Origin of the sequence: Kocuria sp. ChxB, assembly GCF_044359605.1 — a bacterium.
Lineage (GTDB): Bacteria > Actinomycetota > Actinomycetes > Actinomycetales > Micrococcaceae > Kocuria > Kocuria rhizophila.
The window spans coordinates 402737-459949 of the sequence record NZ_CP121123.1; the positions used below are offsets into that span (position 1 = coordinate 402737).

Sequence of the window (57213 nt, forward strand, 5' to 3'; positions counted from 1 at the left end):
CGCGTCAACGTTCTCGTCCGTGCCGTTGACGTTCACGGCGTTGGCCACCAGCAGGACCGTGCCGTCCTTGCTGTCGTGCACGGCCATGTCGGAGACCAGGTTCATGGCGAGCTCGGGGACGTGCAGGTCGTCCTCGGGCGGGTGCGGCAGCTTCTCCCAGCGACGCACCGCCTCCCAGCCCACGAACCCGACCATGCCGCTGGTGAGCGGGGGAACGCCCTCGAACGGCTCGGTGTGCAGCAGCTCCATGGTCGCTCGCAGGGCCTCGAGCGGGTCACCGTCCGTGGGTGCACCGGAGGGCGCGTCCCCGAGCCAGTGCGCCTGCCCGTCCCGAGCGGTGAGCGTGGCCACGGACCCCGCGCCCACGAACGAGTAGCGCGACCACACGCCACCCTCGGCCGCGGACTCGAGCAGGAACGTGCCCGGGCGGGCGGCACCGTCGCGCGTGACGAGCGCCCGGTAGAGGCCCACGGGGGTCAGGGCGTCCGCGAGCACGGACATCCGCACAGGAACCACGCGGCGCGTGGCCGCGTACTCGCGGAACTCCTCGAGGGTGGGGGTGATGGTGCCGAGCTCCTGCACTACTGGACCGCCTGTTCCGCGTTCAGGTTCCGCCCGTCGAAGCACGTGCGGGTACCGGTGTGACATGCCGCGCCGGTCTGGTCGACCTTCACGAGCAGGGCGTCGCCGTCGCAGTCCAGGTGCACCGAGTGCACCCGCTGGACGTGGCCGGAGGTGTCCCCCTTGCGCCAGTACTCCTGGCGCGAACGGGACCAGAACGTCACCCGGCCCTCGGTCAGGGTCCGGCGCAGGGCCTCGTCGTCCATCCAGCCGAGCATGAGCACCTCGCCGGTGTCGTGCTGCTGCACCACGGCGGCCACGAGACCCGCGGGGTCCCGTTTCAGACGGGCCGCTATCTCCTGGTCCAGGGCGGGGTGGCCGTGCGCCTCGCGGGGAGTGTCCGTGCCGGTCATCAGCGCACCTCGTGGCCCGCGGCGCGCAGGGCGTTCTTGACGTCCTCGATCGCGTGGTCCGGTCCGAAGTGGAACACCGAGGCGGCGAGCACCGCGTCCGCGCCGGCCGCGACGGCCGGGGGGAAGTGCTCGGGGGCACCCGCGCCGCCCGAGGCGATCAGCGGCACGCCCACCACGGCGCGCACGGCGGCGATCATCTCCAGGTCGAAGCCCTCCCGCGTGCCGTCCGCGTCCATCGAGTTGAGCAGGATCTCCCCCACGCCGCGCCGTTCGGCCTCCCGCGCCCAGTCCAGCGCGTCGATCCCGGTGAGGGTGCGGCCACCGCGCGTGGTGACCTCGAAGCCGGAGGCTGTGTTGCCGGTGCGGCGGGCGTCCAGCGAGAGCACGAGCACCTGGTTGCCGAAGCGCCGGGTGATCTCGTCGATCACCTCCGGTCGCGTCACCGCCGCCGTGTTGACCGACACCTTGTCCGCGCCGCACCGCAGCAGCCGGTCCACGTCCTCCGGGGTCCGCACGCCGCCGCCCACCGTGAGGGGGATGAACATCTTCTCCGCGGTGCGCGCCACCACGTCGTACATGGTGTCCCGCTCGCTCGAGGACGCCGTGACGTCCAGGAACGTGAGCTCGTCCGCACCCGCGAGGTCGTAGCGGGCCGCCAGCTCCACGGGATCGCCCGCGTCCCGCAGGTTCTCGAAGTTCACACCCTTGACCACGCGCCCGGCATCCACGTCCAGGCACGGGATCACCCGCACCGCCACACCCATCTGTGCCGCCCTTCGTCGTTCGCTCGTGCTGCTGCGCCGTGCCCGCCCCGCCGCACGGACCGCGGCGGGGCGCACGTCAGATCCGCGCCGCCTGGATCGGGGACACCAGGATGGCCCGGGCCCCCACCTCGTAGAGCGCGTCCATGACCTTGTTCGTGTCCGCCTTGCAGACCATCGAGCGGACCGCCACCGCCCCGTCCCGGCCCAGCGGGGAGATGGTGGGGCCCTCCATGCCGGGGGTGATCTCCACGGCCGCGGGCAGCAGCTCCTCGCGGATGTCGTAGTCCATCATCACGTACTGCCGGGCCACGAGCACACCCTGCAGACGACGCCGCAGCACGCTCAGCCCCTCGGGTTCCGGTTCGTCCCCGCGCCGGATGAGCAGCGCCTCGGACCTCATGATGGGCTCGTCGAAGATCTCGAGTCCCGCGGCCCGCAGGGTGTTGCCGGTCTCCACGACGTCCGCGATCGCGTCCGCGACGCCCAGCCGGATGGCGGACTCCACGGCGCCGTCCAGGCGCACCACCTCGGCATCGACGCCCTGCTTGGCGAGGTGCTGCTCCAGCAGCAGCTGGTAGCTCGTGGCGATCCGCTTGCCCTGCAGGTCCTGCACCGAGGAGAACTGCCCGAGCGGGCCGGCCAGGCGGAAGGTGGAACGGGCGAAGTCCAGGCACAGCTCCTCGGCGGCCTCGGCCCCGGAGTCCAGGAGCAGGTCACGGCCCGTGATGCCCAGGTCCAGGGTGCCCCCGCCCACGTAAATGGCGATGTCACGCGGGCGCAGGTAGAAGAACTCCACCCCGTTGTCGTTGTCCACGAGCACGAGCTCGCGGCTACTGCGCCGCTGCCGGTAGCCGGCCTCCGTGAGCATGGTGGTGGCGGACTCGGACAGCGCACCCTTGTTGGGCACGGCGACTCTCAGCATGGGATTCCTTCCCGCGACAGCGGACTGGGACGGTGGTGACCCGCGAGCGCGGCGGTGTGCTCACGTCGCGCGGTGCGGGCTCAGAGGTACTTGTAGACGTCCTCGAGGGTCATGCCCTTGGCGATCATCATGACCTGGAGGTGGTAGAGCAGCTGCGAGATCTCCTCAGCGGCCTCCTCGTGGGTCTCGTGCTCGCACGCCATCCAGACCTCGGCGGCCTCCTCCACGACCTTCTTGCCGATGCCGTGCACGCCGGAGTCCAGCTCCGCCACGGTCTTGGAGCCCTCGGGGCGCTGGGCCGCCTTGGCGCTGAGTTCGGTGAAGAGGTCGTCGAAGGTTTTCACCGTTCCAGGGTAATGCGTGCGTGCTGCTCCCCCGAACGCGGGCCCCGGTCCCGCGGTGTGGCTCACCGCACGGGGCCGGGGTCGCGGTCCTCGGCGGGGTCAGCTCCCGTGCGCGGCCAGGGTGAGTGCCGTGCTCAGGGCCGCGTGGGCGGCTTCGTAGCCCTTGTCCTCCTGGGAGCCCTCGAGCCCGGCGCGGTCCAGTCCCTGCTGCTCGGTGTCGCACGTGAGCAGCCCGAACCCCACGGGGGTCCCGGTGTGCACGGAGACCTCGGTGAGACCGGAGGTGGCCGCGTGGCACACGTAGTCGAAGTGCGGGGTTCCGCCGCGGATCACGACGCCGAGCGCGACCACCGCGTCCACGTCACCGGCCAGGCGGCTCGCCGCGACGGGCAGCTCGAAGCTGCCGGGAACGCGGACCTCCAGCAGCTGCCCGGTGCGGGCGTCCGCGAGCGCGCGCCGGGCGCCGCGGAGCAGCCCGTCCATGATGGTGGTGTGCCAGCTGGCGGCCACCACGGCCACGCGCAGGCCGGTGGCGTCGAGGGTCGTGGCATCGGTGGTGGGGGCTCCGTGTCCGCTCATGAGTTCTCTCCTGGTGTGAGGTGGGTGAGGTGGTGGTGCATGCGGTCGCGCTTGGCGCGCAGGTAGTCGACGTTCTCGGTCCGGGCGGGCACCTGGTGGGTCACCGCTTCCACCACGGTGATCCCGAGGGCCTTGAGCTTGCTGATCTTGTCCGGGTTGTTGGTGAGCAGGCGGATCGAGGTGAGGTTCATGGCGGTGAGGATCCGCGCCGCCGCCGTATAGTCCCGTGCCTCGGCGGGCAGCCCGAGCATGGTGTTGGCGTCCACGGTGTCCGCCCCGGCGTCCTGGAGCTTGTACGCCCGCAGCTTGTTGACCAGGCCGATGCCGCGGCCCTCGTGGTTGCGCAGGTACAGCACGGTGCCGCCGTGCCTGTGAATCCGCTCCAGCGCGAGCTGCAGCTGGGGTCCGCAGTCGCAGCGCCAGGACCCGAGGACGTCCCCGGTGAGGCACTCCGAGTGCAGCCGCACGAGCGGGGGCAGCGTGTCCTCGCCCGGCGGCGGGGGCGCCGTCAGCGACACGTGCTCCGTGGCGGGGACCCCGTGGCCCTCGGGCACTCGCCACCCGATCACAGAGAAGGACCCGTGGTCCGTGGGGATCGTGACCGGTTCGGAGTGCTCCAGCACGGGGCCGGGCCCCGGAGCCGTGGCGGGGCGGTGCCCTTCCGCGGGGCCGCGCTCTTCCGAGGGGCCGCGCACTTCCGCGTGGCTGTGCACTTCCGCGTAACAGTGCTCTTCTGACGTGCGGTGCTCTGCGGCGCTCACGCGGTGAGTCCCCGTGCCGCACCGTCCTCGCGCGCGGCGAGCGCCTCGGCGTCGTCCAGATGGCGCACGAGGTCCGCGATGCTGATCATCACGAGGCCGTGCTCGTCCGCGAAGCGGCGCAGGGCGGGCGCGCGGCGGGGCTGGCCGGCGTCGTCGACGATCTCCGCAATGGCGCCCACGGGCTCGCACCCGGCCAGGCGGGTGAGCTCGACGGCGGCCTCCGTGTGCCCCGGGCGCTCCCGCACGCCGCCGGGAACGGCCCGCAGCGGGAGGATGTGCCCGGGGCGGGTGAGATCGGGAGCGGTGGTGCCGGGCAGGGCGAGCAGGCGGGTGGTCAGGGCCCGGTCCCGGGCGCTGATGCCGGTGGTGATGCCCACGCGGGCGTCGCACGTGATGGTGTACGCGGTGCCCTTGGCGTCCTCGTTGTGCGCCGTCATGGGTGGCAGCCCCAGGGCGTCGGCCCGCTCCCCCGGCATGGGCACGCACACCACGCCCGAGCTGTGGCGCACCGTGAAGCCCATGAGCGGCTGGGTGGCGTGCTGCGCGGCGAAGACGAGGTCTCCCTCGTTCTCCCGGTCCTCGTCGTCCACGACCACCACGGCCGCGCCCGAGGCGATCGCGGCCACCGCGTCCGGCACGGAGTCGAGGCGCACCTCGTCCCCCGCGGTCGCGGCGGCGCACTCGGCCAGCCGCTCGGCGTACTTGGCGAGCACGTCCACCTCCAGGTTGACCCGGTCCCCCGGCGCACGCGTGCCCAGGGTGGTCACCCGCAGGGTCTCGGGGATCACGCCCACCTCGAACCACGCCTCGTCCTCTCCGGGGCGGTTCACGGCGGTGACGGTGAGGGAGACCCCGTCCACCGCGATCGAGCCCTTCACGGCGATGTACCGCGCGAGTTCCCCCGGCACCGCCACGCGCACGGTGTCCCACCCGCTGTGCGGGGTGCGGGACACGATCCGGCCCACGCCGTCCACGTGGCCCTGGACCACGTGCCCGTCCAGACGCTGGCCGGCCGCCGTGCAGCGTTCCACGTTCACGGTGTCGCCGTCCCGCAGCTCGCCGAGGGTGGTCAGGCGCAGGGTCTCCCCCATGACGTCCGCGGTGAAGTCCGTGCCTTCGGACCCGTCGGCGGGCACGGCTGTGAGGCACACGCCGTTCACGGCCAGTGACCCGCCGCGCTGCAGGTCCGCCACGAGCGTGCCCGCCGTGAGGTGGAGCCGGGCGGCGTCCTGCGCCACGCGCTCCACTCGCTGGACGGTGGCCTGGGTTTCGACGATTCCTGTGAACACGAGAACTCTCCTGTGGGGGTGGTGGACCGCGCAGCGGTGCGCGGTCGGTCACGATGTCTTGGTCGGGGCGCCGACGCCGTGGCGCCGCAGCCCGAGAGCGCGGTGGGGTCCGCGTGGCGCAGGGGCCCGGGGTGCAGGGGCTCAAGGCGCAGGGACCCGGGGCGCACCGCTGGTTCCGTGCGTCGTCCACCCGGGCTGGCCGTGCGGGCATCCGGCGTGGAACCTGCAGCGTGGGACGGTGAGCGCGGGACCCTCAGCGCGAGGCCGTCAGCGCGGGGCCCTCATGACGGTGCCGGGCGCAGGTGCCACCGCAGGTCCTCCCCCACGGCCCCCACTGCACCGTCCGGCACCCCCACGGGATCACCGCGCCACGACGACGCCGCCGCGAGCGTCTCGATGCCCAGCCCGGCCACCGAGGACGCGCCCGCGCCCAGCAGCAGGGGTGCCTGGTACAGCCACAGCTCGTCCACGAGATCCGCCGCGAGGAAGGCCGCCGCCACGGTGGGACCGCCCTCCACCAGGACGTGAGCCGCTCCCCGGTCCCGCAGGCGGGTGAGCGCCTCGCGGGGGTCGTGGGTGTCCAGGTGGACGAATCGGCCGTCGGCCCCCTCGGCCGGGGCCCCGGAGGCGGCGGCTCCGGTCACAGGGGCTCCAATCACAGGGGCTCTGGTCACGTGGGCATCCACCCCCGGCGCAGGGGCGCCGGTCCCAGCAGCGCCAGGCCCAGGGCCGCTGGCCTCCGGCGCAGGGGCGCCGGGCACAGGCACGCCGGACCCGGAGGCTCCGAGCTCTGGCACCGGGCCGCCGGGCCCCGGTGCGGGAACGACCTGCGCGGTTCCGCCACGGATCCGGGCCGCCTCCGGCACCGGTCGGGTGGACATCACCGCGCGCAGGGGCTGCCTGGCGCAGAGCTGTCCTGCGGCGGTGCGCGCCGTGAGCGAGGGGTCGTCGCTGCGCAGCGTCCCCCCGCCCACGAGGACCGCGTCCACGCGGGTGCGCAGGTGGTGGCCCTCCGCGCGGGCCGGAGCGCCCGTGATCCACTGGCTCGTGCCGTCCGCGGCGGCCACGCGGCCGTCGATGCTCTGGGCGATCTTCAGGCTCACGAACGGGCGACGCTGCTGCTGGGCGCGCAGCCAGCGCTCGTTCAGCTCCAGCGCCTCGGCCGCGAGCAGCCCCTCCCGGACCTCGACGCCGTGCTCCCGCAACCACGCGGCACCGCCGCGCGCCGCGTCCGTGGTGTCGGCCACGGCGTGCACCACCCGGCCGATTCCGGCACGCAGGATGGCCTTCGTGCACGGCCCCGTGCGGCCCGTGTGGTGGCACGGTTCGAGCGTCACGAGCAGGGTGGTGTCCTGCAGCGGGGTCCCCGCCTCCCGCGCGGCGTCCAGGACGGCGACCTCGGCGTGGGCGGTCCCGGCGCCCCGGTGGTGCCCCACGTGCAGGACCTCGCCCTCGACGGACAGCAGCGCGGCGCCCACCACCGGGTTGGCGCCCCGCACCCCGCGCGCCGCAGCAGTCAGTGCCGCGCGCATCGCGGCCGTCTCCGCGGCGGTGAATCCCCGTTCCGGGCATCGGCCGGCCGCGGGGTCCGACGTCGCGGGGGCGCCTGCAGCGTGCGGTGACGTGTGCGCGCGAGCCGGGAGTCCGGCGTCGTCGTACGCATCGGGTCCTGCCGCCGGGAGATCGGGGGCACCCGCCGCGCTCGATGGCACGCGTGTGGGGTGCGGGAGTCCCGCGTCGTCGTGGGCGTGGGGGTCTGCCGCCGGGAGGTCGGGGACGCCCGTCACGACCGGTCGTCCCCGACCGAGAGGTGCAGGTCCGGGAACCCGGTGCCGATGGTGGCCGCCTTGCGCTGGCGCGTGTTGACGCGCCACCACACGAAGAAGCCCGCCAGGGTGAAGCCGCCGTAGACCAGGTACATGATCCCCGAGGCGTAGTAGCCCGCGGAGAACAGCAGGGGCACGCCCACGATGTCCACCGCCACCCAGAAGAGCCAGAACTCGACCCAGCCCTTGGCCATCCCCCACGTGGCGAGCAGGGAACCCATGAAGATCCAGGCGTCCGCCCACACGGGCTCGTAGGACCCCAGGGCGCGGAAGATGGGCGTGAGCACGGCAGTGCCCAGCAGCAGGGCGGCGACCAGGAGCAGGCGCTGACGGGTGCCGGCCCACTGCGGGGTCACGGCCTCCTGCGAGGCGCCCCGCGAGCGGTGCCACTGCACCCACCCGAAGACGGACACCGCGATGAACATGACCTGGCGTCCGGCCTGCCCCAGCAGGTTCACGGGATTGGGGGTCTCGAAGACCGCGCCCAGGAACACCGTGAGAAGGATGGCGTTGCCCACGATCCCCACGGGCCAGGCCCACACCTTGCGGCGCATCCCGCCCACGGCGGACAGCAGGCCGAACACGTTGCCGATCACTTCACGCCACAGGATGAAGCCGTCCCCCACGCGCAACTGCGCGTCGAACAACCAACGCAGGACCTCCACGGTGTCTCCTCTCACCCGCCACGAATCGGTGGTTCCGGGGAGCAGGAGCACGCCCACGGTCGAGACCGTGCGGCGGACGGCACCACGACAACGCCCAGGGCGACCCACCCAGGACAGGGTGCGCCGCGGGACCGCGGTGCCCACGTGTGCCTACCATCCAGACTGTACTGTCGGCACCGGAATTCCACCGGTTCGGCCGTTCACTCCGTGGCCGCGATCCCGACCCTCGGAGGGGCCCGGCACCACGGTCACGGTGTTCACGGTTCGCGGACTGTCACCGCCGGTTCGGAATTGCACCGACCCCGGAACACGTTGCTGGGCACAGTATGCCACGCACCTCCGACGCCACGGGCACGGGAGGTGGGGCTCGGCTCACCCGTCAGCCCATGTGGGGACGCGCGGTCTCCCGGAGGGCGGCGATCGCCGCGGCGGGGTCCTCCTTGCCGTACACGGCGGATCCCGCGACGAAGGTGTCGGCGCCCGCCTCGGCGGCGCGCACGATCGTCTCCTCGGTGATCCCACCGTCCACCTGCAGCGCCACGGTGCCCCCGTGGCTGCGCAGTGCCTGGGCCGCGCGGCGGATCTTGGGCAGGGTCACGTCCAGGAACGTCTGGCCGCCGAAGCCCGGCTCCACGGTCATCACGAGCAGCATGTCGAGCTCGGGGAACAGGTCGAGGTACGGCTCGATCGGGGTGGCCGGACGCACCGCGAGACCCGCCTTCGCGCCCGCGGAGCGCAGCTCCCGGGCCAGCTTGACCGGGGCCGTGGCGGCCTCCGCGTGGAACGTCACGGACGCGCACCCGGCCTCCGCGTAGGCGGGAGCCCAGCGGTCCGGGTCCTCGATCATCAGGTGCAGGTCCAGCGGCACCGGCGAGACCGCCTGCAGCCGCTCGACCACGGGCAGCCCCAGGGTGAGGTTGGGGACGAAGTGGTTGTCCATCACGTCCACGTGCGCGGCATCCGCCGTGCTGATGCGCTGCAGCTCCTCGCCCAGACGGGAGAAGTCCGCGGAGAGGATGGACGGGTGGATGTCGCAGCGGGTCATGGGTTCCTCCTGGGGGAAGCGGTCTGGCGAGGGCGGTGGACAGCAGCGGTCCGGGGTCAGGCCGTGCGGCGCAGCGCGACCATGTACATCGCGTCCGTGCCGTGCACGTGCGGCCACAGCTGGACGCTCGTGCCACCACCGGGAAGTTCGTGGCGCACGGAGCGCGCGTCCTCCAGGGCACCCGGCAGGGCCGCCTCGACGGCCAGCGCGGCGGTGTCCAGGACCTGCACGTCCGTGCGCTTCTCCAGCAGGTCCTGGAGGACGTCGTGGGTCTCTGCGGTGTGCGGGGAGCACGTGGCGTACAGCACCACGCCGCCGGGGCGGGCGGCCGCCACCGCGGCGTCGAGCAGCTCGCGCTGGATTCCGGCGAGGTTCGCCACGTCGGACGGGGTGCGCCGCCAGCGGGCCTCCGGGCGGCGGCGCAGCGCACCCAGTCCGGTGCACGGGACGTCCACGAGCACGCGGTCGAACGCGGCCTGGTGCACCTCCGGGAGCTGCCGCGCGTCCCCGGTGCGCACCTCCCAGGCCTCACGCGGCACGGGCTGCAGCGCCTGGCGCACGAGGTCGCTGCGGTGCTCGCTGACCTCGTTGGCCAGCAAGGAGGCGCCCTGCTGGTGCGCGAGCGCCGCGAGCAGCGCGGCCTTGCCGCCGGGACCGGCGCAGAAGTCGGCCCAGCGACCGGAGTCCTCCGCGACCTCGGCACGGGCCAGCACACGGGCCACGAGCTGCGAGCCCGCGTCCTGGACACGCACCACTCCTTCGCGGGCGCCGGGCACACGGTGGACGTCTCCCCCGCCGCTGACGGCGCTGCCGGGTACGAGATCCCCGGGTTTGGCTCCGTCCTCCAGCGCGGGCTCGAGCGAGCCGAGGCCCGGCAGTGCCACGAGGTGCACGCGCGGCGCGTCGTTGTCGGCGGCCAGCAGATCCGTGATCTCCTCGGGGTCCCGCCCGTTGGCCCGCAGCGCACGGCGCAGCGCACGGATCTCCCACACGGGGTGCGCGTAGCGGATGCTCATGCGACGCCACTCGTCCGGCTGCTCGCTCTCGAGGGCCTCGAGCCACTCCTCCTGGGTGCGCCGGGCCACCTTGCGCAGCACCGCGTTGACGAGCCCGGCCGGGCCCTGCCCGACCTCACCGCGCACCAGCCCCACGGTGGCGTCCAGGGCCGCGTGGTCGGGCACGCGCATGGCCAGCAGCTGGTGGGCACCCAGCCGCAGGGCGTCCAGCACCGCGGGATCCAGCTGCTCCAGGGGGCGGTCCACGCAGCCGGCCAGAACGGCGTCCCACGTACCGCTCCAGCGCATGGTGCCGTAGGCCAGTTCCGTGGCGAACGCGGCGTCCCGCTTGTCGAGGCGCAGCTCCCGCACCAGACCGGGCAGCACCAGGTTGCCGTAGGCGTCCTCGGAGTTCACCGCGCGCAGCGCCCGGAATGCCGCCAGCCGCGCCGGATCGGAGTGGCGACGCCGCTGGCCCGGGGCCTGCGCGGAGTAGGACCGTTCGTGCTGGGCACGCCGGTTGCGCTCGTGGCCCTTGGCGTTGCGGCGGGAGCTACCCGGCTCCGACCCGCCCTGTCCCTCACGGTTCGGGCGGTCGCCGGGGCGGCCCGCGGAGCCGGTCGCTCCGCCACGCCGGTCCCCCGGTCCGCTCCGCGGGTTCCCGGCCCGAACCTGGTCGGTGCCGCCGCGGGAGCGGAAGGAGTCCCGCGCCGCCCGGGGGCCGTCCTCACGGCCGCCGGAGCCGCCTCGACCGGCCCGTCCTGGACGGTCCCGGCCGCCCTCCTGCCCACCCTGTCCGTGGGTGCTGCGGTCCTGACTCATACGAACGCCACCTGTTCCATGTGCTGCTTGCCACGGGCCCAGTCCAGGGCTGCCATGGACTTCTTGCCTGCGGGCTGCACGCGGGTCAGTTCCACCGCGTAGGACCCGGTCCCGGCGAAGACCTGCCGGTCCCGAATCTCCACGTGACCCGGGGTGATCCCCGTGACCTGGGGAGCCGGCACCACGCGTTCGACCTTGACGCGCTGGCCGTCGAACTCCGTCCACGCCCCGGGCTCCGGGGTGACGCCGCGGACGTGGTGCGCCACCACCACGGCAGGCTGTGACCACGTGATCCGGGCGTCCGGGCCGGTGAGCTTGGGCGCCGCGCTGGCCTCTCCGCGCTGAGGCTCCGGGTGGAGGGCACCCGAGGCCACCCCCAGCAGGGACTCGGCGAGCAGCGGGGCCCCTGTGTGCGCGAGCCGGTCCAGGACGGTGCCGGCGGTGTCCTCCTCGGAGACCTCGTCCGTGAGGGTTCCCACCACGGGGCCGGTGTCCATCCCCTGGTCCAGCACGAACGTGGAGGCGCCCACCACGCGGTCCCCCGCCATCAGTGCTCGCTGGACGGGGGCCGCCCCGCGCCACTGCGGGAGCAGGGAGAAGTGCAGGTTGATCCAGCCGTGCTCGAACACGTCCAGCGCGGCCTGCGGCAGGAGCGCGCCGTAGGCCACGACGGCGGCAATGCTCGCGCCCGTGGCCCGCAGGGCGTCATGCAGCTCCGGGCCCACCCGGTTGGCCTTGAGCACGGGAAGGTCCAGTTCCTCGGCCCGGCGCGCCACTGCAGACGGCGTCATGGTCTTCTTCCGACCCACGGGGGCGTCCTCCCGGGTCAGCACGGCCACCACCTGCAGCCGGGGATCCTCGTGCAGCGCCTCCAGGGGCGGGACCGCGGTGTCCGGGGTGCCCGCGTAGAGCACCTTCAACGGTTCCTGGCTCATCGGATTCCTCCCGCCCGGTGGAAGGCACTGGCTCCGCGGGCGTCGTCAGGGTGGGAGGCGGAGGACGAGCGGGCGAACGCGGAACCCCGCGCGGCGGCGTCGTGCTCCGGGCCGGTTGCGGAACCGCGGGCCGTGCGGAACGCAGCGGCACCAGAGGCCTGGGAGGAGGCGCCGGGAGCCACACCCCGGGCGCCGCGCTGCTCGTCCCGCTCCCGCGCAATCCGCTCGGCCGTGGCGCGGAACGCGTCGCTGCGCAGCTGCCTCATGGCGTCCTTGCGCTCCTCCCCCTCCAGGCGGTCGACGTACAGCTGGCCGAAGAGGTGGTCGGTCTCGTGCTGGAAGCAGCGGGCCAGCAGTCCCGTGGCCTCGCGGTGGACGGGATTGCCGTGCATGTCCACGCCCGTGATCGTGGCACTGTCCCTGCGGGGGGTCTCGTACGAGAGGCCCGGCACGGACAGGCAGCCCTCGCCGCCCTCCTGCGGCTCGTCCCCCACGCTCAGCCGCGGGTTGACCACGTGGCCCTCGTCCCCGTGAATGCCCCACGTGAAGACCTGCAGCCCCACGCCCACCTGGGGGGCGGCGAGACCCACCCCGCCCACGGCGTACATGGTCTCGAGCATGTCCCGCACGAGCGTCCGGAGGGACTCGTCGAACTCCGTGACCTCCTGGGCGGGGGTCCGCAGCACCGGGTCCCCGATGGTGCGGATGCGCAGAATACTCACCGTGTGATGCTCTCCTCGCGAGGGTGGGGTGGATGTGAACAGCTCGTCTCAGTCTACGGCGGGCCCGGCCACGGTCCGGGTCTCCGGGGCCGCGCCCCCTGCCACCCGGCCCGTGGGCTGACCCTCGAGCGGCGGCGGGGCGATGCTGCGCAGCTGTGGGCCCGCCGCGTCCAGCTGGGCGGACCGCGCCCAGACCTTGGCCAGGGCGCAGAACTTGTACCAGTGCGCCGGCAGGTGCTCGGCCACCGCCTGCACGGTCAGCGCCTCGGTCTCCCCAATGGCCACGGCCATGAGCACCTCGGCATCCCCGTACGCCCAGGGCTCCCACTGCCCGGCGGCGGCGTCCACCAGGGACTCCTCCGCCTTGAGCCCGGCAACCAGCTGGGTCACGACCTTGGGATCCGGTGCCTTCACACGCCCGGTGCGGTCCGTCCCCTTGGTCTTGTAGTCGATCAGGCACACCTTGCCGCCGATCCGCGCCACCAGGTCCAGGGTCCCGGCATAGCCCACCGTGGAGTTCCACACGGTGATCTCCGCCGCGAGCGGCTCCGGGCGGTAGAGCTGCCACCACTGGTCCGCACTGTCCGCGAACCGTGCCTCGTGGTGCTCCTCCAGGTCCGCACGGGCCCGCTCCACCTGGTGGTCCCGGCCCATGGCACGCAGCGCGAGCTGCTCGCAGTAGTCGTGCACGCGGTCCCCCCGCTGCGCGGCCCGGTCCCTGTGCCGTTCAGCGGCCTTCGCGGCGTGGTTGACCAGGGCACGGCGGCGTCGGGAGTCCCGCAGTGCGTCCGGCAGCTGCGGGTCCGCGGCGAGGGCCTGGGCCGCGCTGTAGCCGTACCAGCCGCCCAGGTCGTTGGCCTCGCAGCCGATGATCGTGGTGATGGACGGAACCTCCAGGTCCCCGCCCTCCCTGCGCGCGTACATGCGACCGGTGGGCGTGGACTGGGCCAAACGGGGTTGCGTCATGGGCCCAGCGTAGGAACGGGCGCAGACACGGACACGGCGCGAACACAGCGCGGACACGAAAAACCCGGCCCCTCCCGGGACCGGGTTTCTCGTCGTTCCGTGCGCGATACTGGGATCGAACCAGTGACCTCTTCGGTGTGAACGAAGCGCGCTACCGCTGCGCCAATCGCGCTTGCAACGTTGAAGACTCTAGAACACATGATCCGCGATCGGCAAATCCACTTCCCTCCCCCGCGTGGCCCGCGGCCGGCGACGGCGATTTGCCCGGACCCGGGCGTGTGGGTAATGTTCTTCCTCGTTGGCAACGCCCCGCAGGCCAGGCCCACCGGATGGAAACACCCGGAAGTCGCAGCAAGCGGGTAGCGCGAAAACCTGTGATACAGTTTCCGCTCGGAAGAACGGAGAACCGCAGACCAGGTTTCCGATTGACCGACAATGCGGACGTAGCTCAGCTGGTAGAGCATCACCTTGCCATGGTGAGGGTCGCGGGTTCGACTCCCGTCGTCCGCTCGCAGTTTTCGACCCTGGTCGAGACCTGAGACCTTGTCCTCCAAGGATCTGGTCCCCGGTGGGGTGGCCGAGTGGTTAGGCAGCGGCCTGCAAAGCCGTCAACGCGGGTTCGAATCCCGTCTCCACCTCGGTGCAACCACCTCGTTCAATACATTGAACATTGAGCGCGATTGGCGCAGCGGTAGCGCGCTTCCCTGACACGGAAGAGGTCACTGGTTCGATCCCAGTATCGCGCACCAGGAACAACCCCGGAACTCTGGTTCCGGGGTTTTCTCATGTCCGGGCACTGCCCCGTCACGTCCCTGGTGCGCGTGGGTTCTGGCGCTCCCGTCGGGCGTGGCATTGAGGGCCGCGCCCGGATGGGAGTCACGGCGTGTCTGCGGCCTCCAGCACACCGGCCGCCACTGCGAGGTCCTGCCAGCTCATCCCCACGCACTTGAACACGCGGGGCCGGTCCTCGGCCACGGCTGCGCGTCCCGCGACCACGTCCGCGAGCGGCACGAGCGCCTCCTCCGCCAGCGCCCCGTGGGCCACGGCCTGGATCACGTCCCCCGCCTCCCGCAACGCCGTCCCGCGGTCCTCCACGACCACCTGGGCGCGGGCCATCAGCGCGTCGTCCAGCTCCCGGGCTCCGGGCTCGTGGGAGCCCATGGCGACGACGCACGCCGAGTCCCGAACCAGCGTCCCGTCGAACAGCGGCTGGGACGCGGAGGTCGCACACACCACGAGGTCCGCCGAGCCCACCTCGTCCGCGTTACCCGCACGGGCCGTCAGCCCGAGGGACCGCGCGTGCTCGACGGCCGCATCAACCTTCTCCGGGGACCGCCCGCACACGACCACCTCGTCCAGAGCCCTCACGTCCGCGAACGCCTCGATGTGGGACAGTGCCTGCGGGCCCGTGCCGAACACCATCAGGGTGCGGGCGTCCGGGGTTGCCAGGTGGTCGGCGGCCAGTGCGGAGATCGCGGGCGTGCGCAGCGTGGTGAGCGCGTTGCCCTCCATCATGGCGCGCACGGTGAGGGTGGCGGTGTTCAGCAGCAGATAGGTTGCCTGGATCCGTGGCAGGCCCCGTTGCGGATTCCCCGGGGAGACCGAGGCCACCTTGATGCCGCTCCACGGTCCCAGCACGGAGGGCATGAGCAGCATGTGGCCCTCCCCCGCCGGCACGTTGTCGCGGGCCGGATCCTCCTCGGGGCGGAAGCCGTCCTGCAGCGTCTGGGCCAGCAGCTGACGGGCGCGCCGTGGGCTCACGGCGTCGAGGATCTGCCGGGCGGTGAACCACTGCGGTGCGCTCTCCGAGGTGCTCGGCTGGGGCTGGGTCATGCGTGGATCCTCCTGACGTGGCGGGACGGGCGGGCACGCACTCGGCGAGCCCGGGGACGCCGCTGCCCCGCACGACCGGTTGGTCCAACGGGGCAGCGGAGCAGGGTGAGGCACGTGCGGGACGTCACGCGGCGGCGTCGTGCCCCGTGCTCATGGACGAGAACGGCGCGTCACAGCATGCAGGACACGCAGCCCTCGACCTCGGTGCCCTCGAGCGCGAGCTGGCGGATCCGCGAATAGTACATGGTCTTGATGCCCTTGCGCCACGCGTAGATCTGGGCGCGGTTGATGTCACGCGTGGTGGCGGTGTCCTTGAAGAACAGCGTCAGCGACAGGCCCTGGTCCACGTGCTGGGTGGCCGCGGCGTACGTGTCGATGATCTTCTCGTAGCCGATCTCGTACGCGTCCTGGAAGTACTCCAGGTTCTCGTTGTCCATGAAGGGCGCCGGGTAGTAGACGCGGCCCAGCTTGCCCTCCTTGCGGATCTCGATGCGCGAGGCGATCGGGTGGATGGAGGACGTGGAGTTGTTGATGTAGGAGATGGAACCCGTGGGCGGCACGGCCTGCAGGTTCTGGTTGTACATCCCGTCCGCCATGACCTTCTCGCGCAGCCGCTTCCAGTCCTCGACCGTGGGCAGCGTGATCCCGGCCTGTGCGAACAGCTCCCGCACCCGCTGCGTGGCCGGCTCCCACGCGCGGTCGGTGTACTTGTCGAAGTACGTGCCGTTGGCGTAGTCGGACTTCTCGAAGCCCACGAAGGACTCCCCACGCTCCTTGGCGATCAGGTTGGACGCGCGGATGGCGTGGTAGGTCACCGCGTAGAAGTACATGTCGGTGAAGTCCACACCCTCCTCCGAGCCGTAGAAGATGTGCTCGTTGGCCAGGTAGCCGTGCAGGTTCATCTGCCCCAGACCCACCGCGTGGGACATCTGGTTGCCGCGCCGGATCGAGGGGACAGAGTCGATGTTGGACATGTCCGAGACCGCGGTCAGACCCCGGATGGCGGTCTCGATCGTGGCGCCGAAGTCCTCGGACTCCATGGCCATCGCGATGTTCATCGACCCCAGGTTGCAGGAGATGTCCTTGCCCACCTCGGCGTACGTGAGGTCCTCGTTGTACGTGGAGGGCTCGGAGACCTGCAGGATCTCGGAGCACAGGTTGGACATGATGATCTTGCCGTCGATCGGGTTGGCCCGGTTCACGGTGTCCTCGAACATGATGTACGGGTAGCCGGACTCGAACTGCACCTCCGCCACGGTCTGGAAGAACTCGCGGGCGTTGATCTTTCGCTTGGTGATGCGGGAGTCGTCCACCATCTCGTGGTACTTCTCGCTCACGTTCACGTCCGCGAAGGGCACGCCGTAGATGCGCTCCACGTCGTACGGGGAGAACAGGTACATGTCCTGGTTGTTCTTGGCCAGCTCGAACGTGATGTCCGGGATGACCACGCCCAGGGAGAGGGTCTTGATGCGGATCTTCTCGTCCGCGTTCTCCCGCTTGGTGTCCAGGAAGTTGAGGATGTCCGGGTGGTGCGCGTGCAGGTACACCGCACCGGCGCCCTGGCGAGCGCCCAGCTGGTTCGCGTAGGAGAAGGAGTCCTCGAGCAGCTTCATCACGGGGATCACGCCCGAGGACTGGTTCTCGATCATCTTGATCGGAGCACCCGACTCGCGCAGGTTGCTCAGCGCGAACGCCACACCACCGCCGCGCTTGGACAGCTGCAGCGCCGAGTTGATGTTCCGCCCGATCGACTCCATGTTGTCCTCGAAGCGCACCAGGAAGCACGAGACGAGCTCGCCGCGCTGCTTCTTGCCCGCGTTGAGGAACGTGGGCGTGGCCGGCTGGAAGCGCCCGGAGATGATCTCCGCCACGAGCCGCTCGGCCAGGGCCTCGTCCCCGTCCGCGAGGTACAGCGACACCATCACCACGCGGTCCTCGAACCGCTCCAGGTAGCGCTGACCGTCGAAGGTCTTCAGCGTGTAGGACGTGTAGAACTTGAACGCCCCCAGGAAGGTCTGGAAGCGGAACTTGTAGCCGTACGCCTGCTTGGACAGCTTCTTGACGAACTCGAAGCTGTACTTGTCCAGCACCTCGGCCTCGTAGTACTGGTGGTCCACCAGGTACTTGAGCTTCTCCTCGAGGTCGTGGAAGAACACGGTGTTCTTGTTGACGTGCTGCAGGAAGTACTGCCGCGCCGCCTGCCGGTCCGCCTCGAACTGGATGCGGCCCTCGGCGTCGTAGAGGTTCAGCAGGGCGTTGAGCTCGTGGTAGCCCAGACCCCGGTACTGCTCCGGGCAGGTGGGGTCCTCGTGGCCGGGCTCGACGCTCACTCCCGGGGTTGCGTGAATGCTTGCCAAAACTCTTCCAATCCTTGGGTGACTTTTTCGACGTCCTCGTCCGTGCCCATCAGCTCGAACTTGTAGAGCAGAGGGACCTGGCACTTGGCGGCCACCTTCTCCGCAGCCACGCAGAACAGCGGGCCGAAGTTGGTGTTGCCCGCACCGAGCACACCTGTGAGGTGCTGACGGGACGGGGCGTCGTTGAGGAACTTGACGACTTGCGGGGGAACGGACCCCGCTCCCCCGGGGCGTCCGTAGCTGGGCACTGCCAGCACGTACGGCTCCGTGATGCGGGGAGCAGGCTCAGAGGTCTTGAGGGGCAACCGGACGGATCGCACCGGAAGCTTGGCGATGAACCGGTCGGTGTTGCGTGTGACGGAGGAGAAGTACACCACCAGGGGTGCGTCCTCGTCCGCCACGATCGGAATGCGATGACGTTCCCGCTCCTGCGCCTGAGCGAGAACCGAGGCCAGTGCGCTCATGCCGGGTCACTTCGATTCTTCGGGGGTGTTGTGTGATGGTTCCGATACGGGGCATCGGCGGTGCCCCGGGGACCTGGCCCGGAGGCGCCGGCCCGGGAGGCCGACCGGTCCGGATTCGTCTCCGGTCCGGATTCGTCTCCGGTTCGGGTCTGTGCTCTCGGAGATGCTCTCCGCCCCGGGTGGGCCCGAAGTCGCCGCCGGCCGGGGAGACGGGCCACCCGGTGACCCTCCTCCGCGAGCGTTCTCCACCGGGAGCGTCGTTCGCAGGGGCCGGGGTTCGTGCCGGGGACGCCCCCTGATCCCGCCCGGTGCCCTGATCCCGCCCGGTCCTGCGCGGGTGGCGGAACCATGGTCTCCCGCGGCGCCGTGCGCTCAGGCGGAGAGCAGCAGAGCCAGGGAGTTGATCTTGTCCGGGCGGAAGCCGGACCAGTGGTCCGAGCCGGTCTCCACGACGGGCACCTGCTGGTAGCCCAGACCCACCACGTGGTCGTACGCGGCGGAGTCCTCGGTGACATCCACCACCGTGTAGTCGATGCCCTTCTTGGTGAGGGCGCGGTAGGTAGCGTTGCACTGGACGCACGACGGCTTGGAATACACGGTGATTGACATAGCCCATTCTCCTTGCGGGAAGTACCGATTTCTCCGGCGCTTCCGAAGCCTCGCGGTGGGTGACCGGGGCGGTGCGCCAGACGGTGGAACATCTGGATCAATACTACATCTAGTGTCGCGCGTGGGTAGGGCACCCAACATGATGTGGTCGCGTGTTCCACAGGGGCACCCGGGTTTTCCCCCGGCTTGTCCACAGGACACGAGCTCCGGGACCGCGTGATCACGCGGTCCCGGACCCCTGAGGTGTGGACAAGAGGTGTTCCGGAAGTCACCGAAAAACTTTCCGGGCAGGGTTGCGGAGGATGCGGGAGCAGCGCAAGGGACAGCGCGGGCGGTCCGGGCGCGACCCGGCACCTCGGCCCACGGTGCGTGGGCAGCCCGGTGGTCAGAGCAGTCCGGCGTCCCGGAGCTGGTCGGAGATGGAGGCGCCGTCGTTGGCCTCGATCCACAGGACGCCCTGGGGCACCGTGACCCGGTGCCGGTCGGTCACGCGCGCACCCGAGGCCAGGACGGCCTCCGTGGGCGACAGGTTGCGGATCACGATGGCCGCGACGGACTCCGGATAGCGCTGGGCGAAACCCGAGTAGATCTGCGGATCGTGCTGGCCGTCGTCCCCGATCAGGATCCACTTCACGTGTGGGAACCTCTCGACCAGGCGCTGCAGGTTCTGCACCTTGTGCTGGGAACCCGAGCGGAACCACCGGTCGGTGGTGGGCCCCCAGTCCGTGAGCAGGAGCGCCCCGGAGGGGTAGGCGTTGCGGGTGAGGAACCGGCGCAGCGTGGGTGCCACGTTCCACACGCCCGTGGAGAGGTACAGGAACGGGGCGTGCGGGTGCCTGCGCCGCAGCCGGTCCATCATGGTGGACATCCCCGGGGTGGGGATGCGCGCGTGCTCGTTGGCCACGAAGGAGTTCCACGCGGCGAGCATGGGCCGCGGCAGGGCCGTGACCATCACCGTGTCGTCGACGTCGCACACCACGCCCAGGTGCTGCTGGTCCGAGACCACGGTGATCGTGGCCTCGGTGACGGTGGAGCCCTCGGCCTGCATGTAGATGGTGTGCACCCCGGGCGCCATGGAGACGTTGAGGTCCACGTCGATCACACCGCCTCTGTCCGCCACGAAGTGGAACTCGTGGTCCCCCAGCCACACGTTGACGTGGGCGAAGGCGTAGGGCACGGAGGAGAAGGAACGCCAGCCGCGGATGGACTCTGCGGCGTCGTCCGTCTCGTCCACGAGCGAGCGGGTCTTGAGCAGCACGCGACCCAGCGCGCGCACGTAGCGCGGACTGCCGTAGCCGTCGAAGGCGAGCATGGTGGGGATGTCCCCCCGCTGCACTGCCCGGCCCTGGCGCCACCGCTGCAGCTTCTGGTCGAAGCGGTAGCCGACGTTGATCGCTTCTTCCGTGACCTGGTCCACGGACGGCAGCAGGTCCCCGCCACCACTGTTCTTCGCCATGGCTCACAGTGTTCCACAGGCCCGGGCGTGTACTGTCGCGCGTTTGCGCGCTCACGCTCCGTGTCATGGTGTGCCTGCCTTTCGCAGGACTCTGCCGGGTGCGGCCGCCGCCCCGTTCCCCGGTCCGTGCTCGCGGAGCCGCCGGGCGTGGCCGGGGCCCTGCTCCCGTGGTGGGCGGGACGCGGCAGGCCGGGAACCCAGCAGCGTGCGGGGGTCCGGGAGGGTCTCCGGCCGGGAGAGGTCCCACGCCCGGGCGGCCTGGATGCCGATCCCCCGCGGCCCCGTGCGCCGGGTGTGGCCGTGGACCAGCAGCAGGGTCGGGGCGAAGAGCACCTCCCCGGACTCGGCCTGGGCCTCGTCGAAGAACGTGCAGTCCACGGCCCCGGAGCCGTCGTCCAGAGAGATGAACACCACGCGTCTGCCGCTGCGCATGGGCGGGGTCATGGTGGACACCCGCACCCCGGCCACCACCACCTCGCTGCCGCTGCGCAGTCCCAGCAGGTCCTCGGCGCGGGTGGCCCCGTAGGAGCGCATGAGCTCCGCGTGGGAGTCCATCAGGTGAGCGCTGACCTCGATGTCCATGGTCTCCATCTCCGCTCTCACCCTCTCCTGCGGGGACGGCTCCGGGAGCCGGGCCGGCAGGGAGGTCAGGTCCACGTCCCCCAGGGGAAGAGCCAGTTGACCCTCACCCGGTTGCGCTCCGCTCGCGGCTCCGCGCGCCACGGCCGGGCGGTCCGCCCGGTCCGTGAGGAACCGCACCATGTCCGTGCGCGAGGCACGGGCCCCGGCATCGCGCAGGAGGCTGTCGAGGGCCCCGGCGGTGGCCAGTCTCTGCAGGGTCCTGCGGGAGGGACGGGCCCGGGACCGGACCTCGGCGAGGCTCCCGTACGGCTGTCCTGCCAGGAGCCGCTCGACCTCGGCGGCACTGATGCCGGTGATGGCACCCAACGACATCCGGATCCCCCACGCCCCGTCCTGGGTGTGGGGGATTCCCGCGTCCAGGTCCCCGGAGGCCACGGTCCCGGGACGCGGGGTGACCGGCTCCACGCGGTGGCACTCCCCGCTGCGGTTGATGTCCGGGCCCAGGACGGGGATCCCCATGCGGCGGGCCTCCCCCACGAGCAGCCGCGCCGGGTACATGCCGGGATCGTGCTCCCAGACGCCCGCCATGAAGGCCTCCGGGTGGTGGGTCTTCAACCACGCCGACTGGTATGTGGGGACCGCGAAGGCCACTCCGTGGGCCTTGCAGAACCCGAAGCTGCCGAAGGCGTGGAGGATCTCCCACACCGTGTCGACCACCGCCGGGGAGTAGCCGCGAGCGCGTGCGCCGTCCCGGAACGCGGTTTCCACGGGGCCCTCGGAGGGGGAGCCGAGCAGTCGCCGCCAGACGTCCGCCTGTCCGAGTCCGCACCCGGTCATGCGGTCCATGATGCGCATGATCTGCTCGTGGTAGACGGCCACGCCGCGGGTTTCGGCGAGGATCTCCTCGAGGTCCGGGTGGGGGTAGACGGGGGTGGACCAGCCGTGCCGGGCGTTGAGGTAGGGGCGAACCATGTTGGCCTGCATGGGTCCGGGGCGGAAGAGGGAGATGTCCACGACGAGGTCGTTGAACTCCTCGGGTCCCATGGTCCCGATGAGCTCGCGCTGGCCCGGGGACTCGATCTGGAAGCACCCGAGGGTGTGGGTGGAGCTGATGAGACGGAAGGTGTCGGGGTCGTCCCGGGGCATGGTGTCGAGGTCCGGGGGTGGTTCGTGGGGGTGCAACCGGGTGATCTCGGCCACGGCGTGGGCCAGGGTGGACTGCATGCGCACGCCCAGGATGTCGAGTTTGATCAGCCCCATGGGGTCCATGTCGTGCTTGTCGTACTGGGACATGGGCAGTCCGATCCCGCTGGCCTGCACGGGGGTGCGCTCCAGCAGGGTGGTGTCCGAGAGGATCACCCCGCAGGGGTGCATGGAGATGTGGCGGGGCAGCCGGTCGAGGCGTTCGGTGAGGTCCACGAGCAGGTCCATCTGCCGGTTGTCCCTGAGCCGCTCCGCGAGGGGTGCCAGTTCGGGACGGCGGGAGATCTCCTCGCGCAGCGTGCCCCCGGGAACGCGCCACAGCTGGCCGGCCACGTGGTCCACGTCCTGGGCCCCGAGGCCGAGGGCGAGCCCGGCGTCGCGGACGGCCCCGCGGGAGCGGTAGGCGTTCTGCATGCTCATGAGGGTGACCCGGCGGGCTCCGAAGCGCTCGAAGATCCGCCGGTAGACGTCGTGGCGCCGCGCGCTCTCCATGTCGATGTCGATGTCCGGGAGGTTGGGGCGCAGCGGGGAGAGGAAGCGCTCGAAGACGAGGTCGTACTCGAGGGGGTCCGCCGGGGAGATCCCGAGCAGGTGCACCACCAGGGAGGAGACCCCGGAGCCGCGCGCGGCGTGGCGCACGTCCATGGCGCTCATCAGGTCCGAGACCTCTCCCACGGTGAGGAAGTACCCGGCGAAGCCCAGCCGGGAGATGACGTCCAGCTCGCGTTCGAGACGCCCCCGCAGGGACTCTCGGTTGAGCCCGGGGACGGTGCGGTCCCAGTCCTCGCCGCCGTGCAGCCGGGCGAGACCGGCGTAGCAGCGCCGGGCGAGTTCGCGGTCCGGGTCCCCCCGCAGCCCGAGGACGGAGGCCTCGGGGATCACGGGCCTGCCCACCCCCAGGTCCTCCTGGAGGTCCAGGGCGCAGCGCTGCGCCAGGTGGTGGGTGTCCGCGAGCAGTCCCGCGGGCCCGGTGGCCCCCTGGTCCGCGGCGCTCGTGATCTCGTGGGCCAGGCGCGCCATCCGGTCACCGTCCTTGAGCCAGCCCTGGCCGTTGGGCTGCAGCACGCCGCGCTCCGCCCCGGCGAGCTCGTCGAGGGACATCAGCGTGCGGGCGGCGTCGAGGACGTCCGCGGTCACGGCCTGCCCCGGGTGGGCGTAGCGCACGGCGTTGCTGAGCACCACGGGCACTCCCGCCTGGTGCCCGATCTCGTACATGCGCACGGCGTGACCCGTGCTCAGCGGCGCGCCCTGGGGTGCCAGGTGGGTGGTGGTCTCCACCACAAGGGCCCCGGGAGGCACTCGTGCCTGCCAGCGGGACAGCGCGTTCCGGGCGGCCCGGTAGTGCCGACGGGCCAGCAGTCTGCCCACGTCCGAGTCCGGCCCCACGAGCACCACGAGTCCCGGTTCCCCGCCACGGGCGGCGCGGTGCACGTGACGGGCGATCTGCTCGGGGGTGAGCCCCACGGGGTGCGCCGCGCTGCGGTCGTGGGCGCGGTGCGCGGCCGAGACCAGCCGGCACAGGGCGGCGTACCCGGCCCCGCCGTTGTGGCCCGTGGCGAGCACGACCACGCGTCCGACCACCCGGGGCGTGACGGGGCGACGCCGCCCGGGCCCCGTCCCGGACGACGGGGCCACCCGGCGGGATGCGCTCCGTCCTCGGGACGCGGTGTCCCGCCGGGGCGCACCCCCTCCGGGGGACGCTCCGCGTGCAGTTCCGGGGCCGCGGACGCCCTGCCCCTCCGAGGACCGTGGCGGCGTGGCCCCCAGCAGCGCGAGGTCCACCCCCAGCACGGGGGTGATGCCGTGGGCCCGGCAGGCCAGCACGTGCTTGACCGCACCGTAGAGGCCGTCCCGGTCCGTGCAGGCCAGGATCTGGGCGTCCTGCCCGGCCGCCGTCTCCGCGAGCTCCTCGGGACGCGCCACACCGTAGTGCGCGCTGAAGGCCGAGGCCACGTGAAGGTGAGGGAACCACATGCCCATATTCGAAACTTTGTTCGAATGTTTGTCAACCACCACAGACCCTTGCGGGGCTCCCACCGCCCGGTGCTGCACGGGGGTCTCAGCAGCTGACACGGAGCAGTCCCCACCGGCCCGTGGACTGGTCCCGGGTGAGTTCGAAGGTGCGCGCCACGGCGGCGCCGGCCTCCACGGCCTGGACCCGCCAGCGCTCCCGGTCCACCGCACTGGTGGGGCTCTCGCGCGGGACGCGATCCGCCAGATCCCACCAGTTGCAGCGTTCGTACCAGTGGATCACGGGCTGCAGCACGCGCTGACCGCGGCCACGGTAGAACAGCTCACACGGATTCCCGGAGGAGTCGCAGTGCACCGAGAACTCCCCCGTGGCATCCGGCACGACGGCCTCCCCCGCACCCTCGGCCCTCGCGTCCACGAGGGTTCCGCCGATCACGGGGACCGCCTCCCACGGGTCCTCGTGGCGCTCGATCTCCACCGCGTCCAGCACCGTCATGATGGCTCACCTTCCCCAGGTATTCGAAACTTTATTCGACTCCTGAGACGGTGCCAAGGCCGTCCGACACGCATAAGCGACCGGCCCCGTCGGGGAACGGTGCGGGTGGCCTGAGCATCCCCGGCGCGGCGAGCGCGGCGCCCAGGACGCCCGACTCTCCTACCCCGGGTTCTGCCCCACCGCCGCGAACACGGCCCCGGTGGCCCGCACGAGGTCCTCCGGCGCCAGCCCCACATCGAAACCACGTCGGCCGCCGGAGACGTACACGCGCTCCAGACGACGTGCGCTCTCGTCCACGACCGTGGGCAGCGTGGTGCGCTGCCCGAGTGGGCTCACCCCGCCGAGCACGTAGCCGCTCAGCCGCTGCACGTCCCCGGGGTCTGCGAGGTGCGCCTTCTTGGCACCCAGCGCCGCGGCGACCGCCTTGAGGTCCGCCCGCGCGGAGACCGGCACCACGCACACCCCGAAGCCACCGTGGTCCAGGGCCACCACCAGGGTCTTGAAGACGCTCTCCGGGGGCAGTCCCAGGGCCTGTGCCGCCTCGTCCCCGTAGGACTCCGCCCGGGGGTCGTGCTCGTAGGGCAGTGCCTCGAACGGGATTCCCGCCGCCTCCAGGGCCCGGGTGGCCGGGGTGGCCGGTGCCGAGTGCTTCTTGGCCGCCATGAGATGTCCTCTCCGTCTCGTCCGCACCCTCCCGGACCGCGCCTCCGCCGGCGGGGCCGTTCCAGGGGCCCGGCCCGGGCCCGCATCCCGGTTCCCGTACGGCGGCGCGCCCGGTTGGGTACTGTGGTGTCACGCCCGCACCGCGGGAGGTGCAGGGCTCTGGTTCCTCGAGCCTACGACCTCCCGGCGCGCGGTCCCCTTCCACCGCAGCACCACCACACCGCAGCACCACCGCCCGGCAGTCACAGCTCCATCCGATTCACGGCACCACCCAGCACCACCCCCCCCCCGCACCACCCTCGCAGCACCACCGCCCCCACCCGCACCGCGGTCCGCGTCCGCCTCCCCGTCGAGACGTCCGGAGCGCGCCGCCCGCACCGCTGCTCCCCCGCCCGGCAGCCCCCGCACCGGGTCACGCGGCGGCACCCACCCCCCCCACGGATTCAGGAGGTCCGGGACGTTGGCCACCACCCCTCCCCCCACCACGGCCCTGGCGCGCTGGTTCACCGGCGGCGCCGCCCCGCAACGCCGTCTCGTCGTCTTCCCCCACGCCGGCGCGGGGGCCCTGTCCGGGCGGGTCTTCCAGGCCCCCGGCACGGAGGTCCTCGTCCACCGCCGCCCGGGGCGCGAGTCCCGCATGGCGGATCCCACGCCCGTGGACGTGCGCACCGGGGTGGCCGAGGCGCTCGAACTGATGCTGCCCGTGCTCGCCGCCGACGAGCTGCCCACCACCGTCCTGGGCCACTCCTTCGGGGCTCTGCTCGCCGCGGAGTTCGCCGCGGCCGTGGACCGCGAGCGTCCCGGCCGGCTGCGGCGGGTGGTGCTCTCCGCCAAGAGCGTCCCACCGGATCCCGATCCCGAACTCCGTGCCGTTCTGGAGGACGACGCCGCCCTGGCCGCGTGGCTCCAGGAGCTCGGGGGCACTCCGGAGGAGCTGCTGCGCGACCCTGATCTGCGGGCCATGGTCCTCGCCCCGCTGCGCGCGGATCTGCGGGCCTCGCTGTCCCACGACGCCGCTCCACCGCGGCTGCGCACCCCGCTGCTGCTCGTGTGCGCAGAGCAGGACCGCACGGCCTCGGCGCGGTCCATGGCCGGCTGGGCCCGGAGCACGGACGCGGAGTGCACCACGCTCACCGTCCCCGGTGGCCACCACGGCCTGCTCGAGCACCCCGAGCTGCTGCACCGGGCCCTGACTCAGACTGACGGGGGCACGAGGTGAACGCGGGAACCACCACTCTGCGGCAGCCGGTGTGGGCGGACCACCGACGCAGGGTCCCCGGAGCTCCGGCGGACCTCACCCTGCACGTGCTGCCCCTCGCGGAGTTCGCCCCCTGGGCCTTCTCGGCGTCGGGGTGTCTGAGCGAGCTCGAGCTCGCGCGGGCGGAGACCGTCCAGGAGGCCCGCGCCCGCGAACTGTTCACGGTGTCACGGGTGGCGCTGCGCCACGTCCTCGCGCACCGCCTGGGCTGCCGGCCCCACGAGGTGCCGGTGTCCCACGACCCACGCACCGGCGCGCCGCGTCCGGTCCACGGCCGGGCGGCGTCGGTCTCCAGCGCGGACGACGACGCCCTCCCGGCCCCCGCCGGCAGCGTCACCGGCTCCGTGTGGGCGCCCGTGCAGCCCGTCCACTTCTCCGTGTCGCGCACCGCGGGCGTGGTCGCGCTCGTCACGGCTCAGCGCCGCGTGGGCGTGGACGTGGAACGGATCCAGAGCGACGTGGAGGCGGGTGTGCTGCTCGACGTCCTGCACCCCGCGGACCGGGAGCGGCTCGCGAGGTTGCGCGGGCGGCGTCGGGCCGCGGACGTGACCCGGACCTGGGTGCGTGTGGAGGCGCTCGTGAAGGGCTGGGAGACCGGGCTGTCGCGTGACCCCGCGGGCATCCGCATCGGCCCGGCGGCGCGCGCCGACTACGGCCACGGGTGGACCGTGAGCGACGTGCGCACCCGCTCCGCGGAGAACGCCCGGCTGGCCGTGGCGTGGCAGACGGACCCCCGCCCGGTGGGCTGAGGGTCCGTCCGGAGGTCGGCTGCGCGGCCGGCTACCGCCGGGGCGTCTGCGCCCGACGCCGCGGGGGCGCCTTCTCGGGCGGCACGACCGCGGCGGCAGCTCCCTTGGACACCCTGGTGACCAGGCGCTCGAGCGGACCGTTGCCCACGGCCTGCTGCCAGGCCACCGCGAACAGCGCGGCGACGACCACCTGCACGATGAACCAGAACCAGGGCGTGGTCTCCGTCCACACGAACGCCAGCAGCACCAGGTGGCTCACGTACAGCGTGAGGGTCATCGAGCCCATGGCGCCCAGCCAGGTCAGCCACTTGCCGATCACGCGGCACAGCAGCAGGAACGCGCCGAGGGCCACCATGGCCAGTCCGGCGCTCTCCAGCAGCGCGAACGGGGTGTTGGTGTGCGGCCCGGACAGCAGCAGCCACAGGTACGACGTGTCCGGCAGCTGGGGGTCCGGACCGTAGACCTGGATGTTCCACACGTCGTCAGAGGTCATCCACGGGGTGGCCTCGATCAGGGCGTTCTCCAGGTCGAAGCGCATGAGCATCAGCATGGAGATTCCACGGGCCGCGGCTGCGACCACGGCGCCCACGATCACGAGCACCACCTGCACCCGGTCCCGGGACAGCGGCAGCCGGCCCAGGGCCATGCCCAGGCAGATGAACGTCATCCACGGCAGGGCGGGGTACGTGCCCGTGAGGAACAGCTCAGCCAGGACGGCCCCCGGATCGGTGAGCAGCTCGGCGAACCCGGGGTTGCCGTACACGTGCGCGGGCAGGACGGACAGGGACCACTGCATCACGAAGGGCATCACCACGGCGAAGACCGCCGAGGACACCAGCAGCCACCGCACGCTCAGCAGTGTGAACGGTATGGCCACCAGGAACATCAGGCCGTAGTAGATGAGGATGTTGTAGACCGGCAGCTCCAGCAGGTTGATGCTCAGCCCGATGAGGAACAGCACCAGCGCGCGCACCAGGATGGACACCCGTGCCCGCGTCCCGTCCCGGCCACGCCGCGGGTTGCGCCCCCCGGTCATGAACGCCAGGCTCACCCCGGCGAGGGTCGCGAACAGTGCCGCGGAGTGCCCCGCGAACAGCCGCCACTCCAGGGAGGGATTGCCCTCCACGTCAGCGACCGCGGGCAGCACGTGCACGGCGATCATGCCCACCAGGGCGAAGCCCCGGGCCACGTCCACGCCCATGATGCGCCGCGTGGTGCGGCGCCCGTCCGCGCTGGACACGTTGCGGGTGGCCGCGCCCTGGCGCGGGGCGGACGTGGAACGCGGAGGTGCGGTGACCACCGGGGTGGCCGAGGTCCACAGTCCGCTCTCCGCGGCGGTGCGGCCCTCGTCCCCGCGGTCCCCGAGCCACACCTCGCGCGGCGGGCGGGGTCCGGGCTGGGGCCGCTGTCCGGGGGGCAGATCCCCCTCGGCCACGTTCTCGTTCATGCTCTGCTGCGTCATTCGGTGGCTCCCTGGTGCTCAACGGCGCGGTCCCCGGCGGGGAGCGCGGTCGGTGCGGGGGCCATGGCGGTGGACCCCGTGCTGTGCTGCGTGATGGTCTCGGGTCCCGACGCCGCGGCGTGGGATCCCCGGCGCGTGGCGGGGGCCGCGGTGGGCAGCACCTGCGCGCTGACCACCTGGTCCCCCGGTTCGAGGTGGCGGATGGGGTTGCCGCCCCAGTTGCCGTCCGAGGGCACGGTTTCCTGGCGCATGACCAGGGATCCCGGTGCCACGGTGGTGCGCTCCTCGATCGTGGCGCCCGGCAGCACGAAGCTGTTGGGGCCCAGCGTGGAGCCCCGCCGCATGGTCACGGGCTCCATGCGCATGATCCGGTCGTGGAACAGGTGGGTCTGCAGGACCGTGCCGCGGTTGACGGACACGTTGTCCTCGAGGCGCACCAGGTCGAACTCGGGCAGCCACCAGGTCTCGCACCACACGCCGCGGCCGATGTGCGCTCCCATCAGCCGGGCCCACACGTTGAACAGGGGCGAGCCCACGCTCAGGCGGATCATGGAGGGCACGGCCAGGGACTCGGCGAACACGTCCGTGAGCTCGTTGCGCCACACGAAGGAGCTGAACAGCGGGCGCTCGCTCTCCCGGAAGCGACCCATCAGGGCCCACTTCACGAGCACCGGCACCAGGCACGCCACGGTGCTGGCCACGGTGAGCACCACACCGGACCATGCGAAGGCGGCGATCACACCGCTCCACCCCATCCCGTGGGACATGTAGATGTCCGTGAGCACGTACACGATCACCAGGTCCAGCCACGCCGAGACCATGGCGGGCAGGAAGCGGAAGAGCTCCACGAACGCCCGCGCCGCCTTGAGCCGCCGCTGCGGCTGGAACGTGGACTCGGCATCCGCCTCCGTCTTGGCGCGCGCGATCGGCGCCGCAGTGCGGCCCAGCCAGGAGGACCCGGCCGGTGCGCGGTGGGGTGCGGAGCTGAGCACGGCCACCAGTGCGTCCGCGGGCAGATCCCGGTCCGGTCCCACGATCCCGGAGTTGCCCACGAAAGTGCGCTCACCGATCACGGACGTGCCGATGTGCAACCAGCCGAAGCCCGCGCGGTGGGACGTCACCAGGGCGTGGTCGGCGAGGAACGAGCCGTCCTTCAGCGTGGTGAGGTGCGGGATGGTCTCCGCGGTGGAGATCTCCACGTTGCGCCCCACCTTGGCGCCGAGCAGCCGCATGAACCACGGGGTGATGCACGAGGCGTAGATCGGGTAGGTGGAGATCAGCGTGCGCTGCATGAGCGTCTCGGTGAGCCACATGGCCCACCCCACCGGTCCGTTCTGGGGGAAGTACCCGGGGACGATCATCCCGGAGACCAGGCGCACCAGGCCCACCACGAGCAGCAGCCACACCACGGCCGTGACCACGGTGAACACCGGAACCCACACGGCCACGATCGGGAACACGACCTCGTACTCCTGGATGGTGACCACGCGGGTGAGCACGATCAGCGCACCGGGAATCAGCGCCAGGAAGGGCAGCAGCCCCACCAGGACCGCGCCTCCGGAGAACGCCAGGTGGCTGGTGAGCGCCCCCCAGGTGCGCATCCCGCCCGTGACCTCCGGGGAGTCCTCCGGCCAGGTGGTTCCGGCGTTGCCGTGGTGGCGCAGGGGCGAGCCGCCCCACAGCTCCCCCGCGGGCACCGCGCGGCTCACGTGGGACCCCGGCAGCACCTCGGCACCGGCACCCACGTGCATCCCGGGATCCACCAGGGTGCGGGTGCCCACGCGTGCGTGCTCCCCGATCTCGATCGCGCCCACGTGGAAGACGTCGCCGTCCAGCCAGTAGCCGGAGAGGTCCGCCTCGAACTCCACGGTGGCGTGGTCCCCCACGCGCACCAGGCCGGTGACCGGCGGGGTGTTGTAGAGGTGCGCGTCCCGGCCCACCGTGTTGCCGAACAGCCGGTGCAGGGTGCGCGCCATGGGTGTGCCGGTGAGGACGTCGTACTTGTTGTAGACCACCACGCGTTCGGCGGCCCACACCCGCAGGTGGTTCCAGCTCCCCCGCGGGTAGTGCCCGGGCTTGAGACCGGCGGTGAGCGCACGCACGGTGGCCGCGCCCACGAGCACGCGTCCCGGCAGCGAGAACATCACGAGCCAGCCCACGACCAGGGGCAGCAGCGGCGGGGTGGGCACCCACCCGGCGTCGGCGACGACCGCGAGCAGCCACACCACGATCAGCGAGCCGAGGACGTAGCGGAAGCCGTTGAGCACGTTCAACGCCAGGATGAAGGCCCCCTGGAACCAGCCGGCGGCCGCGGGGACGGGGTCCGGATCGCGCTTGACGTCGTGGGACTCCCCGAGCGTGGCCAGGTAGCCCGCCATGGACTCGAGGGTGGGGTGGGCGTAGATCTTGGCGATCTCCGTGTCCGGGTGGCTCCGGCGCAGCGCCGAGACCAGACGCGCGAGGGCCACCGAGCTGCCACCCATCGCGAAGAAGTCGCTGTCCGCGGCGAACGGCAGGGGCCCGAGCTGGTCAGCCCACAGCTCCGCGAGCCACGCGAGGTCACCCTCGAGGGGCGCGGAGCCGTCGTCGTTGGTGGTGGGCAACGGCCACGGCAGGGCCTTGCGGTCCACCTTGCCGGAGGTCTTCATGGGCAGCTCGTCCATGAGGCACAGCGCGGGGACCATCCCTCCCGGGAGCCGCTCCACGAGCCAGCGGCGCGCTTCCGAGAGGTCCACGGACCCCTCGTCCTCGGGCACCAGGTAGCCCGCGATCACGCTGCCGCCGCCCGGAGTGGAGTGCACGGCGCACGCGCCCAGCTTCACGCCGGGCACCTGGGTCATCTGGGTGTCGATCTCACCGAGCTCGATGCGTCGGCCCGAGACCTTGACCTGGTCGTCGGCGCGTCCCGCGAAGACGATGCCCTCGGGATCCGCTCGCACCACGTCGCCGGAGCGGTAGGCGCGCTCCCACCCGAGCGACTCCAGCGGGGCGTACTTCTCGGCGTCCTTGGCGGGGTCCAGGTAGCGGCCCAGACCCACGCCGCCGATGATCAGCTCGCCGGTCTCGCCCCAGGCCACGGGCTCGCCCTGGGCGTCCACGACGGCGAGCTCCCACCCGGGCACGGCCAGCCCGATGCGGATGGGCGCCTCACCGGTCAGCAGGGCGCCGGTGGCGATCACGGTGGCCTCGGTGGGGCCGTAGGTGTTCCACACCTCACGTCCCGGGCGCACCAGGTGCTTGGTGAGCTCCAGGGGACAGGCCTCGCCCCCGAAGATCAGCAGCCGCACGCGGTCCAGGGCCTCGCTGGGCCACAGGGAGGCCAGGGTGGGCACGGTGGAGACGGCGGTGATCTGCTTGTCCACGATCCACTGGCCGAGGTCCGGCCCGGAGCGCACGATGCTCCGGGGTGCTGGCACCAGGGTGGCGCCGTGGCGCCAGGCCAGCCACATCTCCTCGCACGAGGCGTCGAACGCCACGGACAGCCCCGCCATCACGCGGTCGCCGGGCCCGAGCGGGCGGCGCTGGAGGTACATCTGGGCCTCGGCGTCCACGAGGGCCGCGGCGGAGCGGTGGCTGATGGCCACGCCCTTCGGCTTGCCCGTGGAGCCCGAGGTGAAGATGATCCAGGCGTCGTCCCGCGTGCGCGGGGTCTCGGTCCGCTCGCCCGTGGAGACGGCCGAGCGGCGCGTCAGTTCGAGACCCTCCCCGAAGACGGCGGCCACGCCGGCCTCCTCCCACACCGTGTGGGCCCGCTCGTCGGGGTCGTCCCAGTCCACCGGCACGTAGGCCGCGCCCGCGAACAGCGTGGCCAGGATGGCCACGTAGAGGTCCGCCCCACCGGAGGGAACGCGGATGCCGACCCGGTCCCCGCGACCCACGCCCATGTCCCACAGGCGCTGGACGTGGACCTCGATCCGGTCCTCGAGCTCACCGTAGGGGACGGACTCGTGCTCGTCCTCGAGGGCGATGGCGTCCGGGAACTGCGCGACCGTGTCGAGGACGATGTCCACCAGGGTGCGCGGAGCCGGTGGTTCCTCCACCGGATAGACTGCTCTGTCGGGGGCTGCGCCCCGTGGGGCGCCGGCCTCGTGGGCCCCGCCGCTGAGATTGTGGCTGTCCACTGCTGTTGTGCTCCCCCTCGCTAAGGACCAGTGTGTGAGGCCAGAATACGGGAGGGGTCGTGGGCGGTCCAATACTCGGACCAATGCATGGAGTTGTCCGGAGATGCCCTGACGGCTCCCCGGGGGCGGTGCTCGTACGGGCGCCGAGGGCCCGTCCCGGCCTCGCCCCGGCCTCACCCCGGGGACGGTCCGGACGCGTTCTCCGCCGTGAGGAGCTCGTCCAGGATGGCGGCGTCGGGCATGTCGAAGTGGTCGTGGCCCGGCAGGATCTCCAGGCGCGTACGGGTGAATCCCCGCTGCTCGTAGAAGTCCTGCCCCTCGGTCGCCGCGCCCACGGCGTCGAAGTCCGCCTCGGGATCGGCGCCCGTGTCCTCGGATCCTGTGAACCACCACAGCCGCATGTCCCGCTTCTGCTGCTCCGTGGCCCGCGTGCCCAGGGAGTCCGGGGCCCCACCACCGCCCACCATGACGGCACCACCCGTCACGAGGTCCCGCTCGCCCGCGAGCACCCCGTAGCTGAGCATCTCCGCACCGCCGGAGTAGCCCATCCACGTCACCATCCCGGGGTCCACGGGGGTCGTTGCGAGCAGCTCGTCCTCGGTGAGGGCGCGCAGCCACGCGAGGTTGGTCCTGAGGTCCTGCCACCACGTGCGCTCCCCCCGGCTGTCCGGTGACAGCGGCACGGCGAGCAGTGCGTTGTGGGAGGCGGCCACGGCCGCGAGGCACGTGCTCCGCCCGCCCGGTTCGTAGAACTCCGCCCCGCCGTCCCCGTGCAGGTCCACGACGAGTCCCACGGGGCGGGTGGTGTCCACCCCGCCGTCGATCAGGTGGTAGCTGCTGGTCACCCCGCGGTCGGTGAAGGTCTGGTCCAGTCGTCCGAGGGCCCCGGCCTGCGTCTGGTCCTCCCCGGTGTCCCGCGTGGCACGGGTGACCGTGTGGGGTCGGGCCCGGGGATCGTCTGCGGAGAGACCGTAGCGCGTGCAGTCGGTGGTGGGAACCTCCGCGTCCCGGAAGGGGTTCACCACGAGGAGCACTCCGGCCACGAGTGCTGCCACCACCAGGAGCACGGCGGCGGCCACGGCCACGGGACGCCACCCGGGAGCGGAGGAGCCCCGCCGGGGCCTGGTTCTGGGCATGGCGGTCATCGTACTCCGCGGACGCCGCACCACCGGACCGGTGCCGGCCCTCGCGGCACCTCGGGCTCGCTCGGGAGCAGTTCCACGCCGTCTGGACGCCGGGTCAGCCGGCCCCGCCCGCCGCAGGCACCAGCCGCGGCACGAGCCACACGAGTGCCACCATCACGAGCAGCTCCACGAGAGTCTGGGTGACCACGGCCAGCGGGACCAGCCCGGAACCGTCCGCCGAGGCCAGCGCGATGGGAAGCACCACGAGCGAGTTGCGGGTCACCCCCGTGAAGACCACGGCGCGGCGCTCGGGAACGGTGAGGCCCGCGGCCCGGCCCGCACCCCACCCGAGCGCGGTCATGACCACAGCGAACCCCGCGTACACGGGCACGAGGGGCACGAGCTCGAGGGCCCGGGCGCCCACGTCGCCGATCTGGGAGGCCACCACGGTCCCCAGGGTCAGCATCATGAGCGGCACCATCGCGGTGGCCACACCGTGCTCCCAGACCCGTGCAGGGCGCCACCGCGGCACGGCCCACTGGGTGGCCGCGGCCGCGAGCAGAGGCACCAGCACGAGCGTCACGAGCGCCTCGACGAACGGCCCCCAGGCCAGCTTCGCGGCGTCGTCGTCCCCCAGGACCCACCCCAGCAGCAGCGGCAGCGCGGCGGCCTGCACGAGGACGAGCACGGGCGCGGTGGCGAGCAGCCGGTCCGCGGCACCGCCGGCGGAGCGGGTGAACGCGATGACGTAGTCCACGCACGGCGCGAGCAGCACCAGCAGGGCGCCCGCGAGCAGCGGTCCCTGGAGACCGGCCGTCCGGACCGCGGCCAGGGCCACGACCGGCGCGAGGACGAAGTCCACGACCAGCACGCAGCCGAGGAAGCGCGCGTCCCGCAGGCCGTCCCCGAGTGCGCGCAGCGGGATGCCCAGGAAGGTGGCGTACAGCAGCAGGGCCAGCACGGGGGTCACCGCCGGCGCGGCGGCCGAGCCCAGTGCCGGCGCCAGCCATCCGAGGGCCGCGCCCGCGGCAATGGCCGCGAGGCACAGCGGAACCTGGGCGCGTTCCAGGGCGTCACCCACCGGGGTGCCGCGCCCCGTGGAACGCCACGTCACGACGCCGCGGGGCTGCCCCCGCGGGCACCTCGCCACCGTCTGCCCGGACCTCGTGCCGAGACCGGCTCCGGCCCCCGTGGCCGCCCAGGAGCCGCGCACGGCCCGGAGCGGTTCCGGTGCGAGGTGTGGAGTGCATGGTCAGGGATTCTGCCATGGGAGGACCCGGGGCGTGAGCGGCGCCGGGGATTCCGGCCCCCCGGTCCCGCACCCGCACGGTGCGGCGGTGCCGCGCGGCGTCGGCTCGCCTGCCGTGCCACCGTGACGGGTTCACGGAGACTCCCTGGCCTGGCGAGCCGGGTTCTCGGACTCTCCGTGGCCCGGCGCGCCGGAGGGCTGGTGGAGCGGGGTGTCGGTGGTCGGCGGCCGGTGGGTCGGCGCTGTCCTCGGGCGGCCCGGCCGCTGTCTAGGGTGGGAGCATGACGGCTCCCTCCCCCGCCGGGCACCCTCCCGAGTCCCCTTGTCCTGGCCGCCCGCTCCGGCTGGGTCTGGCCTTCCACGGTGACCCCTTCGACCCCGCGTCGTGGTCCGGCACGCCCCGCGGCATCGGGCAGGCGCTGCGGGCCCAGGGGCACGACGTCGTGGGGCTCAGTGCTCGCGCCGGCGAACCCGTGGACGCCACGGTGCAGCGGGTTCTGGCCGCCCCTCGGATGCTCCCGCGGATCGGCGCGGTCCGACGCGGCCAGCCGCTGCCGGAGGCCGTGGACCATGCCAAGTCCGCCGCGCGGATCGGCGCGGAGTACCGCGCGCTCGGGACGTTGCTGATGTCGCACGGGATCGCTCGCGCGGGCCACCTGGACGCGGTGCTGCGCCTCGGTACGTCCTTCGAGGTCCGCCACCCGAGAGTCATCACCTTCGAGGACCTCACGGTCCCCCAGGCCATCGAGGCCGGGGAGCTGGAGTGGGGCCGGGTCGGGGCCTGGACCCGTCGGATGCGGCTGCGGGCCCAGGGCAGGGCGTTCAGGAATGCGACCGCGTGCTGCACGGCCACGCCGTGGACGGCCCGCTCGGTGGTCGAGGACTTCGGGACGGACCCCGGCACGGTCTTCCCCGTGGGACTCGGCGCCAACCACGTGCCGGGGCCCGCGGGGCCGGAACCGGACCGGGCGGCGTCGTTCGGAAAGGACTGGAGCTCGCCCCGCTTCCTGTTCGTGGGCAAGGCGTGGGAGGACAAGAACGGGCCCACGCTGCTCGCGGCGTTCGCACGGCTGCGCGGCAGCCACCCGGACGCGCGGCTGGACCTCGTGGGCAACCACCCCCGCGTGGATCTCCCGGGCGTGACCGGGCACGGTTTCCTGCGCGCGGACGACCCCGCCCAGCAGCGCCGGCTCGCCGCGCTCTACGCGCGCGCCACGTGCCTCGTGGTGCCCACCACGTTCGAGCCCGCCGGCATCGTGCATGTGGAGGCCGCCGCGGCCGGGGTCCCCAGCATCGGCTCCGCACGCGGCGGGGCGGCGGACATGATCGGCCCCGCCGGGCTCACGGTGGCCCCGGGGAGCGTCCCGGAGCTCGTCGCGGCCATGGACCGCATGGCCGATCCAGAGACGGCCCGCCGCATGGGCGAGGCAGGGCTCGAGCGGGCCCGGCTGTTCACGTGGGACCTCGTGGCGCACCGCATGCTTCAGGCCGGCGGTCTGGAACCGCACGACGACGCCGCCTGGCGGGGTCTCTTCCCGGCCTGAGGCTTCCCGCATCCTCGTGGCACGCCGCGCCACCTGATGTTCCGCGGCACGCGAGCCCACAGGCGCTGCGAGGCACCCGGGCCCACGCTGGTGCCCCGCGGGGCCGCCGGCTGCGCCCCCGGTGCCGGTCCGGGGCGGCCGGACACCGGTGGTGGCCCGCGCCGGGGCCGTGCGCTGCGGTTCCGTTCGCCCTCAGGAGTGGTTCATGATCGCGGGCAGCGGGTCCTCGAAGTCGAACAGCAGGCTCAGTACGGAGTCCCCGGAGACGGGCACGTGGTCGGACCAGGTGAGCGTCAGACCGTGCTCCGCAAAGTACTCCTCCGGGTTCTCCACCATGTAGGCGCGGCCACCGGATCCCGCGTAGTACTCGTCCCCTCCCACGGCCCTGACCTGCTCGATGAGCCGGTCGGTGGCCCGTTGCCGCGGCGGGTCCGTGAACAGCAGCGGGGTGGTGATGCCCAGCTCGTCCCGGATCATGTGGATCAGCTGCAGGTTGACCTCGTCCAAGGCGCTGCCCGTGAAACCCCGGATGCGTTCCACGAGCGCCGGCCCCCGGTTCGCCCACTGCGGGGCACCGCGGTAGCGGCTCGTGATGACCCGCGCAAGGTTCTCCTGCCACCCGGCCATGACCTGCACGTCCGTGATCGGCACGAGCGCGGGCTTGCCCACGAGCCGGTGGGATGCCCACGTGCCCCGCATCCGCACGCGGCGCTGGTAGCCCTGCTTCTGGAACTGGTCGTGCCGGGAGACGATGAACGCGTCCGAGACCGCCATCTTGTACCAGAAGCCCGAGTAGGGCAGCAGGTCCGGCTGGTGGATGGTGACCCGCATCAGCGCACGTGCCTGACGAGCGCGTACTGCTCCGCGTACGCCACCCCACGGACCCGCCCCAGTCCGGCGGCGAGGTCCTTGATCGCGGTGATCGGGTGGTTCTCCCCCGGGATCTCGGACTCGTAGCAGCGGCACGCCCGGGCCTTGCGCTCGGCCTGCTCCTCGCTCAGGGGCTCGAAGGTGTTCCAGCGCAGGTCGCTCGGGTAGAGGTTCACGTCGTACACGGCCACGTCGTAGACCAGCACGGACGGGGCGGACCAGTGCTCCGGGGACATGGACAGCCGGGCGGTGCGCATCCCGGCCTCGTAGACGGATATGTGGTCCTGGTGCAGGGAGGGGAACGGCAGGTACAGCTCGTCCGGTCGCAGCTGCGCACAGATGACGTCCAGCTGCCGGACGAGAGCGGGCATGTCCGCTCCCACGGCGCCGTCCGGCAGGTTCAGCTCGCGGGTCCGCTCGACCCCCAGGACCTCCATGGCGCTGCGGAACTCACGGCTGCGGGTCTCGTCCCCGGCCGCCACGACCACCACGGTGCACTCGTCCGGGAACTTGGCCAGCAGCCCTCCGCAGCCCATGCTCTCGTCGTCCATGTGCGGGGCTATGACCAGGCGTTCCATCGGGCAGTGCTCCAGGGGTGGGGGGGCGTTGGTCGGTTCCGGGACCGGACCCATGCTACCCATCCGTCGCCACCGGCCCGCGGCTGCGGGACGCTGATCTGCCCCGAGCACGAAAAATCCCCCCACCGTTTCCGGTGAGGGGATTTCCCTTGATGGTGGAGCTAAGGGGACTCGAACCCCTGACCCCCTGCATGCCATGCAGGTGCGCTACCAGCTGCGCCATAGCCCCGTGCTTCCGGCGAAACTTTACCACGCTTCCATCACTGCCCGTTCACCCAGATTCTTCCTCCGGGCCACCGTGCGGCGGCGTCTGCGTTTCCGGTCTCCCCGTCAACGACTCGATCATCCTAGACAGGATGCGAGGGCGCGCGCAAATCAGCGGGACGCGGCTCAGCCGGCCCGCGTGGCGGCGTCGTCGCCGGCGCCCGGAGCGGCTCCGGCGGGTGCCTGCGGGAGCTGCACGTCGATGGCGGGGCTGTCGCCCCAGAGCCGCTCGAGCGCGTAGAACGCCCGGTCCTCGTCGTGGAGCACGTGGATCACGGCGTCGCCGAAGTCCAGCAGCACCCAGCGGCCCTCGCCCTTGCCCTCGCGGCGCAGGGGGCGGCGGTCGAAGCGCTCGATCAGCGCCTCCTCCACGGCGTCCACCACGGCGGAGACCTGGCGCTCGTTGGGTGCGGACGCGACCATGAAGACGTCCGTGATGGCCAGGCTCTCGGACACGTCGAAGGCCACGATGTTCTCGGCCTTCTTCTGGTCCGCGGCCGCGGCGGCGGCACGCACGAGAGCGGTGGATTCGGTGGTGGCAGTCACAGGAGTGTGCTGTCCTTTCTGGTGGTTCTAGAGGATGAACATGACGAGGACGACCGCCAGGGCGGCGAGCACCACGAGCAGCAGGGTGATCAGCACCTTGGGCGCCGCGGTGCCCCGGGTGTACTCCTTGGGTTCGAGCAGCTCGAGACCCTCGGCGTCCACGGCGCGCACCGGCCCGGCGGGTACCGGGGCGTCCTGAGCGCGGTCGGCGGACTCCGACGACGCCGCGGGAGCGTGCTCGTCGCCGGCCGCCTCCGTGTCCTGGTCGACGCGATCGCCGTCGCGGAGCCCCTCCTCGGGGCTGTCGTGCTCCGCGGGAGTCCCGCGGTCGTGGTCGTGGTCGGACCGGGCGGTGCCGTCCGAGGTCCGCTGCGCACCGGTGGTGGGCTCCTCGGCGGGCGGCGGAGACGGGATCGCAGGGATCTGCGTGGTCACCGGACCATAGTGCACCGCGGAGGCGGGCAGGGAGGCGGGATCCGCCACGCGCGATCCCAGATCCATCCCACCGGCCGTGGCCTGCGCCGCACCCGGGAACGTGATGGTGAAGTACTCGCTGCCGACCGGCTCCGACGCGGCAGGAGCGGCTCCCCGCCCGGGTGTCCCACCCCCGGGGTTCGTCTCCCCCGGCGTGGTGGACTGGGCTGCGGCCGCGCGGTCGGCGTCCCGCCGGTCCTGCTCGTTCGCCGCGGCTGCACGCAGGGCCAGCTCGGCGAGCCGATGCTGCTTCGCGAGCAGGGCGTCGTCCACCTGCTCGCCCCCGTTCTGCGCCGACGTCTCCTGCAGCTGCCGCGCGTGCTCGGCCATCTCACGTTGCAGCCGCGCGAGCCGGCGGGGCCCGAGCGGCTTGACGGCGTTCTCCTGCGGCGGCGTGTCCAGCTCGATCATGGGCGCGGGCGGCGAGAGCCGCTCGTGCTCACCCGTGGCCGGGTGGGAGGCCCAGGGGCACTCGGGGGACTCGTCGTCGTGCTTGTCAGGGGGTGTGCTCACGAGGGGCTCCTCTGGCCCGGGCGTGACGGCCCGGGCGGATCCGTGGGGGCGGAACGGGACGGGGCGGCGTCGGGCGCCCCGCAGGGACTCGTGTCCGCGACGGGGCCCGCGTCCGACGCCGGCGCGTGGCCGGACGTGCTGCCGGGAGCGGTCCCGCTGCAGTAGAGACCGTACTTGTTGATGTACTGCACCACGCCGTCCGGCACGAGGTACCAGACCGGCTTGCCCGCGGCCACCCGGGCGCGGCAGTCCGTGGAGGAGATCGCCATGGCCGGGACGTTCAGCAGGGACACGCTCTCCGATCCCACGGGGGCGGAGAGCACGTGCCCGGGGCGGGTCACGCCCACGAACCGGGCCAGGCGCCACAGCTCCTCGGCGCCCTTCCACGTGAGGATCTCCGCCATGGCGTCCGCGCCCGTGATGAAGAACAGCTCGGCGTCCGGGCGCTGGGCGTGCAGGTCCCGCAGCGTGTCGATCGTGTACGTGGGCCCGTGACGGTCCACGTCCACGCGGGACACGGTGAAGCGGGGGTTCGACGCCGTGGCCACCACCGTCATGAGGTAGCGGTGCTCGGCGTCCGTGACGTCCTGCCCCGCCTTCTGCCACGGCTCACCCGTGGGCACGAAGACGACCTCGTCCAGGTCGAAGACCGCCGCGACCTCCGAGGCGGCCACGAGGTGCCCGTGGTGGATGGGGTCGAACGTGCCGCCCATGACCCCCAGCCGGGTCCTGCCCGGGATGCGCGGGGGAATGGTCAGGTCCGTCGCGGCCGTGACCACCGGGGCACTCGTGGGATTCACTCCAGGCGGTCCGGCGTCAGTGGCGCGGTGCGGCGTGCACGCTGTCGAGCATGGCCTGCTCGTCCGCGGGCAGCTGCGAGGGATCGTGGTACTCGCCGACCACGGGGGCCTTGCCGCGGGAGGAGAAGGACATGGCGGCCAGCAGGCCCACCACGAAGAGCACGAACGCCACGATGCCGAACACCGGCGCCATGGAGAGCAGCTCCTCGTTCACGTGGTGGGCTCCCTCGGAGGCCACGAGGGTGGCGTTGGACAGCAGGTGCAGCGAGCTCATGCGTTTCCCTTCTCGGACCGGCGGCGCCGGTGGTGTGGTGCGGCGGACGTCTGTCGCGCCACGTCCGTTCCATGGTACGTCTCAGGGGCGCACGTGACCGTCACCCTGGACCAGCCACTTGGTGGTGGTCAGCTCCTCCAGGCCCATGGGGCCGCGCGCGTGCATCTTCTGCGTGGAGATCCCGATCTCCGCACCGAGTCCCAGCTGGCCGCCGTCCGTGAACCGCGTGGACGCGTTGACCATGACCGCCGCAGAGTCCACCTCGGCGGTGAACCGCTCGGCGTTGGCGAGGTCGTTGGTGATGATCGCCTCGGTGTGGCCCGTGGAGTAGCGGCGGATGTGCTCGATCGCCGCGTCCAACGAGTCCACCACCTTCACGGCCATGTCCATGTCCAGGTACTCGGTGGCCCAGTCCTCGTCCGTGGCCTTGAGGTGGTCCGAGCCCGGGGGCAGCAGCGCGGCGGCGCGGTCGTCCACGTGCAGGGTCACGCCGGCCTTGTCGAGTGCGGCGAGGACCTCCTTGCCGGTCTCCTGCGCGTCCGCGTGCAGCAGGAGGGTCTCCGCGGAGTTGCACGTGGAGGTGCGGTGGGTCTTGGAGTTGACCACCAGCCGGGTGGCCGTCTCCGCGGGGGCGGAGGCGTCCACGAGCACGTGCACGTTGCCCTCGCCGGTCTCGATCACGGGCACCGTGGCGTTCGTGACCACGGACTGGATCAGGCCGCGCCCGCCGCGCGGGATGAGCACGTCCACCTTGCCGCGGGCACCCATCAGGGCGTTGGCGCCGTCCCGGCCGTAGTCGTCCACGGTCTGGACGCAGTCCACGGGCAGCTTGGCGTCCGCGAGGGCGTCCCGCAGGACACCCACGAGGGCCCGGTTGGAGTCGAACGCCGCGGAGCCGCCCCGCAGCAGCACGGCGTTGCCGGACTTCACGGCGATCCCGGCGATGTCCACGGTCACGTTGGGGCGTGCCTCGTAGATCACACCCACCACGCCCATGGGCACGCGCACCTGGCGCATCCGCAGCCCGTTCGCGAGGGTCTGACCACGCACCACGGAGCCCACCGGGTCCGGCAGCGCGGCCAGCTCGCGCAGCGCGTCCGCGAGTCCCGTGATGCGCGCGGCGTCCAGCTTGAGGCGGTCCAGCAGCGCCGCAGAGGTGCCGGCCTCGCGACCGCGCTCCAGGTCCCGGGCGTTGGCCTCGAGGATCACGTCGCGGCGCGACTCGATGCGGTCCGCCATGAGGTGCAGCGCCCGGTCCTTCCAGGCACGCGGTGCCCTGGCGAGGGTGCGCGCGGCCACGCGGGCGTCGTCGGCCATCAGGCCCACTCCGGTGACGGGATCGTCCCCGAACGTCTCCTGGGCGGTCAGTACGGACGTGTTCTCGGCCATGGTTCCTCCTGCGGGTGTGTGGCGGGCGGTGCGGTCGGTGTCGTACGGGTCCGGCGGCTGCGGTGTCCGGAAGCGGGCGGCGGGCCCGGGCAGGACAGTGCCCCTCGCTCTGCCGCCGCGGGTCTCCGGTGTCAGCCCGGGGCGCTCACGTGAGTTTGGTGCGGGCGGAGCGGGGGCGCAGGTTCACGAGGTTGTCCACGTGCACGAGCTCGCGCGCGTAGTCCTCCCCGAACTCCTCCCCCAGCTCGTAGGTGCGCTTGCCGAGCATCCCGGGGATCTCGTCCGAGCCGTAGTTCACGAGCCCGTGGCCCACCTCGGTGCCGGTCGAGTCCACCATGGACACGGGGTCTCCCGCGCTGAAGGTGCCCTCCACCGCGGTGACCCCCGCCGCGAGCAGGGAGCGCCGCCCCCGGACGGCCTCCACGGCGCCGTCGTCCAGGGTCAGGGTGCCCTTGATGTCCGCGAGGTGCGCGAGCCACAGCAGGCGCACGTTGCGCCGCCCGCCGGTCGTGGCGAACCACGTGCCCACGTCGTCCCCGGCCAGCGCGCTCTCGATGTTCGCCGCGGAGGTCACGAGCGCCGGGATGCCCGACGCCGCCGCGATGCGCGCGGCCTGCACCTTGGTCACCATGCCGCCGGAGCCCACTCCGGCGCGGCCCACGGTGCCGATCTCCACGCCCTCGAGGTCCGCGATGGGGTCCGTGACGGTGGGGATGCGCTCGCCGCCGTCCTTGGGCGGGCGGGTGTAGAGCGCGTCCACGTCCGAGAGCAGCAGCAGCGCGTCGGCCTTGATCAGGTGCGCCACGAGTGCCGCGATCCGGTCGTTGTCGCCGAACTTGATCTCGTGGGTGGCCACGGCGTCGTTCTCGTTGACGATCGGCAGGATCCCCAGGTCCAGCAGCCGCTCGATCTGGCGGTGCGCGTTCTTGTACTGCGAGTGGCGCATGAGGTCCTCGGCGGTCACGAGCACCTGCCCCACCGTGACGTCGTAGCGCGCGAAGTGCTCGGTGTAGCGGGAGATCAGCAGACCCTGGCCCACCGACGCCGCGGCCTGCTTGGTCGCGAGATCCTTGGGCCGCCTGGACAGCCCCAGGGGCTGCAGCCCGGCGGTGATCGCGCCCGAGGACACGAACACCACCTCCACGCCCTGGGCCTTGATGCGTCCGAGGGCGTCCACGATGGAGCGCAAGGCGTTCTCGTCGATGGAGTTCTCGATGGAGGTCAGGGACGAGGAGCCCACCTTCACCACGACGCGGCGGGCCTTGGGCAGCTCCTCGCGGCTCTCGATGGCCGAGCGCCGGTTCTTGCCGCGGCTCTCCGTGCTGAGCTGGATCGCGGACTTGGACGCCTGCTGCTCCACGGCAGAGACGTCGATGGTCTCGGTGGGGGTCTTCTCGTGGTGGGTCACTTCTCGTTCGTCTCCTTCGTCTCGGACGTGCGGCGGCGATCTCGTGCGTCCACGGACTCGGTCCAGATCCCGGCGCGGCGCTCCTGCTCGAGCTCCGCGCGGGCCTCGGACTTCGCGTCCATGCGGTCGTAGAACTGTTCCCGCTTCTCGCGGCGGGTGGGTCGGGAGGTCTCCTCGAGGCGCAGGTCCGAACCGCGGGGTCCGCCCAGCAGCTCGGCGCCGCCCACCATGGTGGGCTCCCAGTCGAAGACCACGCCGTTCTCCTCGGGTCCGATCAGCACGGCGTTGCCCGGCTTGGCACCGATCCGGAACAGCTCGTCCTCGATGCCCAGCTTGGCGAAGCGGTCCGCGAGGTAGCCCACGGCCTCGTCGTTGTTGAAGTCCGTCTGCAGCACCCAGCGCTCGGGCTTCTCGCCCCGAACGTGGTACAGCGGCTCCTCGGCGCGGTCCTCGCGGGTGATCACGAACTCGTGGCGGTCCTTGCCACGACGACGCCGCGCGGGCTCGGGCTGCAGCACCGGCACGGTGCGGCGGCGCTCCTCGCGCTCCTCCTCCTGGGCCCGTGCCTCCGAGACCAGGCGAGCCATCGCGAAGCTCAGCTCCCGCAGCCCCTCATGGGAGGCCGTGGAGATCTCGAACACCGGGTAGCCGCGCTCCTCGAGCTCGGTGCGCACGAAGTCCGCGAGCTCCCGGGCCTCGGGCACGTCCACCTTGTTGAGCACCACCAGGCGGGGCCGCTCCGTGAGAGGAATGGAGGACGGGTCGTCGTCCTCGATGTCCAGCGCGTAGTGGGCGAGCTCAGCCTCCAGCGCGTCGAGGTCGCTCATCGGGTCGCGGCCCGGTTCCAGGGTGGCGCAGTCGATCACGTGCACCAGGGCGGCGCAGCGCTCCACGTGGCGCAGGAACTCCAGGCCGAGTCCCTTGCCCTCGGACGCACCCGGGATCAGACCGGGAACGTCCGCCACGGTGAAGCGCGTGTCGCCGGCCTGGACCACACCCAGGTTGGGGACCAGCGTGGTGAAGGGGTAGTCGGCGATCTTGGGCCGCGCGGCACTCATGGCGGCGATCAGGCTGGACTTGCCGGCGGAGGGGAAGCCCACGAGCGCGATGTCCGCAATGGACTTCAGCTCCAGCTCCACCTCCTGCTCCTCGCCCGGGGTGCCGAGCAGCGCGAAACCGGGAGCCTTGCGCTTGGGGGACGCGAGCGCCGCGTTGCCACGCCCGCCCATGCCGCCGGAGGCCAGCACGTACTCGCTGCCCTCCCCCAGCAGGTCCGCGAGCACGTTGCCGTCGCGGTCCTTGACCACGGTGCCGTCCGGCACGGAGAGGACGAGGTCCTGGCCCTTGAAGCCGTGGCGCATGTCCCCCTTGCCGGGCTCCCCGTTGGGGGCCTTCTGGTGCGGGGCGTGGTGGAAGCCCAGCAGGGTGGTGGACTGCCCGTCCACCCGCAGGATCACGGAGCCGCCGTCCCCGCCGTTGCCTCCGTCCGGGCCGCCGAGCGGCTTGAACTTCTCGCGCTTGACGGAGACGCAGCCGTGGCCGCCGTTGCCGCCCGTGGCGTGGACGATGACTCGATCAACAAAACTGGCCACGTGGCTCCTCGGATTCTGGGGTCCCCCGCGTGGGGCGGGGAGACGGGGCTGTCCTGAAAAGACTAGAGGGTGAGCGCGTGACGCGCCCACCCTCCAGTGGTCGCCGTCACGCTGCGGTGACGGCGGGTGGACCCTGGGGTCCGGAAGAACTGACTACTCGGCGGTCTGGATGTTGACCACGCGGCGGCCACGACGGGTGCCGAACTCGACGACACCGGCGGCCAGGGCGAACAGGGTGTCGTCCTTGCCGCGGCCCATGTTCAGGCCCGGGTGGAAGTGGGTTCCACGCTGGCGGACGATGATCTCGCCGGCGTTGACGGACTGGCCGCCGAAGCGCTTGACACCCAGGTACTGGGCGTTGGAGTCACGGCCGTTGCGAGTGGAGCTCGCACCCTTCTTGTGTGCCATGGTGTGTGCCTACCTTCGTTGGAAATGTATGGGGGACCGGGAAATCAGGCGTCGATGCCGGTGATCTTGACCGTGGTCAGCTCAGCACGGAAGCCCTGGCGCTTCTTGTAGCCGGTCTTGTTCTTGTACTTCATGATCGAGATCTTGGGACCGCGCAGGTCCTCGATGATCTCGGCCGTGACCTTGACGTCGGCCAGGGTCTTGGAGTCGGAGGTGACCTTGTCCCCATCGACCAGCAGCAGCGCAGGAAGCTCTACGGTGCTGCCTGCCTCGCCGGCGACGCGGTCAAGGGTCACGAGGTCTCCAACGGAAACCTTCTCCTGGCGGCCGCCTGCGCGGACAATCGCGTACACCACTTGGGAACTCACTTCTCTCGACATCTATGGACTGCGTGTAAAGGTCGGGTGGGCTCCTGCCGGACTGCGAATGTCGAGACATCACGCCGCGGTGGTCTGTGACCGACCCGCTCTCTGCGTGGCTGTCGCACCGAGAACAGGAAGTTCACCCGAGTGTGCCGTGTCCGGGCGCATGAAAACGACTATGCGCACACCGGTGTCCGGCACCGACAGTCCAGACTACCCGATCCCCGGAAGTCACGCCACTCGCGGGATCTCCGCCGTGCGGGATCAGCCCTCCTGGCGTGCGGTGGCGGCCGAGGTCTGCGCGAAGAACTCGAGCTCCAGGTGGCACGCGCGCAGGAAGGCGCGGCGCATGGCCTCGCGCGTGGCGGTGTCCGCCTGCTCGGCGGCACGGTCCACGGCGGCACGGGCCACCTCCGTGGCGGCGTGGAACTGCGGGTCGTCGTAGGTCTCGAGCCAGTCCGCGAACGGATGCCCCTGCAGCCCCGTGCGGCGCGCCCGCTCCGTGAGCTCCGCCCCCACGTGCGCGTAGAGCCAGTAGCACGGCAGGACCGCGGCGGCACCCACCGCGAACCCGTCCTGCCCCGTGCGGGCGAGCAGGAAGTCCGCGTACGCGCTCGTGGTCCCGGAGGGCGGTTGCGGGGCGCGCCCGTCCAGCCGCGCGCGGTGCAGTGCGGACTCCCCCGTGACCACGGCGGCCGCCGCCGTGGCGAAGAACTCCCGGGTGCTCTCCTCGGGTGCCGCCGCCGCGAGCAGCGCGAGGGCCCGCGAGTAGGCGTCCAGGTACTGCATGTCCTGGTCCAGGTAGCGCTCGAACTCGTCCCGCTCCAGCGTGCCGTCCCCCAGCCCCACCACGAAGGGCAGGACCGCGATCTGCTCGCGGATCGGCGCGCTCGCCTCCCAGAGCTCGTCGGTGAAGCGTGTGCCGGGATCCCCGGTGCCCCCGCACGACGCCGCCACGAAGGCGGGGTCCGTGACGAGGTCCTGGACGTGGTGGAAGTGGTGGACCGGGCCGTTGCCGTGGCCCACGTGCAGGGAGTCCGCAGCGCGCAGCGCACCACGCAGCCAGCGGCGGGCGGTGTCGATCCCCTGTGCCCAGTCCCCCGTGCGCGCCACGACCGTGGCCACCGCAGACGACAGTGAGCACCCGGTCCCGTGGGTGTTGCGCGTGGCCACCCTCGTCCCCGAGTACTGGGCCACGGGCTCGGCCCGGCCCGGGACCACGAGGGCGTCCGGGGTGGACTCCCCGCTCAGGTGCCCGCCCTTGACCAGCACGCGCGTGCCGAAGGTCTCCGCCACGGCCCGGCCCTGCTCGAGCGCATCGTCCCACGTGGTGGCCACGGGCCGCTCCGCGAGCACGGCGAGTTCGGGCAGGTTGGGGGTGATCAGGTCCGCGTGGTGCAGGATGCCGCGCAGCGCGTCCTCGGCGTCGGATGCGAGCAGACGCCCCCCGGCGGTGGCCACCATGACGGGGTCGATCACGACCACGGGCGCACGGTGGGCCGCGAGCCACGCCCCCACCGTCTCGATGACGTCCACCGAGCCGAGCATCCCGACCTTCACGGCATCCAGCTCCACGTCCTGCGCCACGGCGTCCAACTGCGCCTGCAGCACGGACACGGGTGGGGTGTGGACCGCCACCACGCCCCGCGTGTTCTGCGCGACCACCGCAGTGACCACGCTCAGCCCGAAGCCGCCCATGGCGGCGATGGACTTCAGGTCCGCGGCGTGCCCGGCACCACCCGTGGGGTCCGTGCCGGCGATCGAGAGGACGCGGGGGGCGGGGACAGAAGGCGTGGGGTTCACGACATTCCCTTCGCTAGTACGAGCTAGATCAGGTTCTACGGGTGTGTTCTCAGCCGCCGTGCGGCACCCCGTGCACGTGGTCCCGATCATGCCACAGGAGCGCCCGGACGAGTCCGAGCGCTCCTGTGGTGGGTGGTCCCCCGCGGCCCTCCCGGGAGGGCCGCGCGGGGCGTCAGTCCCCCTTGGGGGTCATCGTGATGTCCCGGGCGCTCACGCCCACACCCACGATGGTGGGCTGGCCGTCCGAGGAGGCCGAGCCCACGGGCGCGGCCGCGGCGGTGAACCGCGTGGCCGAGCGCTCGGCGGCGTCGTACTCACGGGTCTCCACGCTTCCGGCACCCGGTGCGGCCGTGGGAGCCACGGCGCGGCGGGAGCCGCGGCGGCGCCTGGCGGGAGCGGCATCAGCGGCGGACGCGGAGGGCTGTGCCGCGGTGGCGCGCCGGGACGGGGTCTGCTGCCCGGAGCCGCCCTCGGACGGCGACTGCTTCGGGGCGTCCCGCTCCGGCGCGGAGCTCTCGGACTGCTCGGACCGGTCCTGCTCGGCGTCGGACGACGCCGCGCCGTTGCCGCGACCCCGGCCGCGCTGGCCCGTAGAACGTCCCCCGCGGCCCTTCAAGCCCTCGCCGCCCCGCCGTCCGGAGCCGCGACCGGACCCGGTGCGGTCCTGCGACGCGTCCTCACCGGAGTCCTCGGCCGAGAAGGCCGCGGAGAGCGAGTCCAGGGTGAGCGCCTCCTGCTCCGCGCGCTCGTCCTTCTGCCCCTGGGGGAGCTCGATGACCTCACCGTGGATCGTCAGGCTGGACCCGGCGTCACCCGCGGCGTGCTCGCCGCGGGGTTCGGAGGCACCGTTCCCACCGTTCTCGGTGGCGGTGTCCTCGCCCTGGTTCCCACGACCGCGGCTGCGCTTGCCGCGACGCTTCTTCCGACGCCGCCCGCTCTCGGAGTCCGCCGAACCGTGCTCGGACGCCTGCTCCGGACCCTGGTTCCCGTGCCCTGCGTGCTGGCCGGTCGAGTCCTTGTGCTCGGCTCCGCCGCGGGACCCGCCCTGGGCGTCGTCGTCCTCGTGGGAGGAGGCGGCCGCGATGTTTGCGAACGCCGTGCGGGCGGCCTCGTCCCGGGCCTGCTGCTGGTCGTCCGCGCCACCCCGGTTGTTCGACCGGGGTTTGTCCTGCGGCTGGTTCTGCTTCTGCCGCGAGCGCTTGCGCTCGTTGCGGTTGCCGCCGCGGTGGTCCGGCGCGGTGGCCGTGGAGCGACCCTTGAGGGGGTGGTCGTGGACCACGACGCCGCGGCCCGCGCACTCCTCGCACGGCTCCGAGAAGACCTCGAGCAGGCCGGTGCCCATGCGCTTGCGCGTCATCTGCACGAGACCCAGGGAGGTCACCTCCGCCACCTGGTGCTTGGTTCGGTCACGGCCCAGGCACTCCACGAGCCGACGCAGCACGAGGTCCCGGTTGGACTCCAGGACCATGTCGATGAAGTCCACCACGATGATCCCGCCGATGTCCCGCAGCCGCAGCTGGCGCACGATCTCCTCGGCGGCCTCGAGGTTGTTCTTGGTGACGGTCTCCTCGAGGTTGCCGCCGGAACCGGTGAACTTGCCGGTATTGACGTCCACCACGGTCATGGCCTCGGTGCGGTCGATCACGAGCGAGCCGCCGGAGGGCAGGAACACCTTGCGCTCCAGGGCCTTCTGGATCTGCTCCTCCACGCGCATGTGCTCGAAGAGATCCTCGTCCTCCGTCCAGCGCTGCAGCCGGTCCAGCAGGTCCGGGGCCACGTAGGTCACGTACGCCTCGATGTTGTCCCACGCCTGCTCGCCCTGGACCACCATGGCGGTGAAGTCCTCGTTGAACACGTCGCGGACCGTCTTGATGGTGAGGTCCGGCTCGGCGTAGAGCAGCTCCGGCGCCAGGGTCTTGGTGGAGCCCGCCTTCTCCTGGATCTGCTCCCACTGGGAGCGCAGCCGGTTGATGTCGTTGGTCAGCTCGGTCTCGGACGCGCCCTCCGCAGCGGTGCGCACGATCACGCCCGCGCCCTCGGGCAGCCGGTCCTTGAGGATCTTCTTGAGCCGCTGGCGCTCCACGTCCGGGAGCTTGCGGGAGATCCCGGTCATGGACCCGCCGGGCACGTACACGAGGTAGCGCCCCGGCAGGGACACCTGGCTGGTGAGCCGGGCGCCCTTGTGCCCCACGGGGTCCTTGGTGACCTGCACGAGCACCGTGCTGCCGGGCTTCAGGGCGTTCTCGATCTTGCGGGGCTTGTTGCCCAGCTCCGCGGCGTCCCAGTCCACCTCGCCGGCGTAGAGCACGGCGTTGCGCCCGCGTCCGATGTCCACGAACGCGGCCTCCATGGACGGCAGGACGTTCTGCACCTTGCCCACGTACACGTTGCCGATCAGCGAGTCCTGCGTGGTGTGGGAGACGAAGTGCTCCGCGAGGATCCCGTCCTCGAGCACGCCGATCTGGATGCGGTCCTCCTTCTGACGGACCAGCATCTTGCGCTCCACGGACTCGCGGCGGGCCAGGAACTCGGCCTCGGTGATCACGTGGCGGCGGCGGCCGAACTGGCGGGACTCGCGACGGCGCTGGCGCTTGGCCTCCAGGCGCGTGGAGCCCCGGACACCGACCACCTCGTCGCTGCCCGTGCCCTCGGACGCGCCGCGCGGGGCGCGCACCCGCGTCACGGAGCCGTCGGAGTCGTCCACGAGCTCCATGTCCTCGTCCCCGCGACGACGCCGCCGGCGCCGCCTGCTCGAGACGCTCCCGTTCTCGTCGTCCTCGTCCTCGTCGCGGTGCGCCGCGCGCTCGGCATCGCGCTCCTGGGCGGCCTCGCGCAGGCGGGCCTTCTGCGCCTCGGCCGCACGGCGGATCTCCTCCGGGTCCGGGGCGCGGAACAGCAACGAGGCACCGGGGCCGAAGGCTCCGAAGTCGTCCTGCGTGGGGGGCTGGGTGCTCTCCTGCGCGGAGCCGTCGTCGTCGGACGCCGTGTTCTCGGCCGAGGCATCGGTGGCCTTCTCCGCCGCGGCACCGTCCTGCTCCGCGGTCTCCGTCTTCTGGGACCCGGTGTCCTGGCCCGCCGCGGCGTCGTCGTCCGCCTGGTGGGCCGCGGTTGCTTCGTTCGTCTCCTCGGCCGCCTTCTCGGCGGCGGGCTCCGGAGCGGCGGGGACCTCGCCGGCGTCGACGGCGGCGGCCGTGGCGATCGCCTGGCTCGTGCCGTCCACGGGGGTCACCGTGGCCTCGGGGGTCTGTGCGGTGGTGTCCTGTTCAGGTTCCATGTGCAGTTGTGCTCCTGCTCGGGGCACCGTCCGCACCCGGGCCCGAGGTGTGCTCGGTCGGTCGAGCCGGTGTTCTCCACGCGGCCGCCGGAAGTCGGTGTCGTACCCGCGGGCGCGGCCTGTGGGGCGCGCTGTCCGCGAGCCGGCGGATGCCCGAGTCGCTCGGTCCGTGGGACCGCGAACTTGAACCGGTGGCGGACGCGCTCGATCCTGTGAGAGCCGCGGGTCCGTACCGATGGTTGTCGGTGCTCCTGCCGGGCCGGTGCCTCACGTGCGGCTTGAGGACCGACCGCGCACCAGTATCTCACAGTCGTCCCCTGTGGCCGCGCATCCTGGTGGTGCACGCCACAGCTCCACCGCGGTGGGAGCCACCGGAGGCGCACCTCCGCGCGGCACGTCCCCCGGCCGGTGGTCTACGATCGGGCGCGTGAGTTCAGCATCCCGCCCCGCACCCACCACCGCCACGGGACACCCGAGCGGTACCCCCTCGGACACGGTTCCGCCACCCGTGACGCGCTCGGACCGCACCTGGGGGGTGCTGGCCGTGGTCCTCTCCCTGATCGGCTTCGCGGCGTCCGCGGAGCTCGTGGCCGAGCGGCTGGCCCTGTACCAGGACGCCGGGCACCGGGCGAGCTGCGACATCAACGCGTGGCTGGCCTGCGGCACGGTCATGCGCACCCCGCAGGCGGAGCTGTTCGGCTTCCCCAACCCGTTCATCGGGATCGTGGCCTACGCCGTGGTGCTCGCCGTGGCGGTGGGCGTGCTGGCCGGGGCGCGCTACGCCCGCTGGTTCTGGTGGCTGCTGTGGCTCGGGATCGCCGCCGGTTCCGTGTTCACCCTGTGGCTGTGGTGGCAGACCACGTTCCACATCAACGCCCTGTGCCTGTACTGCATGATCGTGTGGTGCGCGCAGACCTACCTGCTGGCCCACACGACGGCACGGATGCGCCGTGCCGGAATGCTCGGTGGCGCCGGCCGGGAGGGCGCCGGCTCCACCGCGTGGGCCTGGCTGCTGGGCACCGCGGTGCTCGTGGTGGTCTTCGGCGTGGTGGCCGTCCGCTTCGCCCCGGCGATCCTCGGCTGACGAGTCCCGGGCACGACGACGACGGGGCGGCACCCAGCGTGGGTGCCGCCCCGTCGTCGTTCCCGCAGGCCAACGGCCCGTGCCAAGCCCGAGGGTCTGGCACGCGCCGTGGTGGTGCGGGTGTGGCTCAGGCGAACCAGATGCCGATCTCGCGCTCGGCGGACTCCGGGGAGTCCGAGCCGTGCACGAGGTTCTTCTGGACCTTCTCGCCCCAGTCGCGGCCCAGGTCCCCGCGGATGGTGCCCGGGGCGGCCGTGGTGGGCTCGGTGGCCCCGGCGAGGCTGCGGAAGCCCTCGATCACGCGGTCGCCCTCCACCACGGCGGCGACCACCGGGCCCGAGAGCATGAACTGCACGAGCGGCTCGAAGAACGGCTTGCCCTGGTGCTCGGCGTAGTGCTGCTCCAGGATCTCCCGGGTGGCGTGCACGAGCTTGAGCTCCGCGAGGGTGTAGCCCTTGGCCTCGATGCGGGCCAGGATCTGACCGGTGAGGCCGCGCTCGACGCCGTCCGGCTTGACGAGGACGAGGGTGCGCTGGGACATGGGTCTCCTTGGTGTCGGGGTGGAGGTGCGGGAGCCCTGGTGGGCCCCGCACCCGGTTCGGGACCGAGCCTAGCGAACGCGGGACCGCTCGTGGGGCCGCGCCCGCCCGAGTGGCTCACACCCGGGGGTTCTCCGCCTCCCAGCGGCGCTGCTCCTCGGCGCGCTGCACGTTCTCCCGGTCCATGCGCCCGCCCTTGACCACGGCGTACCACCACGCGAGCGCGCACAGCGCCCCGATCCAGAACATGGCGGGGACTACGAAGCCGGTGGCGATCAGCACGAGTTGCAGCACCCATCCGGCCGCGTAGCCCCACGGCCTGCGCAGCACCGCGCACAGCAGGACGAACAGCAGGGCAAGCACCACGGAGCCGCCCATGAGCCACAGCTTCTGGGGTGTGCTCCAGTCCTGCGTGAACAGCCCGTAGGCCGTGAGCGCGGCGAAGAACACGATGAACGCCTCGATGCACAGCACGCAGGACGCGAACATCATGCGGATCGAGCGGGGCTTCTTGGGCTGGCCGGGGCGCCACTCGCGCTGGGCCTTGGTCATGCGGGCCATGCGGCTCCTTCCAGGGGTGCGGTCACGAGGGGTGCGGGCGACGGGTCACAGGCCGAGCAGCGCACGGGCCTCACCCACCACGGTGATGGAGCCGGTGACGAGCACTGCGCCGTCGAACTGCTCGCGGGCCGCGGCGTCCTGGATGGCCTCGGAGCACGCCTCGTCCAGGCGATCGGCCACGTGCACCACGTCCTCGTCGAAGCCCATGTCCACGGCGATCTCCGCGAGCTCCGCCGGGGGCACCGCCCGCGGGGAGTGGGACGCGGTGCACCACAGCTCCAGCTCGAACTCGTGGTACTCGTCCGCGAGCACCCGCATCATGGTCTCCACGTCCTTGTCCCCCAGCACCCCGACCACGAGGTTGAGCTTGCTGAACGTGAACCCCTCGCGCACGGCCGCGGCGGAGGCCACGAGCCCGTGCGGGTTGTGGGCGGCGTCGAGGACCACGGGCGGGGCCTTGCGCGCGAGCTCGAGGCGTCCGGGCGAGGACACCGCGCCCAGACCCTCGCTCACGAGCTCGGGGTTCAGCGGCTTCTCGCCACCGCCCAGCAGCGCCTCGACCGCGGCGATCGCGACCGCCGCGTTCTGCGCCTGGTGCGCGCCGAACAGCGGGAGCATCACGTCCGGGTACTCGCCCGCGAGGCCCTGGACGGTGATGACCTGCCCGCCCACGGCGGTGGTGCGCGCGGTCACGGAGAACTCCACGCCCTCGAAGCGGAAGGGAACTCCCAGCTCCTGCGCGCGCTCGAGCAGCACCTGGGCCGCACCCGGCTGCTGGGCGGAGCTCACGAGGAACCCGCCCGGCTTGACGATCCCGGCCTTCTCGCGGGCGATGTCCTCCACGGTGTCGCCGAGGATGTCCGTGTGGTCCAGGTCGACGGGCGTGACCACGGAGACCGCCGCGTCCGCCACGGTGGTGGCGTCCCACGAGCCGCCGATCCCGACCTCCAGGACCATCACGTCCACGGGTTCGTCCGCAAACACCGCGAACGCCAGCACCGTGAGGGTCTCGAAGTACGTCAGGCGCGGTGCGCCCTCGCCCTCCAGGTGGCGGTCCACGAGGTCCAGGTACGGGGCGACCTCCGTGTAGATCCGCACGAAGGTCTCGTCGGAGACGGGCTCGCCGTCGATGCTGATCCGCTCGGTCACGCGCTCCAGGTGCGGGCTGGTGTAGCGGCCCACCCGCAGGTCGTGAGCGAGCAGCAGGGACTCGATCATGCGCGCCGTGGACGTCTTGCCGTTGGTCCCGGTCACCTGCACCACCGGGGCGCTGCGGTGCGGGTCTCCCAGCGCGGAGACCGCGAGCTGCATCGCGTCCAGGCGCGGCGCCATCCTGTGCTCCGGCGCCCGGGCCAGCAGTCCCTGGTAGATCTCCTCGACGGACGCGAAGTTCTCGTGCTCGGTGGCGCCGCTCATGCGTCCACCACCGCCACGGTGACGTCCAGGTCGGCGGCCTCCACCAGCTCCAGCTCTCGGGTGAGGGTCTCCCCCTGCACGAGCTCGCGGTGCGCGTCCACCGCGGCCAGCGTCGCGGCGTCGGCGTGGACCGTGGTGCGGATCCGGTCCGAGACCACCAGCCCGGCGTCCTTGCGGGCCTGCTGGATTGCACGGACCATGTCCCGGGCCACGCCCTCTGCCCGCAGCTCGTCGGTCAGCTCGGTGTCCAGCACCAGGAAACCGCCGCCGGGCAGCACGGTGACGGCGCGCGCGGAGGACGCCGCGGCGTCGTCGACCACCGTGACCAGCTCGTACTCGCCCTCCTCCAGCGCCACCGAGCCGGCGACGACGCCGCCGTCCTCGGTCACGGACCAGTCGCCCGCCTTGGTGGCCCGGATGACCTGTTGCACCTGCTTGCCGAGCCGGGGACCGGCGGCGCGCGCGTTGACCTTGAGCTCCTGCGAGATGCCGTAGTCGGCGGCCGAGACCTCGTCCGCGTCCACCAGCGTGACGGACTTGAGGTTCAGCTCGTCCGCGACGATCTCCTGGAACGTGCCCTCGAGCGCCTGTGCCCCGGGCACGGCCACGGTCATGCCGGCGAGCGGCTGGCGCACGCGCAGGCTGCTGGCCTTGCGCAGTGCGGAGCCCGCAGAGCAGATGGCGCGCGTGCGCTCCATGGCGGTGAGCAGGGCCTCGTCCCGCGGGAACAGGGAGGCGTCCGGCCAGTCGGTCAGGTGCACCGAGCGCCCGCCGGTGAGCCCGCGCCAGATCTCCTCGGTGACGAGCGGCAGCAGCGGGGCGGCCACGCGGCACACGGTCTCGAGGCACGTGTAGAGCACGTCGAACGCCTCGGTGTCCTCCTCGAAGAAGCGCTCGCGGGACCGGCGCACGTACCAGTTGGTGAGCGTGTCCATGTAGGCGCGCAGACGCTCGGCGGCGGCCCAGATGTCGTACTCGTCGAAGAGCCGCTTGGTGTCCGTGACCAGGGCGCCGGTCTCGGCCAGGATGTAGCGGTCCATCACGTGCTCGGCCTCGTACCGCGGCTGGGCGTCGTAGCCCTCTCCCCCGCGGGCGGCGTTCGTGTAGAGGCCGAAGAAGTGGTAGACGTTCCACAGCGGCAGGATCATCTGCCGCACGCCGTCACGGATGCTCTGCTCGGTGACCACCAGGTTCCCGCCGCGCAGGATGGGCGAGGACATCAGGAACCAGCGCATGGCGTCCGAGCCGTCCCGGTCCAGGACCTCGTTGACGTCCGGGTAATTGCGCAGGGACTTGGACATCTTCTGTCCGTCCGAGCCCAGCACGATGCCGTGGGAGATCACGTTGCGGAACGCCGGGCGGTCGAACAGTGCGGTGGCCAGGATGTGCAGCGTGTAGAACCAGCCGCGGGTCTGGCCGATGTACTCCACGATGAAGTCACCGGGGTTGTGGGTCTCGAACCACTCGCGGTTCTCCATGGGGTAGTGCACCTGCGCGTAGGGCATGGACCCGGAGTCGAACCACACGTCCAGCACCTCGGGAACGCGGCGCATCATGGACTTCCCCGTGGGGTCGTCCGGGTTGGGGCGGGTCAGCTCGTCGATCCACGGCCGGTGCAGGTCCACCTCGCCGTCGGCGTTGCGGGGCAGGCGCCCGAAGTCCGCCTCCAGCTCCGCGAGGGAGCCGTAGACGTCGCGGCGCGGGTGGTTGGGGTCGCTGGACTCCCACACGGGGATCGGCGAGCCCCAGTAGCGGTTGCGGGAGATGGACCAGTCCCGGGCGTTCTCCAGCCACTTGCCGAACTGGCCGTCCTTGACGTTGCCGGGGATCCAGTTGATCTGCTGGTTCAGCTCCAGCATGCGGTCCTTGATGGCCGTGACGCTCACGAACCACGAGGACACCGCGCGGTAGATGAGGGGGTTCCGGCAGCGCCAGCAGTGCGGGTAGGAGTGCTCGTAGGACGCCTCGCGCAGCAGCGCACCGCGGGCCCGCAGGTCCCGGATCACGGTGCGCGCCACCTCCTTGTCGAACACATTGTGCCCGGCGAGCTCCGCGAGCGGCGCCCCGGCGGCCAGGGACTCGTCCGTGAAGAGGTCGTAGAAGCGCCCGCCCTCGTCCACGGAGAGCACCACGGGGATCTCGTGCTCGGCGCACACCAGCTGGTCGTCCTCGCCGTAGGCCGGAGCCTGGTGCACGATGCCCGTGCCGTCCGTGGTGGTCACGTAGTCCGCCACGAGGATCTGCCAGGCCCGGGCGGTGCCGAAGCGCTCGTCGTCCGTGAAGTAGTCCCACAGCGGGGCGTAGCGGA

General features: G+C 72.1%; 48 protein-coding genes, 5 tRNA genes and 2 riboswitches (2 of these 55 only partly in view). Of the genes, 7 read left to right on the forward strand and 46 right to left on the reverse strand.

The genetic code is table 11. The annotated features are described in order from the left end of the window. From P8S73_RS01710 to P8S73_RS01785, 16 genes are all read right to left on the reverse strand, one after another. Nucleotides 1–582, reverse strand: the start of a protein-coding gene (locus P8S73_RS01710) for an anthranilate synthase component I (protein ID WP_039101231.1). The gene continues 969 nt to the left of window position 1, outside the view; the window shows 582 of its 1551 coding nt (coding positions 1–582); it begins with the start codon at nucleotides 580–582; its stop codon lies off the left edge, out of view. Next, nucleotides 582–974, reverse strand: a complete 393-nt coding sequence (hisI, locus tag P8S73_RS01715) for a phosphoribosyl-AMP cyclohydrolase (RefSeq protein ID WP_059281246.1) — start codon at nucleotides 972–974, stop codon at nucleotides 582–584. Before hisI ends, P8S73_RS01710 begins: the two co-directional genes overlap by 1 nt. After that, a complete protein-coding gene (gene hisF, locus P8S73_RS01720) occupies nucleotides 974–1738 on the reverse strand; it encodes an imidazole glycerol phosphate synthase subunit HisF (RefSeq protein WP_019309074.1) in 765 nt (254 codons plus the stop codon). The genes hisI and hisF overlap by 1 nt, the downstream gene beginning before the upstream one ends. Nucleotides 1739–1814: 76 nt before the next feature. Beyond that, the gene (gene hisG, locus P8S73_RS01725) at nucleotides 1815–2660 is read right to left on the reverse strand and encodes an ATP phosphoribosyltransferase (protein ID WP_059281245.1); all 846 of its coding nucleotides are present in this window, start codon (nucleotides 2658–2660) and stop codon (nucleotides 1815–1817) included. A gap of 80 nt (nucleotides 2661–2740) precedes the next feature. Further along, complete coding sequence (locus P8S73_RS01730) at nucleotides 2741–3004, reverse strand: phosphoribosyl-ATP diphosphatase (protein ID WP_059281244.1); 264 nt, start codon at nucleotides 3002–3004, stop codon at nucleotides 2741–2743. 99 nt (nucleotides 3005–3103) lie between these two features. After that, the gene (gene ribH / locus P8S73_RS01735) at nucleotides 3104–3583 is read right to left on the reverse strand and encodes a 6,7-dimethyl-8-ribityllumazine synthase (RefSeq protein WP_059281243.1); all 480 of its coding nucleotides are present in this window, start codon (nucleotides 3581–3583) and stop codon (nucleotides 3104–3106) included. Continuing rightward, nucleotides 3580–4206 carry a GTP cyclohydrolase II gene (gene ribA / locus P8S73_RS01740; RefSeq protein ID WP_059281262.1) on the reverse strand — a complete coding sequence of 209 codons (627 nt, stop codon included), beginning with the start codon at nucleotides 4204–4206 and terminating at the stop codon, nucleotides 3580–3582. Before ribA ends, ribH begins: the two co-directional genes overlap by 4 nt. A 134-nt stretch (nucleotides 4207–4340) precedes the next feature. Further along, nucleotides 4341–5633 (reverse strand): riboflavin synthase, encoded by a 1293-nt coding sequence (locus P8S73_RS01745; RefSeq protein ID WP_059281242.1) that lies wholly within the window; start codon nucleotides 5631–5633, stop codon nucleotides 4341–4343. 281 nt (nucleotides 5634–5914) lie between these two features. Further along, nucleotides 5915–7165: a bifunctional diaminohydroxyphosphoribosylaminopyrimidine deaminase/5-amino-6-(5-phosphoribosylamino)uracil reductase RibD gene (gene ribD / locus P8S73_RS01750; RefSeq protein WP_224764861.1), complete on the reverse strand. Its 1251-nt coding sequence runs from the start codon at nucleotides 7163–7165 to the stop codon at nucleotides 5915–5917. A gap of 251 nt (nucleotides 7166–7416) precedes the next feature. Further along, entirely contained in the window at nucleotides 7417–8124 is a 708-nt protein-coding gene (gene pnuC / locus P8S73_RS01755; protein WP_035884946.1) for a nicotinamide riboside transporter PnuC, read from the reverse strand. 141 nt (nucleotides 8125–8265) lie between these two features. After that, nucleotides 8266–8438, reverse strand: a riboswitch (FMN riboswitch). A gap of 65 nt (nucleotides 8439–8503) precedes the next feature. Continuing rightward, nucleotides 8504–9169: a ribulose-phosphate 3-epimerase gene (gene rpe / locus P8S73_RS01760; RefSeq protein WP_059281241.1), complete on the reverse strand. Its 666-nt coding sequence runs from the start codon at nucleotides 9167–9169 to the stop codon at nucleotides 8504–8506. Between the two features lie 56 nt (nucleotides 9170–9225). Beyond that, complete coding sequence (locus tag P8S73_RS01765) at nucleotides 9226–10986, reverse strand: RsmB/NOP family class I SAM-dependent RNA methyltransferase (protein WP_039101235.1); 1761 nt, start codon at nucleotides 10984–10986, stop codon at nucleotides 9226–9228. Further along, complete coding sequence (gene fmt, locus P8S73_RS01770; RefSeq protein ID WP_396350556.1) at nucleotides 10983–11906, reverse strand: methionyl-tRNA formyltransferase; 924 nt, start codon at nucleotides 11904–11906, stop codon at nucleotides 10983–10985. Before fmt ends, P8S73_RS01765 begins: the two co-directional genes overlap by 4 nt. An 11-nt stretch (nucleotides 11907–11917) precedes the next feature. Continuing rightward, nucleotides 11918–12643 carry a peptide deformylase gene (gene def / locus P8S73_RS01775; RefSeq protein ID WP_396350461.1) on the reverse strand — a complete coding sequence of 242 codons (726 nt, stop codon included), beginning with the start codon at nucleotides 12641–12643 and terminating at the stop codon, nucleotides 11918–11920. Nucleotides 12644–12691: 48 nt separating this feature from the next. After that, complete coding sequence (locus P8S73_RS01780) at nucleotides 12692–13609, reverse strand: cytochrome (protein ID WP_396350462.1); 918 nt, start codon at nucleotides 13607–13609, stop codon at nucleotides 12692–12694. Nucleotides 13610–13709: 100 nt separating this feature from the next. Further along, nucleotides 13710–13781 (reverse strand) — tRNA-Val (locus tag P8S73_RS01785). Between the two features lie 265 nt (nucleotides 13782–14046). Between P8S73_RS01785 and P8S73_RS01790 the strand changes: the two genes are divergently transcribed. From P8S73_RS01790 to P8S73_RS01800, 3 genes are all read left to right on the forward strand, one after another. Next, nucleotides 14047–14119, forward strand: a tRNA-Gly gene (locus tag P8S73_RS01790). 57 nt (nucleotides 14120–14176) lie between these two features. Continuing rightward, a tRNA-Cys gene (locus tag P8S73_RS01795) sits at nucleotides 14177–14247 on the forward strand. A 36-nt stretch (nucleotides 14248–14283) separates the two neighbouring features. Further along, nucleotides 14284–14358 (forward strand) — tRNA-Val (locus P8S73_RS01800). A gap of 127 nt (nucleotides 14359–14485) precedes the next feature. Here P8S73_RS01800 and P8S73_RS01805 read toward each other — a convergent pair. The 8 genes from P8S73_RS01805 to ybaK form a co-directional block, all read right to left on the reverse strand. Next, nucleotides 14486–15442, reverse strand: coding sequence for an ornithine cyclodeaminase family protein (locus P8S73_RS01805; protein WP_059281239.1), 957 nt, complete (start codon nucleotides 15440–15442; stop codon nucleotides 14486–14488). Between the two features lie 170 nt (nucleotides 15443–15612). Next, nucleotides 15613–17772, reverse strand: coding sequence for a class 1b ribonucleoside-diphosphate reductase subunit alpha (gene nrdE, locus P8S73_RS01810; RefSeq protein ID WP_059281238.1), 2160 nt, complete (start codon nucleotides 17770–17772; stop codon nucleotides 15613–15615). Next, entirely contained in the window at nucleotides 17769–18263 is a 495-nt protein-coding gene (gene nrdI, locus P8S73_RS01815; protein WP_223110383.1) for a class Ib ribonucleoside-diphosphate reductase assembly flavoprotein NrdI, read from the reverse strand. The genes nrdE and nrdI overlap by 4 nt, the downstream gene beginning before the upstream one ends. 372 nt (nucleotides 18264–18635) lie before the next feature. Next, nucleotides 18636–18872 carry a glutaredoxin-like protein NrdH gene (nrdH, locus tag P8S73_RS01820; RefSeq protein ID WP_019309058.1) on the reverse strand — a complete coding sequence of 79 codons (237 nt, stop codon included), beginning with the start codon at nucleotides 18870–18872 and terminating at the stop codon, nucleotides 18636–18638. A gap of 385 nt (nucleotides 18873–19257) precedes the next feature. Then, nucleotides 19258–20328: an App1 family protein gene (locus P8S73_RS01825; RefSeq protein ID WP_396350463.1), complete on the reverse strand. Its 1071-nt coding sequence runs from the start codon at nucleotides 20326–20328 to the stop codon at nucleotides 19258–19260. 63 nt (nucleotides 20329–20391) lie between these two features. Next, nucleotides 20392–24087: a DNA polymerase III subunit alpha gene (locus tag P8S73_RS01830; protein WP_059281260.1), complete on the reverse strand. Its 3696-nt coding sequence runs from the start codon at nucleotides 24085–24087 to the stop codon at nucleotides 20392–20394. An 85-nt stretch (nucleotides 24088–24172) separates the two neighbouring features. Then, a complete protein-coding gene (locus tag P8S73_RS01835; RefSeq protein WP_059281236.1) occupies nucleotides 24173–24580 on the reverse strand; it encodes a DUF6504 family protein in 408 nt (135 codons plus the stop codon). A 159-nt stretch (nucleotides 24581–24739) separates the two neighbouring features. Continuing rightward, nucleotides 24740–25243 carry a Cys-tRNA(Pro) deacylase gene (gene ybaK / locus P8S73_RS01840; RefSeq protein WP_059281235.1) on the reverse strand — a complete coding sequence of 168 codons (504 nt, stop codon included), beginning with the start codon at nucleotides 25241–25243 and terminating at the stop codon, nucleotides 24740–24742. Between the two features lie 460 nt (nucleotides 25244–25703). Between ybaK and P8S73_RS01845 the strand changes: the two genes are divergently transcribed. Both P8S73_RS01845 and P8S73_RS01850 read left to right on the forward strand, forming a co-directional pair. Beyond that, the gene (locus tag P8S73_RS01845; protein ID WP_059281234.1) at nucleotides 25704–26462 is read left to right on the forward strand and encodes a thioesterase II family protein; all 759 of its coding nucleotides are present in this window, start codon (nucleotides 25704–25706) and stop codon (nucleotides 26460–26462) included. After that, a complete protein-coding gene (locus P8S73_RS01850) occupies nucleotides 26459–27250 on the forward strand; it encodes a 4'-phosphopantetheinyl transferase superfamily protein (RefSeq protein WP_059281233.1) in 792 nt (263 codons plus the stop codon). Before P8S73_RS01845 ends, P8S73_RS01850 begins: the two co-directional genes overlap by 4 nt. A 31-nt stretch (nucleotides 27251–27281) precedes the next feature. Here P8S73_RS01850 and P8S73_RS01855 read toward each other — a convergent pair whose 3' ends face one another. The 4 genes from P8S73_RS01855 to P8S73_RS01870 form a co-directional block, all read right to left on the reverse strand. Further along, nucleotides 27282–28712: a DUF418 domain-containing protein gene (locus tag P8S73_RS01855; protein WP_039101244.1), complete on the reverse strand. Its 1431-nt coding sequence runs from the start codon at nucleotides 28710–28712 to the stop codon at nucleotides 27282–27284. After that, complete coding sequence (locus P8S73_RS01860; protein WP_235005057.1) at nucleotides 28709–32752, reverse strand: Pls/PosA family non-ribosomal peptide synthetase; 4044 nt, start codon at nucleotides 32750–32752, stop codon at nucleotides 28709–28711. The genes P8S73_RS01855 and P8S73_RS01860 overlap by 4 nt, the downstream gene beginning before the upstream one ends. A 254-nt stretch (nucleotides 32753–33006) precedes the next feature. Next, on the reverse strand, nucleotides 33007–33969 hold the full coding sequence (locus P8S73_RS01865; RefSeq protein ID WP_268812686.1) for a hypothetical protein: 963 nt from the start codon (nucleotides 33967–33969) through the stop codon (nucleotides 33007–33009). 103 nt (nucleotides 33970–34072) lie between these two features. Further along, on the reverse strand, nucleotides 34073–35071 hold the full coding sequence (locus tag P8S73_RS01870) for an arsenic resistance protein (protein ID WP_235005056.1): 999 nt from the start codon (nucleotides 35069–35071) through the stop codon (nucleotides 34073–34075). Nucleotides 35072–35487: 416 nt separating this feature from the next. Between P8S73_RS01870 and P8S73_RS01875 the strand changes: the two genes are divergently transcribed. Further along, nucleotides 35488–36750, forward strand: a complete 1263-nt coding sequence (locus tag P8S73_RS01875; protein WP_396350464.1) for a glycosyltransferase family 4 protein — start codon at nucleotides 35488–35490, stop codon at nucleotides 36748–36750. A 192-nt stretch (nucleotides 36751–36942) separates the two neighbouring features. Here P8S73_RS01875 and P8S73_RS01880 read toward each other — a convergent pair whose 3' ends face one another. The 14 genes from P8S73_RS01880 to P8S73_RS01945 form a co-directional block, all read right to left on the reverse strand. Then, a complete protein-coding gene (locus P8S73_RS01880) occupies nucleotides 36943–37581 on the reverse strand; it encodes a WbqC family protein (protein ID WP_396350465.1) in 639 nt (212 codons plus the stop codon). After that, the gene (locus P8S73_RS01885; RefSeq protein ID WP_083311009.1) at nucleotides 37581–38198 is read right to left on the reverse strand and encodes a PIG-L deacetylase family protein; all 618 of its coding nucleotides are present in this window, start codon (nucleotides 38196–38198) and stop codon (nucleotides 37581–37583) included. Before P8S73_RS01885 ends, P8S73_RS01880 begins: the two co-directional genes overlap by 1 nt. Nucleotides 38199–38351: 153 nt before the next feature. Then, nucleotides 38352–38427: transfer RNA gene (locus P8S73_RS01890), tRNA-Ala, on the reverse strand. Nucleotides 38428–38588: 161 nt separating this feature from the next. Continuing rightward, complete coding sequence (gene rsfS, locus P8S73_RS01895) at nucleotides 38589–39008, reverse strand: ribosome silencing factor (protein ID WP_144801711.1); 420 nt, start codon at nucleotides 39006–39008, stop codon at nucleotides 38589–38591. A gap of 27 nt (nucleotides 39009–39035) precedes the next feature. Beyond that, nucleotides 39036–39995 carry a hypothetical protein gene (locus P8S73_RS01900; RefSeq protein WP_029603095.1) on the reverse strand — a complete coding sequence of 320 codons (960 nt, stop codon included), beginning with the start codon at nucleotides 39993–39995 and terminating at the stop codon, nucleotides 39036–39038. Next, complete coding sequence (nadD, locus tag P8S73_RS01905) at nucleotides 39992–40708, reverse strand: nicotinate-nucleotide adenylyltransferase (RefSeq protein WP_237708702.1); 717 nt, start codon at nucleotides 40706–40708, stop codon at nucleotides 39992–39994. The genes P8S73_RS01900 and nadD overlap by 4 nt, the downstream gene beginning before the upstream one ends. A gap of 103 nt (nucleotides 40709–40811) precedes the next feature. Beyond that, entirely contained in the window at nucleotides 40812–41069 is a 258-nt protein-coding gene (locus tag P8S73_RS01910; RefSeq protein ID WP_019309039.1) for a hypothetical protein, read from the reverse strand. Nucleotides 41070–41150: 81 nt separating this feature from the next. Then, the gene (locus tag P8S73_RS01915) at nucleotides 41151–42458 is read right to left on the reverse strand and encodes a glutamate-5-semialdehyde dehydrogenase (protein WP_396350466.1); all 1308 of its coding nucleotides are present in this window, start codon (nucleotides 42456–42458) and stop codon (nucleotides 41151–41153) included. Nucleotides 42459–42603: 145 nt separating this feature from the next. Next, nucleotides 42604–43866 carry a glutamate 5-kinase gene (proB, locus tag P8S73_RS01920; protein WP_183085941.1) on the reverse strand — a complete coding sequence of 421 codons (1263 nt, stop codon included), beginning with the start codon at nucleotides 43864–43866 and terminating at the stop codon, nucleotides 42604–42606. Beyond that, a complete protein-coding gene (gene obgE / locus P8S73_RS01925; protein WP_019309036.1) occupies nucleotides 43863–45458 on the reverse strand; it encodes a GTPase ObgE in 1596 nt (531 codons plus the stop codon). Before obgE ends, proB begins: the two co-directional genes overlap by 4 nt. A gap of 153 nt (nucleotides 45459–45611) precedes the next feature. Then, the gene (gene rpmA / locus P8S73_RS01930; RefSeq protein WP_012398199.1) at nucleotides 45612–45866 is read right to left on the reverse strand and encodes a 50S ribosomal protein L27; all 255 of its coding nucleotides are present in this window, start codon (nucleotides 45864–45866) and stop codon (nucleotides 45612–45614) included. Between the two features lie 44 nt (nucleotides 45867–45910). After that, nucleotides 45911–46222, reverse strand: a complete 312-nt coding sequence (rplU, locus tag P8S73_RS01935) for a 50S ribosomal protein L21 (RefSeq protein WP_012398198.1) — start codon at nucleotides 46220–46222, stop codon at nucleotides 45911–45913. A gap of 270 nt (nucleotides 46223–46492) precedes the next feature. Next, entirely contained in the window at nucleotides 46493–48031 is a 1539-nt protein-coding gene (locus P8S73_RS01940) for a bifunctional hydroxymethylpyrimidine kinase/phosphomethylpyrimidine kinase (RefSeq protein ID WP_019309035.1), read from the reverse strand. After that, a riboswitch (TPP riboswitch) is annotated at nucleotides 48019–48112 on the reverse strand. Its footprint overlaps the gene before it by 13 nt. A 91-nt stretch (nucleotides 48113–48203) precedes the next feature. After that, a complete protein-coding gene (locus P8S73_RS01945; protein ID WP_257745003.1) occupies nucleotides 48204–51305 on the reverse strand; it encodes an Rne/Rng family ribonuclease in 3102 nt (1033 codons plus the stop codon). A 427-nt stretch (nucleotides 51306–51732) separates the two neighbouring features. On the opposite strand from P8S73_RS01945, the gene P8S73_RS01950 reads away from it, so the two are divergent. Continuing rightward, nucleotides 51733–52389 (forward strand): vitamin K epoxide reductase family protein, encoded by a 657-nt coding sequence (locus P8S73_RS01950; protein ID WP_035884944.1) that lies wholly within the window; start codon nucleotides 51733–51735, stop codon nucleotides 52387–52389. A gap of 127 nt (nucleotides 52390–52516) precedes the next feature. Here P8S73_RS01950 and ndk read toward each other — a convergent pair whose 3' ends face one another. The 4 genes from ndk to ileS all read right to left on the reverse strand — a co-directional run. After that, the gene (ndk, locus tag P8S73_RS01955) at nucleotides 52517–52930 is read right to left on the reverse strand and encodes a nucleoside-diphosphate kinase (RefSeq protein WP_012398194.1); all 414 of its coding nucleotides are present in this window, start codon (nucleotides 52928–52930) and stop codon (nucleotides 52517–52519) included. A 115-nt stretch (nucleotides 52931–53045) separates the two neighbouring features. Further along, a complete protein-coding gene (locus P8S73_RS01960; RefSeq protein ID WP_019309032.1) occupies nucleotides 53046–53489 on the reverse strand; it encodes a DUF4233 domain-containing protein in 444 nt (147 codons plus the stop codon). Between the two features lie 45 nt (nucleotides 53490–53534). Then, on the reverse strand, nucleotides 53535–54905 hold the full coding sequence (locus P8S73_RS01965; RefSeq protein WP_019309031.1) for a folylpolyglutamate synthase/dihydrofolate synthase family protein: 1371 nt from the start codon (nucleotides 54903–54905) through the stop codon (nucleotides 53535–53537). Then, a protein-coding gene (gene ileS, locus P8S73_RS01970) for an isoleucine--tRNA ligase (protein WP_144801722.1) crosses the window boundary here: on the reverse strand, nucleotides 54902–57213 show its 3' portion. The gene runs 1000 nt beyond the window's last position; 2312 of the gene's 3312 nt are visible here — the last part of the coding sequence; its start codon lies off the right edge, out of view; the stop codon is at nucleotides 54902–54904. The genes P8S73_RS01965 and ileS overlap by 4 nt, the downstream gene beginning before the upstream one ends.

Bases quoted from the DNA above. Each gene is read 5' to 3' on its own strand.
- P8S73_RS01830 (WP_059281260.1), bottom strand. From the start codon at position 24,087: ATGTGGTTCCCTCACCTTCACGTGGCCTCGGCCTTCAGCGCGCACTAC.
- P8S73_RS01780 (WP_396350462.1), bottom strand. From the start codon at position 13,609: ATGACGCAACCCCGTTTGGCCCAGTCCACGCCCACCGGTCGCATGTAC.
- nadD (WP_237708702.1), bottom strand. From the start codon at position 40,708: ATGGGCGGCACGTTCGACCCCATCCACCACGGGCACCTCGTGGCCGCC.
- ribD (WP_224764861.1), bottom strand. From the start codon at position 7,165: ATGCGCGCGGCACTGACTGCTGCGGCGCGCGGGGTGCGGGGCGCCAAC.
- nrdH (WP_019309058.1), bottom strand. From the start codon at position 18,872: ATGTCAATCACCGTGTATTCCAAGCCGTCGTGCGTCCAGTGCAACGCT.
- P8S73_RS01910 (WP_019309039.1), bottom strand. From the start codon at position 41,069: ATGAGCTCGCTGCACCTGCTGTCCAACGCCACCCTCGTGGCCTCCGAG.
- P8S73_RS01885 (WP_083311009.1), bottom strand. From the start codon at position 38,198: ATGGAACGCCTGGTCATAGCCCCGCACATGGACGACGAGAGCATGGGC.
- P8S73_RS01835 (WP_059281236.1), bottom strand. From the start codon at position 24,580: ATGACGGTGCTGGACGCGGTGGAGATCGAGCGCCACGAGGACCCGTGG.
- P8S73_RS01960 (WP_019309032.1), bottom strand. From the start codon at position 53,489: ATGGCCCGCATGACCAAGGCCCAGCGCGAGTGGCGCCCCGGCCAGCCC.
- P8S73_RS01825 (WP_396350463.1), bottom strand. From the start codon at position 20,328: ATGGCGAAGAACAGTGGTGGCGGGGACCTGCTGCCGTCCGTGGACCAG.
- P8S73_RS01880 (WP_396350465.1), bottom strand. From the start codon at position 37,581: ATGCGGGTCACCATCCACCAGCCGGACCTGCTGCCCTACTCGGGCTTC.
- P8S73_RS01965 (WP_019309031.1), bottom strand. From the start codon at position 54,905: ATGAGCGGCGCCACCGAGCACGAGAACTTCGCGTCCGTCGAGGAGATC.
- P8S73_RS01865 (WP_268812686.1), bottom strand. From the start codon at position 33,969: ATGCCCAGAACCAGGCCCCGGCGGGGCTCCTCCGCTCCCGGGTGGCGT.
- ybaK (WP_059281235.1), bottom strand. From the start codon at position 25,243: ATGGCGGCCAAGAAGCACTCGGCACCGGCCACCCCGGCCACCCGGGCC.
- ribH (WP_059281243.1), bottom strand. From the start codon at position 3,583: ATGAGCGGACACGGAGCCCCCACCACCGATGCCACGACCCTCGACGCC.
- P8S73_RS01855 (WP_039101244.1), bottom strand. From the start codon at position 28,712: ATGACGCAGCAGAGCATGAACGAGAACGTGGCCGAGGGGGATCTGCCC.
- rpmA (WP_012398199.1), bottom strand. From the start codon at position 45,866: ATGGCACACAAGAAGGGTGCGAGCTCCACTCGCAACGGCCGTGACTCC.
- P8S73_RS01945 (WP_257745003.1), bottom strand. From the start codon at position 51,305: ATGGAACCTGAACAGGACACCACCGCACAGACCCCCGAGGCCACGGTG.
- rpe (WP_059281241.1), bottom strand. From the start codon at position 9,169: ATGACCCGCTGCGACATCCACCCGTCCATCCTCTCCGCGGACTTCTCC.
- P8S73_RS01765 (WP_039101235.1), bottom strand. From the start codon at position 10,986: ATGAGTCAGGACCGCAGCACCCACGGACAGGGTGGGCAGGAGGGCGGC.
- P8S73_RS01915 (WP_396350466.1), bottom strand. From the start codon at position 42,458: ATGGCCGAGAACACGTCCGTACTGACCGCCCAGGAGACGTTCGGGGAC.
- hisI (WP_059281246.1), bottom strand. From the start codon at position 974: ATGACCGGCACGGACACTCCCCGCGAGGCGCACGGCCACCCCGCCCTG.
- P8S73_RS01805 (WP_059281239.1), bottom strand. From the start codon at position 15,442: ATGACCCAGCCCCAGCCGAGCACCTCGGAGAGCGCACCGCAGTGGTTC.
- ndk (WP_012398194.1), bottom strand. From the start codon at position 52,930: ATGTCCCAGCGCACCCTCGTCCTCGTCAAGCCGGACGGCGTCGAGCGC.
- P8S73_RS01875 (WP_396350464.1), top strand. From the start codon at position 35,488: ATGACGGCTCCCTCCCCCGCCGGGCACCCTCCCGAGTCCCCTTGTCCT.
- nrdI (WP_223110383.1), bottom strand. From the start codon at position 18,263: ATGAGCGCACTGGCCTCGGTTCTCGCTCAGGCGCAGGAGCGGGAACGT.
- hisF (WP_019309074.1), bottom strand. From the start codon at position 1,738: ATGGGTGTGGCGGTGCGGGTGATCCCGTGCCTGGACGTGGATGCCGGG.
- hisG (WP_059281245.1), bottom strand. From the start codon at position 2,660: ATGCTGAGAGTCGCCGTGCCCAACAAGGGTGCGCTGTCCGAGTCCGCC.